The organism is Phycicoccus endophyticus, from assembly GCF_011326735.1.
GTDB lineage: Bacteria > Actinomycetota > Actinomycetes > Actinomycetales > Dermatophilaceae > Phycicoccus > Phycicoccus endophyticus.
The window spans coordinates 393,147-448,819 of record NZ_JAANCN010000001.1; the positions used below are offsets into that span (position 1 = coordinate 393,147).

The 55,673-nt window shown below is 73.9% G+C and carries 58 protein-coding genes (2 of these 58 cut by a window edge); 41 read left to right on the plus strand and 17 right to left on the minus strand.

The genetic code is table 11. The features are described from left to right. Together G8D98_RS01915 and G8D98_RS01920 are read left to right on the plus strand one after the other, a co-directional pair. Nucleotides 1-645 carry the 3' portion of an LLM class F420-dependent oxidoreductase gene (locus G8D98_RS01915; RefSeq protein WP_166098321.1) on the plus strand. 405 nt of this gene lie to the left of the window's left edge, so the window shows 645 of its 1,050 coding nt (coding positions 406-1,050); its start codon lies off the left edge, out of view; its stop codon occupies nt 643-645. A gap of 75 nt (nt 646-720) precedes the next feature. Continuing rightward, on the plus strand, nt 721-1,584 hold the full coding sequence (locus G8D98_RS01920; protein WP_166098323.1) for an undecaprenyl-diphosphate phosphatase: 864 nt from the start codon (nt 721-723) through the stop codon (nt 1,582-1,584). Between the two features lie 14 nt (nt 1,585-1,598). Here the strand turns inward: G8D98_RS01920 and corA are convergent, their stop codons facing one another. Then, nucleotides 1,599-2,576 carry a magnesium/cobalt transporter CorA gene (gene corA, locus G8D98_RS01925; protein WP_166098326.1) on the minus strand — a complete coding sequence of 326 codons (978 nt, stop codon included), beginning with the start codon at nt 2,574-2,576 and terminating at the stop codon, nt 1,599-1,601. 62 nt (nt 2,577-2,638) lie between these two features. Between corA and G8D98_RS01930 the strand changes: the two genes are divergently transcribed. From G8D98_RS01930 to mshC, 8 genes are all read left to right on the plus strand, one after another. Further along, entirely contained in the window at nt 2,639-3,331 is a 693-nt protein-coding gene (locus G8D98_RS01930) for an MSMEG_4193 family putative phosphomutase (RefSeq protein ID WP_166098329.1), read from the plus strand. A 77-nt stretch (nt 3,332-3,408) separates the two neighbouring features. Then, nucleotides 3,409-4,119 (plus strand): energy-coupling factor ABC transporter permease, encoded by a 711-nt coding sequence (locus tag G8D98_RS01935; RefSeq protein WP_229661699.1) that lies wholly within the window; start codon nt 3,409-3,411, stop codon nt 4,117-4,119. Next, on the plus strand, nt 4,116-4,454 hold the full coding sequence (locus G8D98_RS01940; protein WP_166098332.1) for a PDGLE domain-containing protein: 339 nt from the start codon (nt 4,116-4,118) through the stop codon (nt 4,452-4,454). The genes G8D98_RS01935 and G8D98_RS01940 overlap by 4 nt, the downstream gene beginning before the upstream one ends. A gap of 1 nt (nt 4,455) precedes the next feature. After that, nucleotides 4,456-5,220, plus strand: coding sequence for a cobalt ECF transporter T component CbiQ (gene cbiQ / locus G8D98_RS01945; protein ID WP_166098335.1), 765 nt, complete (start codon nt 4,456-4,458; stop codon nt 5,218-5,220). Then, on the plus strand, nt 5,217-5,948 hold the full coding sequence (locus G8D98_RS01950; protein ID WP_166098337.1) for an energy-coupling factor ABC transporter ATP-binding protein: 732 nt from the start codon (nt 5,217-5,219) through the stop codon (nt 5,946-5,948). The genes cbiQ and G8D98_RS01950 overlap by 4 nt, the downstream gene beginning before the upstream one ends. Before the next feature lie 10 nt (nt 5,949-5,958). Continuing rightward, entirely contained in the window at nt 5,959-6,468 is a 510-nt protein-coding gene (locus G8D98_RS01955) for a DUF3090 domain-containing protein (RefSeq protein ID WP_166098340.1), read from the plus strand. Further along, the gene (locus tag G8D98_RS01960) at nt 6,446-7,246 is read left to right on the plus strand and encodes an SCO1664 family protein (protein WP_166098342.1); all 801 of its coding nucleotides are present in this window, start codon (nt 6,446-6,448) and stop codon (nt 7,244-7,246) included. The genes G8D98_RS01955 and G8D98_RS01960 overlap by 23 nt, the downstream gene beginning before the upstream one ends. Nucleotides 7,247-7,269: 23 nt before the next feature. Further along, the gene (gene mshC, locus G8D98_RS01965; protein ID WP_166098344.1) at nt 7,270-8,523 is read left to right on the plus strand and encodes a cysteine--1-D-myo-inosityl 2-amino-2-deoxy-alpha-D-glucopyranoside ligase; all 1,254 of its coding nucleotides are present in this window, start codon (nt 7,270-7,272) and stop codon (nt 8,521-8,523) included. A gap of 28 nt (nt 8,524-8,551) precedes the next feature. On the opposite strand, the gene G8D98_RS01970 is transcribed toward mshC, so the two are convergent. Continuing rightward, entirely contained in the window at nt 8,552-9,415 is an 864-nt protein-coding gene (locus tag G8D98_RS01970; protein ID WP_166098347.1) for a PAC2 family protein, read from the minus strand. A gap of 58 nt (nt 9,416-9,473) precedes the next feature. On the opposite strand from G8D98_RS01970, the gene G8D98_RS01975 reads away from it, so the two are divergent. Further along, nucleotides 9,474-10,139 carry an HAD family hydrolase gene (locus G8D98_RS01975; protein ID WP_166098349.1) on the plus strand — a complete coding sequence of 222 codons (666 nt, stop codon included), beginning with the start codon at nt 9,474-9,476 and terminating at the stop codon, nt 10,137-10,139. On the opposite strand, the gene G8D98_RS01980 is transcribed toward G8D98_RS01975, so the two are convergent. Both G8D98_RS01980 and metH read right to left on the minus strand, forming a co-directional pair. Then, nucleotides 10,122-10,967: a RecB family exonuclease gene (locus G8D98_RS01980; protein WP_166098352.1), complete on the minus strand. Its 846-nt coding sequence runs from the start codon at nt 10,965-10,967 to the stop codon at nt 10,122-10,124. The genes G8D98_RS01975 and G8D98_RS01980 overlap by 18 nt on opposite strands. 50 nt (nt 10,968-11,017) lie before the next feature. Then, nucleotides 11,018-14,809, minus strand: coding sequence for a methionine synthase (metH, locus tag G8D98_RS01985; protein ID WP_240920856.1), 3,792 nt, complete (start codon nt 14,807-14,809; stop codon nt 11,018-11,020). A 76-nt stretch (nt 14,810-14,885) separates the two neighbouring features. Between metH and G8D98_RS01990 the strand changes: the two genes are divergently transcribed. The 3 genes from G8D98_RS01990 to arc are packed head-to-tail and all read left to right on the plus strand — an operon-like array spanning nt 14,886 to nt 18,745. Further along, nucleotides 14,886-15,983 carry a site-2 protease family protein gene (locus tag G8D98_RS01990; protein ID WP_166098356.1) on the plus strand — a complete coding sequence of 366 codons (1,098 nt, stop codon included), beginning with the start codon at nt 14,886-14,888 and terminating at the stop codon, nt 15,981-15,983. A gap of 10 nt (nt 15,984-15,993) precedes the next feature. Beyond that, nucleotides 15,994-16,977 carry a tRNA (adenine-N1)-methyltransferase gene (locus tag G8D98_RS01995; protein WP_166098358.1) on the plus strand — a complete coding sequence of 328 codons (984 nt, stop codon included), beginning with the start codon at nt 15,994-15,996 and terminating at the stop codon, nt 16,975-16,977. 22 nt (nt 16,978-16,999) lie between these two features. Continuing rightward, on the plus strand, nt 17,000-18,745 hold the full coding sequence (gene arc, locus G8D98_RS02000; RefSeq protein ID WP_166098360.1) for a proteasome ATPase: 1,746 nt from the start codon (nt 17,000-17,002) through the stop codon (nt 18,743-18,745). Between the two features lie 9 nt (nt 18,746-18,754). Here the strand turns inward: arc and G8D98_RS02005 are convergent, their stop codons facing one another. The 3 genes from G8D98_RS02005 to G8D98_RS02015 form a co-directional block, all read right to left on the minus strand. Then, nucleotides 18,755-19,765, minus strand: a complete 1,011-nt coding sequence (locus tag G8D98_RS02005; RefSeq protein WP_166098362.1) for a peptidoglycan-binding protein — start codon at nt 19,763-19,765, stop codon at nt 18,755-18,757. A gap of 177 nt (nt 19,766-19,942) precedes the next feature. Next, complete coding sequence (locus tag G8D98_RS02010; protein ID WP_166098365.1) at nt 19,943-20,293, minus strand: DUF3054 domain-containing protein; 351 nt, start codon at nt 20,291-20,293, stop codon at nt 19,943-19,945. Continuing rightward, a complete protein-coding gene (locus G8D98_RS02015) occupies nt 20,290-21,282 on the minus strand; it encodes a ribose-phosphate diphosphokinase (protein ID WP_166098367.1) in 993 nt (330 codons plus the stop codon). The genes G8D98_RS02010 and G8D98_RS02015 overlap by 4 nt, the downstream gene beginning before the upstream one ends. 75 nt (nt 21,283-21,357) lie before the next feature. On the opposite strand from G8D98_RS02015, the gene dop reads away from it, so the two are divergent. From dop to G8D98_RS02050, 7 genes are all read left to right on the plus strand, one after another. Continuing rightward, complete coding sequence (gene dop / locus G8D98_RS02020) at nt 21,358-22,884, plus strand: depupylase/deamidase Dop (protein ID WP_275944349.1); 1,527 nt, start codon at nt 21,358-21,360, stop codon at nt 22,882-22,884. 35 nt (nt 22,885-22,919) lie between these two features. Continuing rightward, complete coding sequence (locus tag G8D98_RS02025; protein ID WP_166098370.1) at nt 22,920-23,114, plus strand: ubiquitin-like protein Pup; 195 nt, start codon at nt 22,920-22,922, stop codon at nt 23,112-23,114. After that, a complete protein-coding gene (prcB, locus tag G8D98_RS02030; protein ID WP_166098372.1) occupies nt 23,111-23,932 on the plus strand; it encodes a proteasome subunit beta in 822 nt (273 codons plus the stop codon). The genes G8D98_RS02025 and prcB overlap by 4 nt, the downstream gene beginning before the upstream one ends. Further along, on the plus strand, nt 23,929-24,735 hold the full coding sequence (gene prcA / locus G8D98_RS02035; protein WP_166098375.1) for a proteasome subunit alpha: 807 nt from the start codon (nt 23,929-23,931) through the stop codon (nt 24,733-24,735). Before prcB ends, prcA begins: the two co-directional genes overlap by 4 nt. Beyond that, on the plus strand, nt 24,732-26,111 hold the full coding sequence (gene pafA, locus G8D98_RS02040) for a Pup--protein ligase (protein WP_166098377.1): 1,380 nt from the start codon (nt 24,732-24,734) through the stop codon (nt 26,109-26,111). Before prcA ends, pafA begins: the two co-directional genes overlap by 4 nt. 123 nt (nt 26,112-26,234) lie before the next feature. Then, entirely contained in the window at nt 26,235-27,182 is a 948-nt protein-coding gene (locus G8D98_RS02045; protein ID WP_166098380.1) for an FKBP-type peptidyl-prolyl cis-trans isomerase, read from the plus strand. A gap of 32 nt (nt 27,183-27,214) precedes the next feature. After that, nucleotides 27,215-27,592 carry an FKBP-type peptidyl-prolyl cis-trans isomerase gene (locus G8D98_RS02050; protein ID WP_166098383.1) on the plus strand — a complete coding sequence of 126 codons (378 nt, stop codon included), beginning with the start codon at nt 27,215-27,217 and terminating at the stop codon, nt 27,590-27,592. Here G8D98_RS02050 and G8D98_RS02055 read toward each other — a convergent pair. Further along, nucleotides 27,576-28,673 carry a DUF3866 family protein gene (locus tag G8D98_RS02055; RefSeq protein WP_166098385.1) on the minus strand — a complete coding sequence of 366 codons (1,098 nt, stop codon included), beginning with the start codon at nt 28,671-28,673 and terminating at the stop codon, nt 27,576-27,578. The genes G8D98_RS02050 and G8D98_RS02055 overlap by 17 nt on opposite strands. Before the next feature lie 35 nt (nt 28,674-28,708). Here G8D98_RS02055 and G8D98_RS02060 point away from each other — a divergent pair, with 35 nt between their 5' ends. The 7 genes from G8D98_RS02060 to G8D98_RS02090 are packed head-to-tail and all read left to right on the plus strand — an operon-like array spanning nt 28,709 to nt 35,940. Continuing rightward, nucleotides 28,709-29,719: a helix-turn-helix transcriptional regulator gene (locus G8D98_RS02060; protein ID WP_166098387.1), complete on the plus strand. Its 1,011-nt coding sequence runs from the start codon at nt 28,709-28,711 to the stop codon at nt 29,717-29,719. Continuing rightward, on the plus strand, nt 29,719-30,711 hold the full coding sequence (locus G8D98_RS02065; protein ID WP_166098389.1) for a helix-turn-helix transcriptional regulator: 993 nt from the start codon (nt 29,719-29,721) through the stop codon (nt 30,709-30,711). Before G8D98_RS02060 ends, G8D98_RS02065 begins: the two co-directional genes overlap by 1 nt. 3 nt (nt 30,712-30,714) lie before the next feature. Further along, entirely contained in the window at nt 30,715-31,032 is a 318-nt protein-coding gene (locus tag G8D98_RS02070; RefSeq protein ID WP_166098392.1) for a hypothetical protein, read from the plus strand. 38 nt (nt 31,033-31,070) lie between these two features. Further along, on the plus strand, nt 31,071-31,382 hold the full coding sequence (gene tatA, locus G8D98_RS02075) for a Sec-independent protein translocase subunit TatA (protein ID WP_166098395.1): 312 nt from the start codon (nt 31,071-31,073) through the stop codon (nt 31,380-31,382). Nucleotides 31,383-31,403: 21 nt separating this feature from the next. After that, nucleotides 31,404-32,219, plus strand: a complete 816-nt coding sequence (tatC, locus tag G8D98_RS02080) for a twin-arginine translocase subunit TatC (protein WP_166098397.1) — start codon at nt 31,404-31,406, stop codon at nt 32,217-32,219. Between the two features lie 7 nt (nt 32,220-32,226). After that, complete coding sequence (locus G8D98_RS02085) at nt 32,227-33,111, plus strand: YegS/Rv2252/BmrU family lipid kinase (protein ID WP_166098400.1); 885 nt, start codon at nt 32,227-32,229, stop codon at nt 33,109-33,111. Nucleotides 33,112-33,132: 21 nt separating this feature from the next. After that, on the plus strand, nt 33,133-35,940 hold the full coding sequence (locus tag G8D98_RS02090) for a DEAD/DEAH box helicase (RefSeq protein ID WP_166098403.1): 2,808 nt from the start codon (nt 33,133-33,135) through the stop codon (nt 35,938-35,940). A gap of 13 nt (nt 35,941-35,953) precedes the next feature. Here the strand turns inward: G8D98_RS02090 and G8D98_RS02095 are convergent, their stop codons facing one another. Next, complete coding sequence (locus G8D98_RS02095) at nt 35,954-36,898, minus strand: 5'-3' exonuclease (RefSeq protein ID WP_229661698.1); 945 nt, start codon at nt 36,896-36,898, stop codon at nt 35,954-35,956. 86 nt (nt 36,899-36,984) lie between these two features. Between G8D98_RS02095 and G8D98_RS02100 the strand changes: the two genes are divergently transcribed. Both G8D98_RS02100 and G8D98_RS02105 read left to right on the plus strand, forming a co-directional pair. Next, complete coding sequence (locus G8D98_RS02100; RefSeq protein ID WP_166098406.1) at nt 36,985-37,407, plus strand: Lrp/AsnC family transcriptional regulator; 423 nt, start codon at nt 36,985-36,987, stop codon at nt 37,405-37,407. Beyond that, a complete protein-coding gene (locus G8D98_RS02105) occupies nt 37,404-37,976 on the plus strand; it encodes a DinB family protein (protein WP_166098410.1) in 573 nt (190 codons plus the stop codon). Before G8D98_RS02100 ends, G8D98_RS02105 begins: the two co-directional genes overlap by 4 nt. Nucleotides 37,977-37,986: 10 nt before the next feature. Here the strand turns inward: G8D98_RS02105 and G8D98_RS02110 are convergent, their stop codons facing one another. Next, entirely contained in the window at nt 37,987-38,946 is a 960-nt protein-coding gene (locus G8D98_RS02110) for an NAD(P)/FAD-dependent oxidoreductase (RefSeq protein WP_166098411.1), read from the minus strand. Between the two features lie 51 nt (nt 38,947-38,997). Between G8D98_RS02110 and G8D98_RS02115 the strand changes: the two genes are divergently transcribed. Further along, the gene (locus G8D98_RS02115; RefSeq protein ID WP_166098412.1) at nt 38,998-39,570 is read left to right on the plus strand and encodes a helix-turn-helix domain-containing protein; all 573 of its coding nucleotides are present in this window, start codon (nt 38,998-39,000) and stop codon (nt 39,568-39,570) included. On the opposite strand, the gene ybaK is transcribed toward G8D98_RS02115, so the two are convergent. Next, complete coding sequence (ybaK, locus tag G8D98_RS02120; protein WP_166098414.1) at nt 39,567-40,052, minus strand: Cys-tRNA(Pro) deacylase; 486 nt, start codon at nt 40,050-40,052, stop codon at nt 39,567-39,569. The two genes, G8D98_RS02115 and ybaK, sit on opposite strands and share 4 nt — an antisense overlap. A gap of 25 nt (nt 40,053-40,077) precedes the next feature. Further along, entirely contained in the window at nt 40,078-41,523 is a 1,446-nt protein-coding gene (locus tag G8D98_RS02125; protein WP_166098416.1) for a KamA family radical SAM protein, read from the minus strand. Between the two features lie 87 nt (nt 41,524-41,610). Here G8D98_RS02125 and kdd point away from each other — a divergent pair, with 87 nt between their 5' ends. After that, a complete protein-coding gene (gene kdd / locus G8D98_RS02130) occupies nt 41,611-42,663 on the plus strand; it encodes an L-erythro-3,5-diaminohexanoate dehydrogenase (protein ID WP_166098420.1) in 1,053 nt (350 codons plus the stop codon). Between the two features lie 6 nt (nt 42,664-42,669). On the opposite strand, the gene G8D98_RS02135 is transcribed toward kdd, so the two are convergent. Beyond that, nucleotides 42,670-43,062, minus strand: coding sequence for a nitroreductase family deazaflavin-dependent oxidoreductase (locus G8D98_RS02135; RefSeq protein WP_166098423.1), 393 nt, complete (start codon nt 43,060-43,062; stop codon nt 42,670-42,672). 37 nt (nt 43,063-43,099) lie between these two features. Between G8D98_RS02135 and G8D98_RS02140 the strand changes: the two genes are divergently transcribed. Next, a complete protein-coding gene (locus G8D98_RS02140; protein ID WP_205859669.1) occupies nt 43,100-44,653 on the plus strand; it encodes an amidohydrolase in 1,554 nt (517 codons plus the stop codon). A 108-nt stretch (nt 44,654-44,761) separates the two neighbouring features. Here the strand turns inward: G8D98_RS02140 and G8D98_RS02145 are convergent, their stop codons facing one another. Continuing rightward, on the minus strand, nt 44,762-45,361 hold the full coding sequence (locus G8D98_RS02145; RefSeq protein ID WP_205859670.1) for a GNAT family N-acetyltransferase: 600 nt from the start codon (nt 45,359-45,361) through the stop codon (nt 44,762-44,764). A gap of 201 nt (nt 45,362-45,562) precedes the next feature. Here G8D98_RS02145 and kamD point away from each other — a divergent pair, with 201 nt between their 5' ends. From kamD to G8D98_RS02175, 6 genes are read left to right on the plus strand one after another with little or no spacing between them, the layout of a single operon-like run. Further along, nucleotides 45,563-47,116 carry a lysine 5,6-aminomutase subunit alpha gene (gene kamD / locus G8D98_RS02150; protein ID WP_240920858.1) on the plus strand — a complete coding sequence of 518 codons (1,554 nt, stop codon included), beginning with the start codon at nt 45,563-45,565 and terminating at the stop codon, nt 47,114-47,116. Then, complete coding sequence (gene kamE / locus G8D98_RS02155) at nt 47,113-47,901, plus strand: lysine 5,6-aminomutase subunit beta (RefSeq protein ID WP_166098431.1); 789 nt, start codon at nt 47,113-47,115, stop codon at nt 47,899-47,901. Before kamD ends, kamE begins: the two co-directional genes overlap by 4 nt. Next, the gene (gene kal, locus G8D98_RS02160) at nt 47,898-48,290 is read left to right on the plus strand and encodes a 3-aminobutyryl-CoA ammonia lyase (protein WP_166098433.1); all 393 of its coding nucleotides are present in this window, start codon (nt 47,898-47,900) and stop codon (nt 48,288-48,290) included. The genes kamE and kal overlap by 4 nt, the downstream gene beginning before the upstream one ends. Before the next feature lie 14 nt (nt 48,291-48,304). Then, nucleotides 48,305-49,867, plus strand: coding sequence for an apolipoprotein N-acyltransferase (gene lnt, locus G8D98_RS02165; RefSeq protein ID WP_229661697.1), 1,563 nt, complete (start codon nt 48,305-48,307; stop codon nt 49,865-49,867). Beyond that, the gene (locus G8D98_RS02170) at nt 49,860-50,639 is read left to right on the plus strand and encodes a polyprenol monophosphomannose synthase (protein ID WP_166098435.1); all 780 of its coding nucleotides are present in this window, start codon (nt 49,860-49,862) and stop codon (nt 50,637-50,639) included. Before lnt ends, G8D98_RS02170 begins: the two co-directional genes overlap by 8 nt. 14 nt (nt 50,640-50,653) lie before the next feature. Continuing rightward, complete coding sequence (locus G8D98_RS02175; RefSeq protein WP_205859671.1) at nt 50,654-51,142, plus strand: FxsA family protein; 489 nt, start codon at nt 50,654-50,656, stop codon at nt 51,140-51,142. A 70-nt stretch (nt 51,143-51,212) separates the two neighbouring features. Here G8D98_RS02175 and G8D98_RS02180 read toward each other — a convergent pair whose 3' ends face one another. Then, nucleotides 51,213-51,572, minus strand: a complete 360-nt coding sequence (locus G8D98_RS02180) for an RNA polymerase-binding protein RbpA (RefSeq protein ID WP_166098438.1) — start codon at nt 51,570-51,572, stop codon at nt 51,213-51,215. A gap of 206 nt (nt 51,573-51,778) precedes the next feature. Here G8D98_RS02180 and G8D98_RS02185 point away from each other — a divergent pair, with 206 nt between their 5' ends. Beyond that, nucleotides 51,779-53,131, plus strand: coding sequence for an MFS transporter (locus G8D98_RS02185; RefSeq protein ID WP_166098919.1), 1,353 nt, complete (start codon nt 51,779-51,781; stop codon nt 53,129-53,131). A gap of 17 nt (nt 53,132-53,148) precedes the next feature. Here the strand turns inward: G8D98_RS02185 and G8D98_RS15405 are convergent, their stop codons facing one another. Further along, nucleotides 53,149-54,564 carry a M15 family metallopeptidase gene (locus G8D98_RS15405; protein ID WP_166098441.1) on the minus strand — a complete coding sequence of 472 codons (1,416 nt, stop codon included), beginning with the start codon at nt 54,562-54,564 and terminating at the stop codon, nt 53,149-53,151. A gap of 324 nt (nt 54,565-54,888) precedes the next feature. Between G8D98_RS15405 and G8D98_RS02195 the strand changes: the two genes are divergently transcribed. Next, nucleotides 54,889-55,206 carry a single-stranded DNA-binding protein gene (locus G8D98_RS02195; protein WP_166098443.1) on the plus strand — a complete coding sequence of 106 codons (318 nt, stop codon included), beginning with the start codon at nt 54,889-54,891 and terminating at the stop codon, nt 55,204-55,206. 23 nt (nt 55,207-55,229) lie between these two features. Here G8D98_RS02195 and G8D98_RS02200 read toward each other — a convergent pair whose 3' ends face one another. Next, nucleotides 55,230-55,673: the final stretch of a ketopantoate reductase family protein gene (locus G8D98_RS02200; RefSeq protein WP_166098446.1), read on the minus strand. 540 nt of this gene lie beyond the right edge of the window; the window shows 444 of its 984 coding nt (coding positions 541-984); the start codon falls outside the window, past its right edge — the gene reads right to left on this strand; the stop codon is at nt 55,230-55,232.

A 55,673-nucleotide genomic window follows, 5' to 3' on the forward strand; every position in this document is an offset into this window, starting at 1 on the left:
GGGAAGCACTTCACCCTCCCGCTCCCGGACGGACCGGGGAAGTCGCTGCGGCTGACGATCCACCCGCCGCGGCCCGACCTGCCCGTCTACCTCGCGGCCGTCGGGCCCCGCAACCTGCGCCTCGCCGGTGAGCTGGCGGACGGGTGGCTCGCGGTCTTCCTCTCCCCGGAGCACTCCCGTGACCAGCTCGACACCGTGCGGGAGGCCCGCGAGCGCGCGGGCCGGGGGACCCCGGGTGACCCGATGGCCGGGTTCGACACGGTGGCCACCGTGCCCGTCGTCGTCACCGACGACCTCGAGGCCGCGCGCGCCGCCGTGGCGCCGTACACCGCGCTGTACATCGGTGGCATGGGCAGCCGCGAGCAGAACTTCTACAACCGGCTGGCGCGCCGGATGGGCTTCGACGAGGCCGCCGACACCATCCAGGACCTCTACCTCGCCGGCCGGCCGCGCGACGCCGCGGACGCCGTCCCGTTCGAGCTCGCCGATGCCACCGCGCTGCTCGGGCCGCCGGAGCGGATCGCCGAGCGGGTCGGCCGCTACGCCGAGGCCGGGGTGACGACGCTGTCCGTCCTGCCGTACGCCCGGACCACCGAGCAGCGGCTCGCGGTCCTGCGGCTCATGGCGCAGGTCGTGCCCGGCTGACGGATGGACCGGTCGACGCGCGACACCCCGGCACCCGTCCGGGTCGAGCACAGCCGGCGCCCCTAGGCTGCCCGGGTGCCCGTCGAGCTCTCCTACCTCCAGGCCGTCGTCCTCGGCGTCGTCGAAGGCCTCACCGAGTTCCTCCCGATCTCCTCCACCGGCCACCTCACGGTCGTCGAGCACCTGCTCGGGCTACCCGTCGACGCACCGGCGGTCACCGCCTACACGGCGATCATCCAGATCGGTGCCATCGTCGCGACCTTCATCTACTTCGCGCGCAAGATCGCGCGCCTCTTCCTCGCGTGGGTCCACGGGCTGCGCGACGCCGAGGCCCGGACCGACCGCGACTACCGGCTCGCCTGGGCGGTCGTCGTCGGGTCCATCCCGGTCGGCCTCGTCGGGTTCGCCCTCAAGGACGTCATCGCCGGCCCGCTGCGCAGCCTGTGGGTGGTGGCCGCCGGGCTCGTCCTGTGGAGCGCCGTCATCTGGGTGGCCGAGCAGCGCCACGACATCCTCGAGCGGCGGGGCGAGCAGCGCGGCGAGGAGGGGGTCACCGTCCGCGACGGGCTCGTCATCGGGCTCGTCCAGTGCTTCAGCCTGATCCCCGGCGTCTCACGCTCGGGCGCCACCATCTCGGCGGGCCTCATCCGCGGCATCGACCGGGTGACGGCCACCGAGCTGTCGTTCTTCATGGCGATCCCGGCGCTCACCGCCGCGGGCCTGTTCGAGCTGGTCGACGCCTGGGGTGACCTGAAGACCCTCGGGGCCGGGCAGATGCTCGTCGGCATCGTCGTCGCGTTCGTCACCGCCTACGCCTCGATCGCCTGGCTGCTGCGGTTCGTCGCGACGAACTCGCTGCGGGCCTTCATCGGCTACCGGGTGGCCCTCGGCGCCGCGCTCGTCCTCGCCCTCGCCGCGGGCTGGCTCAGCGCCACCTGACGCCGGCGGGCCGCTCAGAGCCAGCCGGCCCGCTTGAAGAGCCGGAAGAGGGTGCCGCAGGACACGGCCATGACCGCCACGGCGAGCGGGTAGCCGAAGCGCCAGTGCAACTCGGGCATGTGCTCGAAGTTCATGCCGTAGATGCCCGCGACCATGGTCGGCAGGGCCGCGATCGCCACCCAGGCCGAGATCTTGCGCATGTCGTCGTTCTGCTGCACCGACACCTGCGCCAGGTGGGCGTCGAGGATGCCCGAGAGCAGGTTGTCGTAGGACTCGATGTGGTCGATCACGCTGTGCAGGTGGTCGGAGACGTCACGCAGCAGCAGGCGCAGCTCGCCCTCCGGCACCGGGCTGCGCGGCGAGGCGTGCAGCGTGCGCAGGGGCTCGGCGAGCGGCATCGCCGCCCGCCGGAACTCGAGCACCTCCCGCTTGAGCTCGTAGATGGCCGCGGTGTCGCTGCGCTCGTCGGAGAAGACGGCGGTCTCGATCTCGTCGAGGTCGGTCTGGACCTCGGCGTCGATCTCGAGGTAGTCGTCGACGACGCGGTCGAGCACCGCGTGCAGGACGGCCAACGGCCCGAGTCGCAGGCGCTGCGGGTCCTCCTCGAGCCGTCGGCGCAGGTCGGTGAGTGGCGTCAGCTCGCCCCGGCGGACGGTGACGACGAATCGGTCCCCGACGAAGAGCATCACCTCGCCGGTCTCGATGTCCGAGGTGCGGTCCAGGTAGCGCAGCGGCTTCAGGACGACGAACACGGTCCCGTCGTAGAGCTCGACCTTGGCGCGCTGGCGGCCCTGGACGGCGTCCTCGACGGCCAGCGGGTGGAGCCCCAGCTCGGTGTCGACGGAGTCGAACTCCTCCTGCGTCGGGTCCTTCAGCCCGATCCACAGGAAGCCCGAGGGGTCGGCGCAGGAGCGCAGCCGCTCCAGCTCGTCGGAGAGGTCCCCGCAGTCCCGGCGGGTCCCGTCCTCGTAGATGGCGCGGTCGACGATCACGCAGGCCATTGTGGGTGACGCGCAGGGCCCGCGGTGCCCGGGGGCGCCTACAGTGTCCTCTCGTGGCCATCGTCCTGCTCCTGCGGCACGGCCACTCGACGGCGAACGCCGACGGGGTGCTCGCGGGCTGGACCGAGGGGGTGGGCCTCACCGACACCGGGCGGGACCAGGCGGCGCGGGCCGCCGAGCGGCTCTCCGCGCTCACCGTCGTCCGGGCGGTGTCCAGCCCCCTCCAGCGCTGCCGGGAGACCGCCTCGCTGGCGGTGCCGGGCCTGCAGGTCGCGAGCGACGAGCGGCTGGGGGAGTGCCACTACGGCGCGTGGACCGGCCGGCGGCTCGCCGACGCCGCCAAGGACCCCCTGTGGCGGGTCATCCAGGACGACCCCGCCGCGGCGACGTTCCCGACCTCGCCGGCCCACCGTGGCGAGTCCCTGGGGGAGATGGCCGAACGGGTCGTCGCCGGGGTGCGGGCCCTCGACGCCGAGGTCGAGCAGGGGCACGGGACGGGCGCGGTGTGGCTCGCGGTCAGCCACGGCGACCCGATCAAGGCGGTCGTCGCCGAGTCGGTCGGAGCCGGCGTCTCCGGGCTGCAGCGCGTGCGCATCGACCCGGGTTCGCTGACCGCCGTCCAGGTGACCGCGACCCGGATGGTCCTCCTCGCGAGCAACACCCACGCCGGAGACCTCTCGGCCCTGGTGGCCCGGCCGGCCGAGCACGAGGCCGGAGACTCCACCGTGGGCGGCGGCGCCGGCTGACGCCCGCGGTGGTTGCCGTCGCCGGCCGACAGCGGCTAGGGTGGCGACACTGTTGCGAACAATGCGCAACAACATCGATGACACCCCTGGAGGTCGCCGTGCACGTCCCCGACGGGTTCCTCGACGCACCGACGTCGGTCACCACCGGCGTCGCCGCTGCCGCCGTCGTCGGAGCCTCGCTCGTGCGGGCCGCCCGCCACGAGCTCGACGACCGCACCGCCCCGCTGGCCGGGCTCGTCGCGGTCTTCGTCTTCGCCGCCCAGATGGTCAACTTCCCGGTCGGCGCGGGGACCTCCGGGCACCTGCTCGGCGCCGCGCTCGCCGCGGTGCTCGTCGGCCCGGCGACGGCGACCCTGTGCCTGACGGTCGTGCTCGCCGTCCAGGCCTTCCTCTTCGCCGACGGCGGGGTCACCGCCCTCGGCACGAACGTCCTGCTCATGGGCACGGTGGCGGTGTGGGTCGGCTACCTCGTCGCCCGGGGCGTGCTCGCGCTGCTGCCCCGTCGCCCGGCGAGCATCCCCGCCGCCGCCGCGTGTGGCGCGCTCGTCAGCGTGCCCGTGGCCGCCCTCGCGTTCGTCGGGCTCTACGCCCTCGGGGGTGCCGCGCCGATCCCCCTGGACCAGCTGGCCGGGGCGATGGTCGGCTGGCACGTCCTCATCGGCATCGGGGAGGCGGTCATCACCTTCCTCGCGGTCTCGAGCATCGTCGCCGCCCGTCCCGACCTCGTGCACGCCGCCCGAGGGCGGTTGCCCGAGCTGACCCTGAAGACCCCGGAGCCGGTCGCGTGAGCACCACGACGCCCACCCCTCGGGTCAGCACCCGGCGCCTGCTGCTCGTCGGGCTCGCCGTCAGCCTGCTCATCGCCGGCGTGGTCTCGTTCTACGCCTCCGGCCACCCCGACGGCCTCGAGTACGTCGCGCACTCCCTCGGGTTCGGCGACGCCGCGACGAGCTCCCCGACGGCCGGGTCGCCCCTGGCCGACTACGGGGTCTCGGGCGTCTCGAACGCTCGGCTCTCGGGGGGCCTGGCCGGGGTGATCGGCGCGGTCGTCACCGGTGCCCTCGTCCTCGGGCTGGTCCTGCTCGTCCGGCGGCGCGGCCCCCGCGACCGCGGGCGGGCCTGAGGTGGGCTCCGGCCCGGGGGAGCACCTGCACGTCGAGGGCGACACCGTCCTGCACGCACTGCCGCCACACGTCAAGCTCGTCGGGCTCGTCGCGTTCGTCCTCGGAGTGGTCGCCGTGCCGTCGCACGCGCACCGGGTCCTCGCGGCCCTCCTCGCCCTCGCGGTGGGCCTGGTCCTGCTCACCCGGGTGCCGGCCCGTCACGTCCTGCCCCGCCTCGCGGTCGAGACCCCGTTCGCGGTCTTCGCCGTCGTGCTGCCCTTCGTCGCGGTCGGCCCCCGGGTCGCCCTGGGGCCGGTGAGCGTCTCGCAGGCCGGGCTCACGGCAGCGGTCGCGCTGCTGCTCAAGGGCACCACGGGCGTGCTCGCCGCGGTCACCTTCGCGGTGACGACCCGGCCTCGCGACCTCGTGCGGGCCCTGCAGCACCTGCGGCTGCCGGACCCGCTCGTGCTCATCGCCTCGTTCATGGTCCGCTACGTCGACGTCGTGGCCGACCAGCTGCGCCGGATGCGGGTGGCCCGCGCCTCCCGCGGGTTCAGCGCCCGCTCGGTGCGGGCCTGGCCGGTCCTCGCCGCCGGCACCGGCGCCCTCTTCATCCGCAGCTACGAGCGCGGCGAGCGGGTGCATCTGGCCATGGTCAGCCGCGGGTGGTCCGGCCGGCTGCCCGTCACCGCACCCCTGGAGGCCTCGCCGCGCGACTGGCTGCTCGGGCTCACCCCGGCCCTCGTGGCGGCCGGGTGCGCGGTGGCGGCGACAATGGCCACGTGACCACTCCCGTCCTCGACCTGCGTGGCGTCGCGTACGCCTACCCCGGCGGGCACCAGGCCCTCTTCGGGGTCGACCTGCACGTCCACCCCGGGGAGCGGGTCGCCCTGCTCGGGCCCAACGGGGCCGGGAAGACCACCCTCGTCCTCCACCTCAACGGCGTCCTGCGCCCCGGGCACGGGAGCGTCACGGTCTCCGGGCTGCCGGTCACCGAGGAGAACCTCCTCGAGGTGCGCCGCCGCGTGGGCATCGTCTTCCAGGACCCCGACGACCAGCTGTTCATGCCGACGGTGCGCGACGACGTCGCCTTCGGCCCGGCCAACCTGGGGCTGCGCGGTGCCGAGCTCGACGCCCGCGTCCACGAGGCGCTCGCGGCGGTCGGCGTGGCCGACCTCGCCGACCGGGCACCGCACCACCTCTCCTTCGGGCAGCGACGCCGGGTGGCCATCGCCACCGTCCTCGCGATGCGCCCGGAGATCCTCGTCCTCGACGAGCCGTCCTCCAACCTCGACCCGGCCTCCCGACGGGAGCTGGCCGACATCCTGCGCACCCTGGAGGTGACCATCCTCATGGTCACCCACGACCTGCCGTACGCCGTCGAGCTGTGCGAGCGCGCGGTCGTGCTCTCCGAGGGCAGCGTGGTCGCCGACGGGCCGACCCGGGAGCTGCTCGCCGACGCCGCCCTCATGGCCCGCCACCGCCTGGAGCTGCCGGTCGGGTTCTCGATCTAGGGTGGGCAGCATGCCAGCCACCGTCTTCGACCCGCCGGACCGCTTCGTCGCCGGTACCGTCGGCCCGCCCGGGGGCCGGACCTTCTTCCTTCAGGCGAGCGGCGAGGGCCGCACCGTCTCGGTCTCCCTGGAGAAGGTGCAGGTCAGCGTGCTCGCCGACCGGGTCGGCGACCTCCTGGACGCGCACGCGGAGGGGACGGCCACCGAGCCGCTCGACGACGGGGACACCGAGCCCCTGGAGACCCCGATCGAGGACGACTTCCGGGTCGACACCCTCAGCCTCGCGTGGGACCCCGAGCGGCACGTCCTCGTCATCGAGTGCCACGACCAGGACCCCGAGGAGGTCGAGGAGAGCACGCTGAGCACCCTGCGGGTCGTCCTCACCCCGCAGGCCGCCCGGGCGTTCGCCCGCCGCTGCGGACGGGTCGTCGCCGCGGGCCGCCCACCGTGCCCGTTCTGCGGCCAGCCCCTCGACCCCTCCGGCCACATCTGCCCGCGTGCCAACGGGTACCGACGCTGAGCTCGAGCGGCTGCTGCGCCGCGGGGAGCTGACGCCCGTCGGGCGGATCTCGGGGTCCTCCAACGGCGCGCTGCTCTGCCTCGTCGGCGACCCCGCCGACGAGGTGCTCGTCATCCACAAGCCGGAGGCGAGCGAGCGGCGCCTGTGGGACTACCCGGACGGCACGCTCGTGGCCCGTGAGCGGGCCGCCTACCTCGTCAGTGAGGCCGGCGGCTTCGGTGTCGTCCCCCCGACCGTGCTGCGCACGGGCCCCCTGGGCCCCGGCTCGGTGCAGCTGTGGGTCGGGCCGACCACGGGGGAGGCCGAGCCGCTCGTCGACGTCCTGGAGCCGCAGGAGGTGCCGCCGGGATGGTTCGTCGTCCTCGAGGGCGAGTCGCCGCTCGGGGAACCGGTCGTCGTGGCGCACTGCGCCGAGCCGGGGCTGCGCTCGGTGGCCGTGCTCGACGCGGCCCTGAACAACTCCGACCGCAAGGGCGGCCACCTGCTGCGTGACGGTGCGGCGGTGCGCGGGTGCGACCACGGCGTGAGCCTCGGGGTCGAGCCCAAGCTGCGGACGGTCCTGTGGGGGTGGGCCGGCGAGCCGCTGCCCGAAAGCGACCTCGGCCGCCTCGAGCGGCTGCTCGCCGCGCTGACCGGTGGGCTCGCCGATCAGCTGGAGGAGCTGCTGACGACGACGGAGGTGCAGGCCCTCGAGCACCGCGTGCGCACGCTGCTGCGCACCCGCCGGCACCCCGTGCCGCGTGGGGGCTGGCCCGCCATCCCGTGGCCGGCCCTGTAGGCGGCGCACCGTAGGCTGTGCCGGTGAAGTCCTGGCCCGCACCCGCCGTCCCCGCGATCCCCGGTGCGGGAGTACATCTTCGCCTCTACGACACCAGCCGTCGCGAGGTTGGGCCGATCGAGGGCGGGCAGGGGACCCGGATGTACGTCTGCGGCGTCACGCCCTACGACGCGACCCACCTCGGTCACGCGGCGACCTACGTGACCTTCGACGTCGTCATGCGCGCCATGCTCGACTGCGGCCACGACGTCGAGTACGTGCAGAACGTCACGGACGTCGACGACCCGCTCCTGGAGCGGGCGGCGCGCGACGGGCGTGACTGGCGCGAGCTCGCGCTCTCGGAGATCGACCTGTTCCGCGAGGACATGACCGCCCTCGGGGTCATCCCCCCGACCGAGTTCCGCGGTGTCGTGGAGTCGATGGACGAGATCGCGGCCGCCGTGCGCCGGCTGCTGGAGAGCGGGTCGGCCTACCGGCTGCCGGTTCCCGCCGACGAGGGCGACGGCGAGGACGTCTACCTCGACCTGTCCCGCTCGCGCACCTTCGGCGAGGTCTCCCACTGGACCCGCGAGCAGATGCTCGCCGTCTTCCCCGAGCGCGGCGGCGACCCCGAGCGGCCCGGCAAGCGGGACCCGCTCGACCCGCTGCTGTGGCGAGGGGCCCGCACCGGCGAGCCGGCGTGGGCGGACGAGGTGCTCGGCGCCGGCCGCCCCGGGTGGCACATCGAGTGCACCGCGATCTCGCTGGCGCACCTCGGCATCCCGTTCGACATCAAGGGCGGCGGCAGCGACCTGGTCTTCCCCCACCACGAGATGAGCGCGGCGCAGGCGACCGCCCTCACCGGCGGCGCGGTGTTCGCCCGGCACTACGTGCACCAGGCGATGGTGGGCTACGACGGCGGGAAGATGAGCAAGTCGCGCGGCAACCTCGTCCTGGTCTCCCGGCTACGGGCCGCGGGCGTGGACCCGATGGCGCTGCGCCTGCTCCTGCTCGACCAGCACTACCGCACCGAGTGGGAGTTCACCGACGCCCTCCTGACGGCCGCCCAGCGGCGGCTGGAGCGCTGGCGGGAGGCCTTCTCCGTCCCCGCAGGGGTCGAGGCCGAGCCCACCCTCCAGGCGGTCCGCGAGAGCGTGGCCGACGACCTGGCGACGCCCCGGGCGCTCGCCGCGGTCGACGACTGGTGCACGCGCACCCTCGCCGGCGAGGGTGGCGACCCGGCGGCGCCCGGGGTGCTCGCGCGCACGGTGGACGCGCTGCTCGGCGTGCGCCTGTGACCGGGGCGCCGGGCGGAGCGGGGCGCGGTCAGCCCCCGGCCTGGCCCGGGTCCTCCGACCCGCGGCGGCGCAGGTAGCGCTCGAACTCCTTGGCGATGGCGTCGCCGCTGGCCTCCGGGAGCTCGGCGGTGTCCTGGGCCTCCTCGAGGCTCTCGACGTACTCGGCGACCTCGCTGTCGGACTCGGCGAGCTCGTTGATGCCCCGCTCCCAGGCGCGGGCGTCCTCGTCGAGCTCACCGTGCTCGATCGGTGCGTCGAAGAGCTCCTCGAGCCGACCGACAAGAGCCAGCGTCGCCTTGGGTGAGGGGGAGTGCCCGGCATAGTGCGGCACCGCCGCCCAGCAGGACACCGACGGGATGCCCACCTGGGTGGCGGCGTCGGCGATGACCCCGACGATCCCGGTGGGTCCCTCGTAGCCGCTCATCTCCAGCCCGTGCCGGTGGCGGGTGTCCTCGGAGTCCGAGGTCGCGCTCACCGGGATGGGACGCGAGTGCGCGACGTCGGCCATCAGGGCGCCGAGGGTGACGACCATGGAGACGTCGGCCGCCTCGGCGAGCTCCATGAGCTCCACCGCGAAGGCACGCCACCGGAAGGAGGGCTCGACGCCCTGGACGAGGACGACGTCCCGGCGCAGCGAGGTGCTGCGGGCCACGAGGACCCGGGTCGTGCGCCAGCTGATCCGGCGCTTGCCACCCTCGGAGACCACGCGGGGGCGGTTGACCTGGAAGTCGTAGTAGTCCTCCGGGTCGAGCGCGGCGACGACCTCGGCGTCCCAGACCTCCGCCAGGTGCTCCACGACGGACGACGCCGCCTCACCGGCGTCGTTCCACCCCTCGAAGGCAGCCACCATCACGGGGTCGCGCAGCTCGCCGATCTCCTCGAGCTCGATCACGGGCGTCCTCCTCCTCCGGGTCAGGACTCCACCCTACGGCTCGGTAGGCTCGTGACCCATGAGCCTCCCTGCGGCAGTCCTGTGGGACATGGACGGAACCCTCGTCGACACCGAGCCGTACTGGATCGAGGCCGAGCACGCCATCGTCGCCGAGCACGGCGGCACGTGGCGCGACGAGTTCGCGCACGAGCTCGTCGGGAACGACCTCATGGTCTCGGCGCGGTTCATCCGCGAGCACTCACCGGTCACCTGGGAGCCGGAGCGGATCGTCGAGGAGCTGCTCGGGCGGGTGGTCACCCGCGTGCAGGACCACGTCCCGTGGCGTCCGGGTGCCCGCGAGCTGCTCGCCGGGCTCGCCGAGGAGGGCGTGCCCAGTGCCCTGGTGACGATGTCCTGGCGGGCGCTGGCCGACGCGGTCGTCGGCGCGCTGCCCGCCGGCACCTTCGCGGCGGTGGTCACCGGTGACGAGGTCGAGCACGGCAAGCCGCACCCCGAGCCGTACCGGGCCGCCACCCGCCTCCTCGGCGTCGAGCCGGCGCGCTGCATCGCCATCGAGGACAGCCCGACGGGGGTGCGCTCGGCGGTCGCCGCCGGAGTGCCCACTGTCGCCGTGCCGCACGTCGTGGCGGTGCCCCCGGTGGCGGGCGCCGTGCAGCTGCCCGGGCTGGCCGGGATGACGCCGCACGGCCTCGGTGAGGCGGTGCGCTCACTCCTCGTCGGGTGAGGCCTGGCCCGAGCGGGCCGGGTCGAGCGCGATGAGCCCGGCGCCCTCGGGCAGCGGCGGTGGGGTGCCCCCGAACTCGGGGCAGTACTCCTGGAAGTCGCACCAGCCGCACAGGCGCGAGGTGCGCGGGCGCCAGTCGCCGGTCTGGGCGGCCCGGACGACCGCCTCCCAGATGGCCCGCACGTTGCGCTCGAGGGCGCGCAGGTCGTGCTCGTCGGGCACGTAGCGGACGACCTCGCCGTTGCCGAGGTAGACCAGCTGGAGCATCCGCGGGACCTCGCCGCGCAGCCGCCACAGGACGAGGGCGTAGAACTTCATCTGGAAGAGAGCCTTGGCCTCGAAGGCCTCGCCGGGGGAGCGGCCGGTCTTGTAGTCGACCACGCGCATCGCGCCGTCGGGCGCGATGTCGAGCCGGTCGACGTACCCGCGCAGCGTCAGCCCGTCGAGCTCGGTCTCGACGTACAGCTCCCGGGCGGCGGGCTCGAGCCGGGTGGGGTCCTCGAGGTCGAACCACTGCTGGAGCAGGGTGCGCGCCCCGGCGAACCACGACTCCTGGGTCAGCTCGGCGTCCTCCTCGACCATCGCCGCGAGCTCGGGGCGCTCCTCGACGAGGGCCTGCCACCGCGGCTCGAGGAGGGCGAGCGCCGCTGCCGGCGTGCGGTCGGGCGCCGGCAGCTCGAAGAGGTGCTCGAGCACGGCGTGCACGAGCGTGCCCCGGGCCGCCGCCGGCGAGGGCGGGCCCTGGAGCTTGTCGATCGTCCGGAACCGGAAGAGCAGCGGACACTGCTTGAAGTCCGCGGCCCGGCTCGGCGAGAGGGCGGGGGTCATGCCGCCCACGGTAGGACGCGGCGCCGACACGGCCCGGACGCCACCCCGTCTCAGCCGTCCACGGTGTAGCCGAGGTTGGGTGCGAGCCAGCGCTCGGCGGTCGCGAGGTCCCAGCCCTTGCGCGCGGCGTAGTCCTCCACCTGGTCGCGCCCGAGCCGCCCGACGACGAAGTACTGGCTCTGCGGGTGGGAGAAGTACCACCCCGAGACCGAGGCGCCGGGCCACATCGCCATCGACTCGGTGAGCCGCACCCCGGTCCGCTCCTCGCCGCCGAGCAGCGCCATGAGGGTCTCCTTCTCGGTGTGGTCCGGGCAGGCCGGGTAGCCGGGCGCCGGACGGATGCCGCGGTAGCGCTCGGCGATGAGCGCGTCGTTGCCGAGCCGCTCGTCGGGGGCGTAGCCCCACAGGTCGGTGCGCACCCGCTGGTGCAGCCGCTCGGCGAACGCCTCGGCGAGCCGGTCGGCCAGGGCCTCGAGCATGATCGCGGAGTAGTCGTCGAGGTCGTCCTGGAAGGCGCGCAGACGTTCCTGCAGCCCGAGGCCGGCGGTCACCGAGAACGCGCCGACGTGGTCGGGCAGGCCCGAGGAGAGGGGCGCCACGAAGTCCGAGAGGCACTTGTTGTCCACCCCCTCCCGGTGCCGGCCCTGCTGGCGCAGGCCGTGGAGCGTGGTCAGCACGTGCTCGCGGCCCTCGTCGGCGTACACCTGCAGGTCGTCGCCCACCGAGCTGGCCGGGAACAGGCCGACGACGCCGCGCGGCGCGAGCCACTCCTCCCGCTCGACCCGGTCGAGCATCCGCTGGGCGTCGTCGTAGAGGGAGCGGGCCTGCTCGGCGGTCGCCGGGTTGTTGAGGACGTCGGGGTAGCGCCCCCGCACCTCCCAGGCGAGGAAGAACGGCGTCCAGTCGATGTACTCACGCAGCTCGGCGACCGGGTAGTCCGCGAAGACCCGGGTGAGCTGGGTCGCGGCGTGCCGCCACGGCGAGCCCAGCTCGGGCCGCCAGCGGTCGCCCTCCTGCTGGGCGAGCAGACGCGGCCGGACGGGGGAGGAGGACCAGTCGAGCGCGGGGGCGTTGTCGCGGGCCTCCTCGAGGGGGACCAGGGGGCGCTCGGCGGCCCGGCCGGCGTGCCGTTCGCGCAGCTCGGCGTACTCCCGGGCGACGTCGTCGACGAAGCCGGAGCGGTGGGTGTCCGACAGCAGCTGGCTGACCACCGGCACCGAGCGCGAGGCGTCCTTGACCCAGACGACCGGCCCGGAGTAGCGCTCGTCGACCTTGACCGCCGTGTGGGCCTTGGACGTCGTCGCCCCGCCGAGCAGGAGCGGGACGGTGAAGCCCTGGCGCTCCATCTCCGAGGCGACCTGCACCATCTCGTCGAGGCTGGGGGTGATCAGGCCCGAGAGGCCGATGACGTCCGCGTCCTCCTCCCGGGCGGTGTCGAGGATCCGCTGGAGGGGCACCATGACGCCGAGGTCGACGACGTCGTAGTTGTTGCACTGGAGGACGACACCGACGATGTTCTTGCCGATGTCGTGGACGTCGCCCTTGACCGTGGCGGTGACCACCTTGCCCTTGCTGCGCCGGGCCGCCGCGCCGTCCTTCTCGGCCTCGATGAACGGGACGAGGTGGGCGACCGCCTTCTTCATGACGCGGGCGGACTTCACGACCTGCGGCAGGAACATCCGCCCCGACCCGAACAGGTCCCCGACGACGTTCATGCCGTCCATGAGCGGCCCCTCGATGACCTCGAGGGGGCGCCCCCCGGCGGCGTCGATCTCGAGCCGCAGTGCCTCGGTGTCCTCGACGACGTGGTCGTCGATCCCCTTGACGAGGGCGTGGGTGATCCGCTCGCGCAGCGGCAGCGCGCGCCACTCCTCGGCCGAGGCCTCGGCGGGCCCGCCGTCGTCGCGGAAGTCCTCGGCGACCGCGATGAGCCGTTCGGTGGCCTCGAGCGGGTCGGCGCGCCGGTTGAGGACGACGTCCTCGATCGCGTCGCGCAGCCGCTCGTCGAGGGCGTCGTAGGGCACGAGCGCGCCGGCGTTGACGATGCCCATGTCCAGCCCCGCGCGGATCGCGTGGTAGAGGAAGACCGCGTGGATCGCCTCACGCACGGCGGTGTTGCCGCGGAAGCTGAACGAGACGTTCGAGATGCCCCCGGAGACCAGGGCGTGCGGCAGGTTCTGCGAGATCCACCGGGTGGCCTCGATGAAGTCCGTGCCGTAGGAGGCGTGCTCCTCGATGCCCGTCGCCACCGCGAACACGTTCGGGTCGAAGATGATGTCCTCGGCCGGCAGGCCCACCTCCTCGGTGAGCAGCCGGTAGGCCCGGGCACACACCTCGGTGCGCCGCTCCAGGGTGTCCGCCTGGCCCTGCTCGTCGAAGGCCATGACGACGACCGCGGCGCCGTGGCGCCGGGCGAGCCGGGCGTGCTCGAGGAAGGGCTCGACGCCCTCCTTCATCGAGATCGAGTTGATGATCGCCTTGCCCTGGGTCACCTTGAGGCCGGCCTCGATGACCTCCCACTTGCTGGAGTCGACCATGACGGGGACCCGGCAGATGTCCGGCTCCGCGGCGACGAGCTTGAGGAAGCGGTCCATCGCCGCGACGCCGTCGATCATCCCCTCGTCCATGTTGACGTCGATGACCTGGGCCCCGCTCTCGACCTGCTGGCGGGCCACCGAGAGGGCCGCGGGGTAGTCCTCCTCCCGGATGAGCCGGCGGAAGCGCGCCGACCCGGTGATGTTCGTCCGCTCGCCGATGTTGACGAAGAGGCTCTCCTCGTCGACGACGAGCGGCTCGAGACCGGACAGCCGCAGGGCCGGGGGGAGGGTCGGGGGGACGCGGGGAGCGCCACCGGTGGCCGCCGCGGCGATGGCCGCGATGTGCTCGGGGGTCGTCCCACAGCACCCGCCGACGATGTTGACCAGCCCGGCGGTGGCGAACTCGCCGACCACCGCGGCCATCGTCTCGGGGCCCTCGTCGTACTCGCCGAAGGCGTTGGGCAGCCCGGCGTTGGGGTGGGCGGAGACGAAGCAGTCCGCGACGCGGGAGAGCTCGGCGACGTACGGGCGCAGGTCCCGGGCCCCGAGCGCGCAGTTGAGCCCGATCGCGAGCGGCCGGGCGTGGCGCACCGAGTACCAGAACGCCTCGGTCACCTGCCCGGAGAGGGTGCGTCCGGAGGCGTCGGTGATCGTCCCCGAGATGAGTACCGGCCACCGCCGCCCGTGCTCCTCGAAGAGGGTCTCCAGGGCGAAGACCGCCGCCTTGGCGTTGAGGGTGTCGAAGACGGTCTCGACGAGCAGGGCGTCCGCTCCGCCGTCGACGAGCCCACGGGCCTGCTCGAGGTAGGCCTCGGACAGCTCGTCGAAGCTCGTGTTGCGGGCCCCGGGGTCGTTGACGTCGGGGGAGATCGACGCGGTGCGGTTCGTCGGCCCCAGCGTGCCGAGCACCCACCGGGGGCGGCCGTCGCGGGCCTCGGCGGCGTCGCACGCCGCGCGGGCGAGCGCGGCGGCCGCGACGTTCATCTCGTACGCGAGGTCGGACATGCCGTAGTCGGCCAGCGAGATCCGCTGCGCGTTGAAGGTGTTGGTCTCGACGAGGTCGGCGCCGGCCTCGAGGTAGGCCTCGTGGATCTCGCGCACGAGCCCGGGCTGGGTGAGCGAGAGGAGGTCGTTGTTGCCGCGCAGGTCCTGTCCGTGGTCGGCGAAGCGCTCACCGCGGTAGTCGGCCTCCGAGAGGCCGCGGGCCTGGATCATCGTCCCCATCGCGCCGTCGAGGACGAGGACCCGCTCGTGCAGGGCGCTCGTCAGGGCGTCGGTGGCGTCGGGTCGGTGCTGGGCGCTCACGTGGTGCTCGGGGTCCTCTCGGGACGTCGTCGGGGAGGTGCCAAGTATGCCGTCCGCCTCCCGTAGGGTCGTCGGCATGTCCACGACCCCGGCGGCTCCGGCGGGCGCGCTGCGGATCGGCCGGGTGGCCGGGGTGCCGGTCTACCTCGACCGCACGTGGCTCCTGCTCGCGGCGTTCATCGCCTGGACCGGGTACCGCACCGGGTCGGTCGAGGGGGTCGGCCTCGGGGTCGCCTATGCGGCCTGGCTCGTCGTGGCGATCTTCGTCGCCGTGCTCGGCCACGAGGTCGGGCACGCCGTGGCCGCCCGCGCCCTCGGGTTCCACGTCCACCGCATCGTCGCCACGCTGTGGGGCGGGCACACCGCCTACGACGCCACCGGGGCCACGGCCGGGCGCACGGCGCTCGTCGCCCTCAGCGGGCCCGCGGTCAACGCCGTGCTCGCCGCCGCCGGGTGGGCGGCGAGCCTCACGCTCGGCTACCCGGCCGGGGCGTTCGCCTACTCCTTCGCCTGGCTCAACGGGGTGCTCGCGGTCTTCAACCTTCTCCCCGGGCTGCCGCTCGACGGCGGCGCGGCAGTCCAGGCGCTCGTCTGGGGCGTCACCGGGCGCCGTGACCGGGGGCTGCTCGTCGCGGGGTGGGTCGGGCGGGTGGTGGCCGTCGTCGTCGGGCTCGTCTTCGTCGGGGGCCCCCTGCTGCGCTCGGGCCGGGTGGACCTGCTCGACGTCGCGATCGGTGCGGTCCTCACCTGGGTCCTGTGGAGCGGTGCCACCGCCGCGGTGCGGCGTGCCGGGGTGGAGCGCCTGCTCGACACCGTCCGGGTCGGCGACGCCGCCGAGCCGGCCCACGTGCTGCCCGCCGACACGCCCTTCGCCGTGGCCCGCGAGCTGCCGGGCCTCGTCGTGTGCGCGGACGAGCAGGGCCACCCGACGCTCGTCCTCGCCGCAGCGCCCGCCGACGTGCCGGGGACCACGCCCGTCGGCGCCCTCGTCCAGCGCATCCCGACCGAGAGCGTCGTGGAGGCCGAGCCCACCGGAGCCATCGGGCCGGTCCTGCGGGCGATGAGCGCCACCGGCGTCGGGCTCGTCGTCCTCACCCGTGCGGGCGCCCCCTGGGGGGTCGTGACCGGCCGGAGCGTCGAGGCCGCGGCCGGCCGCGGCCACCGCCGCACCTAGACTCCCCGCCATGACCGCCACCGGAGCCGACCGCCGCCGGGGGCCCTTCGCCGAGGGCGACCGCGTCCAGCTCACCGACCCCAAGGGCCGCCTGCACACGATCACCCTGGCCGCCGGCAAGCAGTTCCACACCCACCGGGGTCACCTGCGCCACGACGAGCTCATCGGGGCTCCGGACGGGTCCACGGTGACCAACACCGCGGGGGTCGAGTACCTCGCCCTGCGTCCGCTGCTCGCCGACTGGGTGATGTCGATGCCGCGGGGCGCCGCGGTGGTCTACCCCAAGGACGCGGGCCAGATCGTCATGATGGCCGACGTCTTCCCCGGCGCCACCGTCGTCGAGGCCGGCGTCGGGTCCGGCGCGCTGTCGATGTCCCTCCTGCGGGCCGTCGGTGACGAGGGTCGCGTCCTGTCCTTCGAGCGGCGCGAGGACTTCGCCGCGATCGCCCGGGCCAACGCGCGGGAGTTCTTCGGTGGCGACCACCCGGCCTGGAGCGTGCGGGTGGGCGACCTCGTTCAGGCCCTTCCGGAAGCGGTGACGCCGGGCTCGGTCGACCGGGTCGTGCTCGACATGCTCGCCCCCTGGGAGTGCCTGGAGGTCGTCGCGGACGCGCTGGCGCCCGGCGGGGTCCTCATCTGCTACGTCGCGACCGCGACCCAGCTCTCGAAGGTCGCCGAGGCGATGCGCGAGCACGGCACCTACACCGAGCCCGAGGCGTGGGAGTCGCTCGTGCGCGGCTGGCACCTCGAGGGGCTCGCCGTGCGCCCGCAGCACCGGATGCACGGGCACACCGGCTTCCTCGTCACGACCCGGCGGCTCGCGCCGGGCACGACGCCACCCCTGCGCAAGCGCCGCCCGGGGCGCGGCTACGTGACGAGCGAGGACGCCACGGACGCCGACTGGACGCCCGAGAACGTCGGCGAGCGGGTGCCGTCGGACAAGCGCGTGCGCAGGGTGCGCCGATCGGTGGCCGGAACGTCCGACGGCTCCTGAGCCGGCGGGGTTATCGTCGGGTATGAGCACCGAGGAGACACCGGGCCGGGAGGGCACGCGCGAGCGGCTGGAGGCCGAGCGGCGCCACCTCGAGGCCGAGCTCGCCCGGGCGCGCAGCGACGCCGGCAGCCCCGAGCAGGTGCGTGCCCTCGAGCGCGACCTCGCCCAGCTGCGCTCGCAGTCCACGACGCTCTCCGCGCAGAACGAGCGCCTCGTGCGCACCCTGCGCGACGCCCGCGAGCAGATCGTCACGCTCAAGGCCGAGGTCGAGCGCCTGGCCCAGCCGCCGGCGGCCTACGGCACCGTGCTGGAGGTCTTCGACGACGGCACCGCCGACATCCTCACCAGCGGGCGCAAGATGCACGTGGCCGTCAGCCCGGCCCTCGAGGGGGAGACCTTGGCCCCCGGGCGCGAGGTCATGCTCAACGAGGCGATGAACGTCGTCGCCGCCCACGGCTTCGAGACCGTCGGCGAGGTCGTCTTGTGCAAGGAGGTCCTCGCCGACGGCCGGGTCCTCGTCGTCGCGCAGGCGGACGAGGAGCGGGTCTGCCGGGTGGCGGCCTCGCTCGCGGACGTCACGGTGCGCGCCGGCGACGCGCTGCTGCTGGAGACCCGCTCCGGGTTCGTCTTCGAGCGCATCCCCAAGGCCGAGGTCGCCGACCTGGTCCTCGAGGAGGTCCCGGACATCGGGTACGAGGACATCGGCGGGCTCACCGGACAGATCGAGGCGATCCGCGACGCCGTCGAGCTGCCGTACCTGCACGCGGACCTCTACACCGAGCACCTGCTCAAGCCGCCGAAGGGTGTCCTGCTCTACGGGCCGCCCGGGTGCGGCAAGACGATGATCGCCAAGGCGGTCGCCGCCTCGCTGGCCCGCAAGGTCGCCGAGAAGGAGGGCCGGGAGCCGGGCAAGTCCTACTTCCTCAACATCAAGGGCCCCGAGCTGCTCAACAAGTACGTCGGGGAGACCGAGCGGCACATCCGGCTGATCTTCCAGCGCGCGCGGGAGAAGTCCAGCGAGGGCTACCCGGTCGTCGTCTTCTTCGACGAGATGGAGTCCCTCTTCCGGACCCGCGGGTCCGGGGTCTCCTCGGACGTCGAGACGACGATCGTGCCCCAGCTGCTCGCCGAGATCGACGGGGTCGAGGGGCTGGAGAACGTCATCGTCATCGGGGCCTCGAACCGGGAGGACATGATCGACCCGGCCATCCTGCGGCCCGGACGGCTCGACGTGAAGATCAAGATCGAGCGCCCGGACGCCGAAGCCGCGCGCGACATCTTCGCGAAGTACCTCACGAGCGGGCTGCCGCTGCACGCCGACGACGTCGAGCAGAACCACGGCTCGCCGGAGGCGACCGTCCAGGCGATGATCGACGCGGTCGTGCTGCGGATGTACTCCGAGGAGGAGGAGAACCGCTTCCTCGAGGTCACCTACGCCGGTGGCGACAAGGAGATCCTCTACTTCAAGGACTTCAACTCCGGGGCGATGATCCAGAACATCGTCGACCGGGCCAAGAAGATGGCGATCAAGGACCTGCTCGACACCGGCCAGCGCGGGCTGCGCGTCGAGCACCTGCTCCAGTCGTGCACCGACGAGTTCCGCGAGAACGAGGACCTGCCCAACACGACCAACCCGGACGACTGGGCGCGCATCTCGGGCAAGAAGGGCGAGCGGATCGTCTACATCCGCACCCTCATCAAGACCAAGGAGGGCTCCGAGCCCGGCAAGTCGATCAGCACCGTCGCCAACACCGGCCAGTACCTCTGAGCCGGCGGCTCAGGCGGTCAGCGCCTGCCAGGTGTCCGAGCCGACGATGCCGTCGACGACGAGGCTGCGCGAGCTCTGGAAGGAGCGGACCGCGCTGTCGGTGCCCGACCCGAAGATCCCGTCGACCGAGGTCGAGAAGCCCTTGGCCGTCAGGCAGATCTGCACCCCGCGGACCGCGTCGCCCGAGGAGCCGCTGCGCACGGTGACCACGAGCGCGGTCCAGGTGTTCGTCCCGACGATCCCGTCGGCCGTCAGCCCCTGGGCGGACTGGAAGGAGACCACCGCGCTCTTGGTCCCCGAGCCGAAGATGCCGTCCGCGGTCAGGGAGTAGCCGCGCTGGCGCAGCAGGTACTGCACGGTGCGGACCCGGAACCCGGAGTCGCCCGACCGCACGGTGCTCCAGTGCACGGGCTCGGGGTCGGGCGTGCCGCCGCCCCCGCCGAGCGAGGCCGCGAGGGTGGCCAGACGCGAGTCTCCGGGGCCGACGTTGATCTCGAAGTGCATCTCGTCCTTGCGCCCGGAGTAGTCCCCGCCCCAGCGCACGACCCCGTTGCACCGCTGGAGGATCGTGCGGATGGCCGCGACCTGCGCCGAGGTGAAGGTCCCGGACGCCCCGAGCGGGTGGTCGGGGGCGTTGACGTCGATCGCGGTGCCGCTGGAGTGGTTCGAGAGGGTCGTGCTGCCCGAGATCTCCCGGTAGCTGTGGCCCCAGCAGCCGGGGGAGTAGAGCGCCTCGACGGTGGCGTTGACCTGGCGCGCCACGTAGGACAGCACCGTGTAGACATCGCCGGTGCGCACCCCCGCGGGGAAGGTGGCCCCGCCGACGCTCAGCGAGGCCAGCGGAAGCTGGCTCGAGGTGCCGGCCGGCCAGCCGTTCTGTGAGGTCGCGGCGAAGGCACCGCCCGCACCGGCGAGACCGGCCCCGCCGGTGAGCAGCAGGGCGCCGGCGCCGCGGATCAGGGTGCGGCGCGGCAGCCGGGGACGGGTGGGGGCCGCGATGGTGGCGTGCTCGTCGCACATGCTCGGGGGACTCCTCGTCAGGTCACGTTTCGGTCACGGACGACGCTACGAGGGGCCCCGCCACCGCGCCAGCGCACCGGGCCCCGGGCGCCGTCCGTGGGCGCGCGCGGGGCGGGGTTGGTGCAGGTCAGCCGGGGTGGGTAAAACCTTCGCAAAGACTCGACAGGGCTGCCGGGGTCACCCGGGAAGGAGCCGGGCGAGGACCCGCCACCCGAGCAGGAGCAGGCCGAGCACCAGGGTGGCGACGACGACGAAGGAGAGGGCGACCCCCTGGCCGGTGATCGCCCGCACGAGCATGCCGACCGCGACGGTAGCGACGAGGACGACGGCCCCCCAGGCCAGCGAGCGCGGGCCGGTGTCGAGGGCGAGCCCCGCGAGGACCCACCCGCCCGCCGTGCCGACGAGGAAGGGCACCGCGGTGCGCAGCACGCCGAGGACGTCCACCCCCTCGGAGTGCGAGCGCCTCCCCACCGCGGCGAACACGACGACGACCAGGGCGTCGAGCACGGCCGGCAGTACCCGGCTCATCCGCCGACCCCGTCGAAGAGCGAGCGCTGGCGGGGCGGGGCGTGCATGGGGTCGACGCCGTCGAAGAGGCTGGAGACCGACTCGCCCTCGTGGATCCGCTTGATCGCCTCGGCGAACAGCCCCGCGACCGAGCGCACCCGCAGCTCGGGCCAGGCCGCGGGCGGTGGCACGGTGTCGGTCGTCACGACCTCGGTCACCATCGGGTGGCTGCGCAGCCGCTCGACCGCGCGCCCCGCGAACAGCCCGTGCGTGCAGGCGACGGCCGCCTCGGCGACGTCGTGCTCGGCGAGCCGGTCGAGCAGCTCGACGATGCTGCCCCCGGTGGCGATCTCGTCGTCGAGGACGATCGCCCGCCGGCCGGTGACGTCTCCCACGATGGAGTCGATGACGACCCGGTCGTCGCCGAGGCGCTTCTTGGACCCGGCGGCGACCGGCAGGCCGAGCAGCCGCGAGAACTGGGTCGCGTCCTTGGCGTTGCCGAGGTCGGGCGAGACGACGACCGTGCCGGCCAGGTCCTGGCCGCGGAAGTGGCTCGCGAGCTCGCCGAGCGAGGTGAGGTGGTCGACGGGGACCGAGAAGAACCCGTGCACCTGCGGGGCGTGCAGGTTCATCGTGATGACGCGGTCCACCCCCGCCGTCGCGATGAGGTCGGCGACGAGCCGGCCGCCGAGCGAGATCCGCGAGGCGTCCTTCTTGTCGGACCGGGCGTAGGCGAAGTGCGGGATGACGGCGGTCACCATCGCCGCGGAGGCGCCGCGGGCCGCGTCGACCATGAGGAGGAGCTCCATGAGCGAGTCCTGGGTCGGGGGCACGAGCGGCTGGACGATGTAGACGTCCCGCTGGCGGCAGTTGGCGAGCAGCTGGGCCTGCAGGCAGTCGTTGCTGAACCGGCTGGTCACCGACTCCGAGAGCGGTACGCCCAAGGCGGTGCAGATGCGGTGCGCGAGCTCCGGGTGCGCCGAGCCGGAGAAGACGACGATCTCGCGCATGGCGTCAGGGTATCGGCCGGCCCGGGGCGGGGGTGACCCGCGGTCGCGGCGCATCGGCTCAGTATCGTCGGACGCATGACGGTGCGTCGCGTGATGGGGATCGAGACCGAGTACGGGGTCGTCGTGCCCGGTGACCCGGCCGCCAACCCGATGCTCGCGTCCGGCGACGTGGTCACCGCGTACGCGGCCTCTCGCGGGATCCGGCCGGCCCGCGCGAGCTGGGACTACGCCGACGAGGCACCGCTGCGCGACGCCCGCGGCTTCGACATGGGCCGGGGGGACGCCCATCCCAGCCAGCTCACCGACACCGAGGACCCGACGCTCGCCAACGTCGTGCTGACCAACGGCGCCCGCCTCTACGTCGACCACGCCCACCCCGAGTACAGCTCGCCGGAGGTCACCACGCCCCGGGCCGCGGTGCGCTGGGACCGGGCGGGCGAGCTCGTCATGCGCGAGGCGGTGACCCGGCTGGCCACCGTGCCCCCCGGCGTCAACCTCTACAAGAACAACACCGACGGCAAGGGTGCCTCCTACGGCACCCACGAGAACTACCTGATGGCACGCTCGACCCCGTTCGCCTCGGTCGTCAAGCACCTCACGCCGTTCTTCGTGGCGCGCCAGGTCATGTGCGGCAGCGGCCGGGTGGGCATCGGCGTCGACTCGCGCACCCCCGGGTACCAGATCGCCCAGCGCAGCGACTTCTTCGAGGTGGAGGTCGGGCTGGAGACGACCCTCAAGCGGCCGATCATCAACACCCGGGACGAGCCGCACGCGGTCGCCGACCGCTACCGCCGGCTGCACGTGATCATCGGCGACGCCAACCACGCCGACGTCGCCAACCTGCTGAAGATGGGCTCGACCTCCCTCGTCCTGGCGATGATCGAGGCCGACGCCGTCGGGGCCGACCTCAGCGTGCGCCGCCCGGTGGCCACTCTCCACGAGATCTCCCACGACCCGAGCCTGCAGACCAAGCTCGAGCTCGTCGACGGCCGCCGGATGACCGCCGTGGAGCTGCTGTGGGAGTACCACGACCGAGCAGCCGCGTTCGCCGAGGAGCGCTCCGGCGGGCAGCCGGACCCCGACACCGCCGAGGTCCTCCACTGGTGGTCCACGGTCCTGGACCGCCTGGGGCGCGACCCGATGGAGGCCCGCCGTGAGGTCGACTGGGTGGCCAAGCTCGCCGTCCTCGAGGGGTACCGCGAACGGGACGGGCTCGCCTGGTCCGACCCCCGCCTCAAAGCGGTCGACCTGCAGTGGTCCGACGTGCGGGCCGACCGCGGCCTGGCCCACCGGCTCGCCGCCAACGGGCGCCTCGAGGTGCTCGTCGACGACGCCGACGTGCGCGCGGCGGTGACCACCCCGCCGAGCGACACCCGGGCGTGGTTCCGCGGGGCCTGTCTCGCGCGCTTCTCGGAGGCCGTGGTCGCCGCCTCCTGGGACTCGGTGATCTTCGAGGTGCCGGGCCAGCGGATGCTCCAGCGGGTGCCCATGCTCGAGCCGCTGCGGGGGACCGAGGCGGCGGTGGGACAGATCGTGCGCGAGGCGCCCGACGCGGCCGCCCTGCTGCGGGCGCTCGCCACCGCCGGCACCGACGCCGACTAGGCTCGGGTGCAGACCCCGACCGAAGGACGGTGACCATGGCCGGTCAGGAGCAGATCAAGCCGCAGCGCCGCGACGGCGAGCCCGACGACGTCGAGACGCCCGACCCCGCCGCTGCCGCTCCCGCCGCACAGGCGAGCGAGATCGACGACATCCTCGACGAGATCGACGGCGTCCTGGAGTCCAACGCGGAGGAGTTCGTCCGCGGCTTCGTCCAGAAGGGCGGCCAGTGAGCCTCGGAGCCGACTCCGGGCGCCTCCCCGCCGCCTACCTCGTGCCGGGGTCGTCCTCCTTCACCGAGTTCCTCGCGGCGCACGTGCCCGGCCTGCTGCCCTCACGGCGCTCGCTGCCGGCCGGTGCCGCGCTCGAGGCGCCCCACGGCACGACGATCCTGGCGGTCACCTTCGACGGCGGCGTCGTCATGGCCGGCGACCGGCGGGCGACGATGGGCAACATCATCGCCAACCGCGACATGGAGAAGGTCTTCGCCACCGACGAGTACAGCCTCGTCGGCATCGCGGGGACGGCCGGGCTGGCCATCGAGCTCGTCCGGCTCTTCCAGGTCGAGCTGGAGCACTACGAGAAGATCGAGGGCACGCTGATGTCCCTCGAGGGCAAGGCCAACCGGCTCGCGTCGATGATCCGCGGCAACCTCGGGATGGCCATGCAGGGCCTGTCCGTCGTCCCGATGTTCGCCGGCTACGACCTCGAGGAGCGCCAGGGGCGGATCTTCTCCTACGACGTCACCGGCGGGTGCTACGAGGAGCACGACCACCACAGCGTCGGCTCCGGGTCGCTCTTCGCCCGCGGGGCGCTGAAGAAGCTCTACCGCCGTGGGGGCGACGCCGACGCCGCGGTGCGGGTCGCCGTCGAGGCCCTCTACGACGCCGCCGACGACGACTCGGCGACCGGCGGGCCGGACGTCGGCCGGCGGATCTGGCCGACCGTCGGGGTCGTCGACGCCGAGGGCGCCCGCTTCGTCCCCGAGGACGAGGTGGCCCCGGTGGTCGACGCCATCATCGCCGAGCGGGCCGAGGGAGGTGCCCGATGACCGCCGGGATGCCGTTCTACGTCTCGCCCGAGCAGCTGATGAAGGACCGGGCCGACTTCGCCCGCAAGGGCATCGCCCGGGGGCGCTCGGTCGTCGTGCTCCAGTACGACGCCGGCATCGCCTTCGTCGCCGAGAACCCGAGCCGCGCGCTGCACAAGGTCTCCGAGATCTACGACCGGATCGCGTTCGCCGCCGTCGGCAAGTACAACGAGTTCGAGAACCTGCGGGTGGCCGGAGTCCGGTACGCCGACCTGCGCGGGTACTCCTACGACCGCTCCGACGTCACGGCCAGGGGCCTGGCCAACGCCTACGCCCAGACCCTCGGCACGGTGTTCACCCAGGAGTCCAAGCCCTACGAGGTCGAGATCGTCGTCGCCGAGGTCAGCACGACGCCCGAGGGCGACCAGGTCTACCGGCTCACCTACGACGGGTCGGTGGCCGACGAGCACGGCTTCGTGGCCATGGGTGGGGGAGCGGAGCAGATCGAGACCGCCCTGCGCGAGGCGTGGCGACCCGGCATGCACCTCGGCGAGGCCTTGGCCCTCGCGGTGCGCCTCCTCGGGACCGACCCCGGCGGCGGCGAGCCGCGCACGCTGGCGCCCGAGCAGCTCGAGGTGGCCGTGCTGGACCGGCACCGCCCCCGCCGCCGCTTCCGCCGGGTCCAGGGCGACCTGCTCGAGCGCCTGCTGAGCACCGACGACCCGACCGCCGACGTCCCCGACGCCGACGACGAGGACTCCGCGCGCAGCGCGGCCACCAACCCGCAGACCCAGCGCCCCGAGCAGGACGGCCCGCGCGAGTGAGCACCCGCGGAACGCGCCGGATCTTCGGGATCGAGAACGAGTACGGGATCACGTGCTCGACCGCGGGCCAGCGCACCCTGACACCCGACGAGGTGGCTCGCTACCTCTTCCGCAAGGTCGTCGCCTGGGGGCGCTCGAGCAACGTCTTCCTCACCAACGGCTCTCGGCTCTACCTGGACGTCGGCTCGCACCCGGAGTACGCCACCGCCGAGTGCGACACGATCGCCCAGGTCGTCACCCACGACCGCGCGGGGGAGCGGATCATCGAGGGGCTCGTCGCCGACGCCCAGCAGCGGCTGCAGGAGGACGGCGTCGCCGGCGACATCTACGTCTTCAAGAACAACACCGACTCCGCGGGCAACTCCTACGGCTGCCACGAGAACTACCTCGTGACCCGGGCGGGGGAGTTCCAGGCGCTCTCGGAGACCCTGCTGCCCTTCCTCATCAGCCGCCAGCTGACGTGCGGCGCCGGCAAGCTCGTCACGACGAGCAAGGGCGCCTCGTACGCCCTCAGCCAGCGGGCGGACCACATCTGGGAGGGCGTCTCGTCGGCGACGACCCGCAGCCGGCCGATCATCAACACCCGCGACGAGCCGCACGCCGACGCCGAGCACTACCGGCGCCTGCACGTCATCGTCGGCGACTCCAACATGGCCGAGCCGACGACGATGCTCAAGATCGGCTCCGCCGACCTCGTCCTGCGGATGATCGAGGCGGGCGTCGTCATGCGCGACCTCACCCTGGAGAACCCGATCCGCGCCATCCGCGAGATCTCGCACGACATGACCGGCCGGCGCACCGTGCGGCTGGCCAACGGCCGGGAGGTCTCCGCCCTCGACCTCCAGCGTGAGTACCACGCGAAGGCGGCCGAGTTCGTCGCCCGGGAGGGCGCCACGGACCCCTCGCACGAGCGCGTCCTGGAGCTGTGGGACCGCACGCTCACCGCCGTCGAGACCGGCAACCTGGCCCTCGTCGAGCGGGAGATCGACTGGGTCGTCAAGCACCGGCTGCTCGAGGACTACGCCACCCGGCACGGTCTCGACCTCGACAGCCCCCGGCTGGCCCAGATCGACCTCGCCTACCACGACATCGACCGCACCCGGGGCCTGTACTACCTCCTGCAGCGGCGCGGCCGCGTCGAGCGGGTCGTCTCCGACCTGGAGGTCTTCGAGGCCAAGGAGCGCCCGCCGCAGACGACGAGGGCCAAGCTGCGCGGGGACTTCATCCGGGCCGCGCAGGAGCACCGCCGGGACTTCACCGTCGACTGGGTGCACCTGAAGCTCAACGACCAGGCCCAGCGCACCGTGCTGTGCAAGGACCCCTTCCTCGCCGAGGACGCCCGGGTCGAGCGGCTCATCGAGGGCATGAGTGCCTGAGCGCCCCGGTCGGGCAGGCTTCTCACAGGCTGCGATGCGGGAGTTCCCACCTCGCGCGGTTATCGTGGATGGCCGTTCACGCCGCGCCGCGGCGACCCCGACCCCCGAAGGTGTACCCGAGCCGTGCCCCGTCGCTTCCTCCCCGCCCTCTCCGCCGCTGCCCTGGCCGGAACCCTCCTGCTCGCCGGCTGCGGCTCCGACGAGGCCGCCACCCCGACGAGCTCGTTGAGCTCGGTTCAGGTGACCGGTGCCGCCGACAAGGAGCCCACCGTCACCGTGGACGCACCGCTCGAGCTGTCCCGGACCGAGTCCACGGTGGTCTCCGAGGGCGACGGCGCGACGATCGCCGACGACGACCTGGTCACCCTCAAGGCCGTTCTCGTCAACGGCACCGACGGCAAGGTCATCACGAGCACGTGGGGCAGCGGGACCGTGGGCCTCGACCTGGCCGCCGACGACCTGTTCGCGTCGTTCAAGAGCGAGATCCCCGGCACCAAGGTCGGCTCGCGGATGGTCATCGCCTCCACCCCGGCCGACGCCTACGGCGACAGCGGCAACGAGACGCTGGGCATCGGCGCGGACGACCCGGTCGTCTTCGTCGTCGACCTCGTCGACGCCACCCAGGCGCTCGCGAGCGCCGAGGGCACCGCGGTGACGCCGAAGAAGGGCCTGCCCACGGTCACCGTCAAGGACGGCGAGCCCGCGAAGATCACCATCCCCAAGGGGGCCAAGGCGCCCAAGAACACCGTCGCGCAGACCCTGGTCAAGGGGACCGGGGAGAAGGTGACCGAGGGCCAGACCATCCGGGTCAGCTACACCGGGGCCCTCTTGCGCAACGGCAAGGTCTTCGACGCCAGCGCCAACCACCCCGACGACCCGACCTACGACTTCACCGTCGGTCAGGGCCAGGTGGTCACGGGCTGGGACACCGGCCTGCGGGGCCAGACCGTCGGCAGCCGGGTCCTGCTCATCGTCCCGCCCAAGGACGGCTACGGCGACTCCGGGCGCGGTGACACGATCAAGGGCACCGACACGCTCGTCTTCGTCGTCGACATCCTCGCCGCGTACTGACCGCCGGCCGGACCACCAGAGAGGCCTGACCCATGAGCGAGCCCACCAAGCCCGAGATCGAGTTCCCCGGAGCCGAGCCGCCGACCGAGCTGGTCGTCGAGGACCTCGTCGTCGGCGAGGGGGCCGAGGCCACCCCGGGGAGCACGGTCTCGGCGCACTACGTGGGCGTGGCCCATTCCACGGGCGAGGAGTTCGACGCCTCGTGGAACCGGGGTGCGCCCCTGGAGTTCCGGCTCGGCGTCGGCATGGTCATCGCCGGCTGGGACGAGGGGATCGTCGGGATGCGGGTCGGCGGCCGCCGCCAGCTGAGCATCCCGCCGGAGAAGGCCTACGGCGACCGCGGGGCCGGGGGCGTCATCAAGCCTGGCGAGTCGCTCGTCTTCGTCGTCGACCTCATGGACGTGCGCTGACCGACGCCGCGTGGGACCCTGCCGCCGCGGCGAGCAGGAACGGAGCCGGGTCCTCCCTCAGGCCGCGCCCCATCGTCGCGAGCGGTACGGGGCTGCTCCGGAGGGCCTCGAGCAGGCCGTCGGCGGGAACCTCGACCGGGGTGAGCGCCGCGCGGGCGGTGCCGACCAGCTGGGCCAGCTGGGCCCGCACCCGCGCGTCGAGCTCCCGGTCCGGCAGCGTGGTCACCGGCACGTCCGCCGGGGCGAGCAGGGCCCGCCCGTAGGCGGTGGTGCTGTGGTGGCTGACCCCCCGGTGTCGTGCGCGCCGGTCGGCACCGGACACCCGCAGCGAGGCCACGCCGCGGCCCCCGAGGACGTCGGCCGCGTGCAGCGCCTCGGCGACGGCGACGCCCGAGTAGCCCCACCGCGTCCCGGTGCCGACGTTGCCCGGCCCCTGGGCCACGACGGCCACGTCCGCCCCGAGCACGTGCCGGGCGGCGAGCAGCCCCGTGTGCACGGTCACCGCATCGAGGTCGCCCCCGAAGGCCTGGCCGACGGTGATGCACGCGGCGAGCCAGCCGGCCGTGCGCAGGCCCGCGACGGCGCGCGAGAACGGCGCCGGGAGCGCCCCACCGTCGGTCATGACGTAGGCGACGGTGGCCTCTGGCCGCACCCGGCGGACGCCGGCGACGACGGCGGGCAGCGCGCTGTGCAGGTCGGCGACGACGACGGGCAGCCCGGCGAGGTCGTCGGCCTCGGCGAGCACCCGGTGGTGTGGGGACTCCTGCTCGTCCACGGCGAGCAGCATCTGCTGCATCGGGGTGTAGCGCGCCTTGACGATGTGGCCCGGCCCGGCCGGGGGGTCGGGGGGCAGGACGTCGGCCCGGGCGACGACGAAGGCCAGCCCTCCGGTACCCAGCCCGCGCAGCAGCGCCGAGGCGTTGAGCAGGACCCGCTCCCCGGGCTCCGGGACGCCGGTGACGGCCGAGTAGGCCATGGCCCGCACGTCGCCGGGCGTCTCCTCGAGGGCGACGGTGAGCTCCGCCGCCCCGGCCCAGCGGCGGACCTCCTCGACGACGGTCCCGGCACGCCACTGCATCACGCCCGGCAGCGTAGCCGTCGGGTAGCGTCGTGCGGGTGAGCAGCGAGAACGGGGGCGCGCCGAGCGCGGCCCAGGTCAAGACCGAGCGCCTGCTCAACCTCGTCCTCGTCCTGCTCTACGCACGGCGGCCGCTCGCGAAGGCCCAGATCCGCCGGCTCGTGCCGCAGTACGGTGCCTCGGCCTCGACCGAGGCGTTCGAGAGGATGTTCGAGAGGGACAAGGACGAGCTGCGCGAGCTCGGCATCCCGCTGGTCACCGAGGACATCGACGTCCTCTGGGACGACGAGCCGGGCTACCGGATCCACCAGCGCGACTACGCCCTGCCCGACATCAGCTTCGAGCCCGACGAGCTCGCGGTGCTCGGGCTGGCCAGCCGCACCTGGGCCCAGGCCTCGCTCGCCGGGCCGGCCGCGCAGGCGCTGCGCAAGCTGCGGGCCGCCGGCGTCGAACGCGACGAGGCGGCCCTGATCGGCATCGAGCCCCGGCTGCGCACCGCCGAGCCCGCGTTCGACGCGGTCAAGGACGCGGTCCTACGCCGGCTCCCGGTGCGCTTCGACTACCGCCGGCCGGAGGCCGAGGCCCCGGCCGAGCGGCACGTGCAGCCGTGGTCGCTCGTGTCGTGGCGAGGGCACTGGTACCTCAACGCCTACGACGAGGACCGGCAGGCCCCCCGGGTCTTCCGGCTCTCCCGGATCACCGGCCCCGTCCGCCCGCACGGGCGCCCCGGGTCCTTCGAGGTCCCGGCGGACCACGAGCCCCGGGTCATGGCGGGCACCGTCGCGGCGTCCGGGGCGCAGTCACACCCCGCCGTGCTGCGGGTGCGGGCCGGGGCCGGGCACGTGCTGCGCCGACGGGCGCGCACCGTCCACGGAGGCGAGGACGCCTGGTCCCGGGTCGAGCTGGACTACCGGGACCTGTGGGCCTTCGCCGACGAGGTCGCCGGCTACGGGCCGGACGTCGTCGTCGAGCAGCCCGGCGAGCTCGCCGCCGCCGTGCGGGAACGTCTCGCGGGCGCCGTGGCCGCACACGGGGCAGGGGCGTCCTGATGGCTTCCGCCCCGCAGGAGACCGCGACCGCTCGGCTGTCGCGCCTGCTGACGATGGTGCCTTGGCTGGTCAACCGCCAGGGCATCGACCTCGCCCAGGCGGCAGACGACCTCGGCGTCAGCACCGAGCAGCTCGAGGCCGACCTGCGTCTGCTCTTCCTCTGCGGCTACGGCCAGATGCCCGACGAGCTCATCGAGGCCGACTGGGAGGGCGGCCGGGTGTTCGTCGGCAACGCCGACTCCATCGCCCGCCCCCTGCGCCTCGGGGTCGACGAGGCGGTCACCCTCATCGTCGGCCTGCGGGCGCTGCGCGAGGTCCCGGGGCTCGACGAGCGCGACGCCGTGGACCGGGCGCTCGCCAAGCTCGAGGCCGCGGCCGGAGAGGCCGCCGCACCGGCCCAGCGCGTGCTCGCCGAGGTCGCCGACGGCGGCTCGCCCGAGCTGCTCGCCCGGGCCCGCCGGGCCGTCACGGACCGCCGCCGGGTGCACCTGCGCTACGTCGTGCCGGCCCGGGACGAGGCCACCGAGCGGGACGTCGACCCGATGCGCGTCGTCGGCATCGACGGCCAGTGGTACCTCGAGGGATGGTGCCACCGCGCCGAGGACACCCGGCTGTTCCGGATGGACCGGGTCGAGGAGCTCACCGTCCTCGACGTCGACGGCACCCCGCCGCCGCAGGCCACCGAGCGGGACCTGTCCGAGGGGACCTTCCGCCCCGGCGCGGACGACGTCTCGGTGACCCTGCGGCTGCTGCCCGGCGCCACCTGGGTGTCGGACTACTACGCCGTCGACGCGCTCGAGCAGGTCGCCGCGGCCGACGGGGGCGGCCAGCTCGTGCGGCTGCGGACGGCCGACACGGCCTGGCTGCGCCGGCTGCTGTGGCGCCTCGGTGGCCGTGGCTACGTCACCGACCCGCCCGAGGTCGTCGCCGAGGTCCACGACGGCGCGGCCGCGGCCCTGGCGGCCTACACCGACCAGGTCCCGGAGGGCTGAGCGGTGCTGCCCTGGTGGGGATGGCTGGCCCTCTGGGTCCTCCTGCTGCTCGGCGCCGGCCTCCTGGTCGGTCTGCAGGCCCGGCGGGCCTGGCGCAGCGGGCGAGCCCTGACCGCCGAGCTCGGGCGCGCCGGGCGTCTGGTCGAGGAGCTCGAGGCCGCCACCGCCGTGCGCCGCGACCTCCCGCCGCCGGGCACGGCCGTCACCCGCCGTCCGGACATCCTGCGGGAGGAGCTTCGGGCGCAGCGGGCCGCCGCCGCGAGCGAGCGGGAGGCCCGTCGGGCCGAGCGGATGCCACCCTGGTCCCAGCACGTACACTGACAGTGACTTCTTCACCCGACGCGGAAGGACACCCGACCATGGGCCGAGGAATCTTCGAGGGATGGCACCTGGTCGTCCTCCTCGTCATCATCATCGCCCTGTTCGGTGCCAAGCGGCTCCCGGACGCGGCCCGCAGCCTCGGCCGCTCGATGCGTGTCTTCCGCTCCGAGGTCGACGAGATGAAGAAGGAGCACCAGGCCGACAAGTCCGAGGCGTCGAGCGAGACCGTGCGTGCCGAGCCGCTCACCCGGGACCGCTCCGTCGAGGACGTCGTCGCCTCGGACGCCGAGGGCAACGCCGTGCAGGAGAGGACGCCCCGGACGGACAACCATTCGGGCCCGACTGCCTGACGACCCGCAGCTCCACGACGCATGGCGCGACGCCGCACCCCTCGTGACCCCGAGGGGCGGATGACCCTTGGGGAGCACTTCCGCGAGTTCCGCAACCGCCTCGTCAAGAGCGCCCTCGCGGTGGTGGTCGGCGGCGTCGTCGGGTGGATCGTCTACGACCCGCTGTACGACGTCCTGACCACTCCGATCAACGACTACATCGCGGCCCACCCCGATCGTGCGGAGGACATCAAGCTGACCCTCAGCGGGATCACCACCGCGTTCTCGCTGCACTTCACGGTCGCGATCTTCGTCGGCCTCATCCTGGCCAGCCCGGTGTGGCTCTACCAGGTGTGGGCCTTCATCGTGCCGGGCCTGACCCGCAAGGAGAAGCGGACGGCGATGGCGTTCATCGGGGCGGCCGTCCCCCTCTTCCTCGGCGGGATCGCGCTGGCGCACTTCTCCCTCCCCCTGGTCATCGGGGTGCTGCTCGACTTCACGCCGGCCGGGGCCGCCAACTTCCAGGCAGCCTCCGACTACATCAACTTCGTGACCCGCTTCAGCCTCGGGTTCGGGCTGGCGTTCCTGCTGCCCGTCTTCCTCGTCGCGCTCAACGTCGTCGGCCTGCTCCCGTCGCGGGCCATGATCAAGGCATGGCGGGTGGCTGTGGTGGCCATCGCGGTCTTCTCGGCGATGATGATGCCCACCCCGGACCCCTACTCGATGTTCCTGCTCATGGGTCCGCTCGTCGCGCTCTACTTCGCAGCCATCGGGGTGTCCAGGCTGCTCGAACGCCGCAAGAAGCAACAGCGCCCGGACTGGCTCGATGTCGACGACACCGAGGCCTCCGAGCTCTGAGCCCGCCATGACCCGTCTCGGGCTCGTCGTCAACCCGACCTCCGGGCGGGGCACCGGGGCCCGGCTCGGTGCCGTGGCTCTCACCCTCCTGCGGGCGGCGGGAGCCGACGTGCTCGACCTCTCCGCCGCAGACGCGGACGGGGCGCTGGAGCACGGGCGGGCCGCGGTGGCGCGGGGGGCGATCGACGCCCTCGTCGTCGTCGGTGGTGACGGCGTCGTCCACCTCGGCGCCAACCTGTGCGCCGGGACCGGCGTGCCGCTCGGGGTGGTCGCCGCGGGTACCGGCAACGATGTCGCCCGCGCCCTCGGGCTGCCGGTCCTCGACGCCCACGAGGCGGTCGCCCGGGTCCTCGAGGGTCGGACCCGTGCGGTCGACGCCGCCCGCTCGGGGACGGGGGAGCGCACGCGGTGGTTCGTCGGCGTCCTCGCCGGGGGGTTCGACGCGGTGGTCAACGAGCGCGCCAACCGATGGCGCTGGCCCAGCGGGCCGACGCGGTACACGCTCGCCGTCGCCCGCGAGCTGCAGGTCTTCCGCCCGATCCGCTACACGCTGACCCTCGACGGCCACCGGCGCGAGACCGAGGCGATGCTCGTCGCCGTGGGCAACGGCCCGACCTACGGCGGCGGGATGCGGGTCCTGCCCGAGGCGTCCTTCGACGACGGCCTGCTCGACGTGCTCCTCCTGCACCGCATCCCCGTCACCGAGCTCCTGCGCGTCTTCCCCCGGGTCTTCAGCGGTGGCCATCTCGACCACCCCGCAGTGGAGGTGGTCCGGGCCCGCACCGTCGCCCTGGAGGCCACCGGCATCGTCGCCTACGCCGACGGTGAGCGCTTCGGGCCCCTGCCGCTCGAGCTGGAGGTCGTCCCGGGCGCGCTGTCGGTCCTCGTGTGAGGCCTGACGTAGCCTGAGGCCATGGCCAGTCCCGCGGAGCGGTATGCCGCCGCAGCGGCCCGCAACCGGCGCTCCCGGGCCGAGCTGGGGCGATTCACCGCGAGCCTCGACTTCCCTCTGGACGACTTCCAGCTACGCGCCTGCGAGGCGGTCGAGGAGGGCAAGGGCGTCCTCGTCGCGGCGCCGACGGGGGCCGGCAAGACCGTCGTCGGCGAGTTCGCGGTCCACCTCGGGCTGGCCACCGGCCGCAAGACGTTCTACACGACGCCGATCAAGGCGCTCTCGAACCAGAAGTACCACGACCTCGTGCGCCGCCACGGCGCCGAGCACGTCGGGCTGCTCACCGGAGACTCGTCGGTCAACGGCGAGGCCCCCGTCGTCGTCATGACCACCGAGGTGCTGCGCAACATGATGTACGCAGGCTCCTCGACGCTCTCCGGGCTGGGGTTCGTCGTCATGGACGAGGTGCACTACCTCGCCGACCGCTTCCGCGGCGCCGTGTGGGAGGAGGTCATCATCCACCTGCCGGAGTCGGTGCAGGTGGTCTCCCTCTCGGCGACGGTGAGCAACGCCGAGGAGTTCGGTGCCTGGTTGGCCCAGGTGCGGGGCAACCACGAGGTCGTCGTGTCCGAGCACCGTCCGGTGCCGTTGTTCCAGCACATGCTCGTCGGGACGACGATGTTCGACCTCTTCGCCGGCAACCGGGTCAACCCCGACCTGCTGCACGCGATCCGAGGCGCCGAGCAACGCGGACGCTACGTCGAGGACGCCCGCCGCCTCGGTGGCGCGGGCGGGCGACGCGGCGGCCGTGGCCGGCGCGACCGCACCCCGCCGCGCGGCCCGGGCGGGGGAGGCGGGGGCCGCGGTTTCGCGCGGGGCAGCCGTCCCGGCGGCGGCGCCACCCGGGCCGAGGTCGTCGCCGACCTCGACCGCGAGGGGCTGCTCCCGGCGATCACGTTCATCTTCAGCCGGGCCGGCTGCGAGGCCGCGGTGGGCCAGCTGCTCGCCGCGGGCATCCGCCTCGTGCCCGACCGCGAGGGCGACCGGATCCGTCGCCTCGTCGAGCAGCGGGTCGAGCCGCTCGCCGAGGAGGACCTCGGCGTGCTCGGCTACTGGGACTTCCTCGAGGGCCTCGGCCGCGGGTTCGCGGCGCACCACGCCGGGATGCTGCCGCTGTTCCGCGAGATCGTCGAGGAGCTGTTCACCGAGGGCCGGATCCGGGCCGTGTTCGCGACCGAGACCCTCGCCCTCGGCATCAACATGCCCGCGCGCACCGTGGTCCTGGAGAAGCTCGTCAAGTACAACGGCGAGGCGCACGTCGACATCACCCCGGCCGAGTACACCCAGCTCACCGGGCGGGCGGGCCGCCGCGGCATCGACGTCGAGGGGCACGCCGTGGTCCAGTGGACCCGCGGGATGGACCCGATGGCCGTCGGCGGGCTGGCCTCCACCCGCACCTACCCGCTGCGCTCGAGCTTCCGGCCCACGTACAACATGGCGGTCAACCTCGTCGCCCAGGTCGGGCGTGAGGTCGCCCGCGAGGTGCTCGAGACCTCCTTCGCCCAGTTCCAGGCCGACCGGTCGGTCGTCGGGCTCTCGACCCAGCTGCGCAAGAACGCAGAGGCGCTGGAGGGCTACGCCGAGGCGATGCACTGCGACCTCGGGGACTTCCGCGAGTACGCCCGCATCCGGCGCGAGCTGGGCGACGCCGAGAAGGACGGCCGCAGGGCCCGCGCCGCCTCGCGCCGCGCCGAGGCCGCCGTCTCGCTGGAGCGGCTGCGCGTCGGTGACGTCATCCGGATCCCCGCCGGGCGGCGGGCGGGCTGGGCCGTCGTGGTGCAGCCCGCCCGCACCGCGAAGGGCACCCCCACCGGGCCAGGAGTCGTCACCGAGGACCACCAGTTCCGCCGGCTCACCCTCGTCGACGTGCCCGAGCCCGTCGAGGCCCAGGCGCACGTCACCGTGCCCCGGCAGTTCAACCCCAAGTCGCCGAAGTCCCGCCGCGACCTGGCCACCTCGCTACGGATCGCCACGCCGCGAGGCCTCGAGGACGCCCCGTCACGCCGGCACCGCACCGACCCCACGGCCGGCGACACCGAGCTCGTCGACCACCTGCGCCGCCAGCTGCGCGACCACCCCTGCCACGAGTGCCCCAAGCGCGAGGACCACGCCCGCTGGGCCGAGCGCTGGTGGCGCCTGAGGCGCGAGACGACAGGGCTCCAGCGGCGCGTCGAGGGGCGCACCAACACCGTCGCGCGCACCTTCGACCGGATCTGCGAGGCCCTGGAGTCCCTCGGCTACCTCGCCGAGCGTGGCACCGTCGTCACCGAGCGCGGTGAGCGCCTGCGGCGGCTCTACAGCGAGCGGGACCTCCTCGCCGCCGAGTGTCTGCGCCACGAAGTCTGGAAGCGCCTCGACGCCCCCGGGCTGGCGGCCGCGCTGTCGGCCCTCGTCCACGAGCCACGGCACGAGGAGGCCGACGTCTCCCCGCGGATGCCCACCGAGGACGTCGCGGAGGCCGTGCACGCCACGGAGCGGCTGTGGTCCCGGATCGAGGACCTCGAGACCGAGCACGACCTGCCGTCGACGTCGGTGCCCGACGGAGGGATGGCGTGGATGGTGCACCGCTGGGCCTCGGGTGGTCGGCTCGAGGACGTCCTGCGTGGCCAGGACATGGCCGCCGGGGACTTCGTGCGCCGGTGCAAGCAGCTCGTCGACCTCCTTGACCAGGTGGCCGACGCCGCCGGCGACGCCGAGCTGCGGCGCACGGCGCGGCGGGCGGTCGACGCGGTGATGCGCGGGGTGGTCGCCGCCGACCGGCTGGACTGAGCGCCCGGCGGTCTCAGGCGAGCCCGAGCGCCGTGAGCAGCCGCCCGACGGGGTTCTCCAGGCCGTAGCGGGCCGTGAGCTCGTCGAGGGCCATCCGGTCGGCCACCTGCGCGGGCAGTGCCAGGTCGAGCTGCGGGACCGGGGCGTCGCGGACGACCCGCACGACGCGCGGCGCCACGTCGAGGTAGTCCGCGGCCGCCTCGAGGTTGCTGCGGCGCGCCCCCCGGATCGCGGGGTCGCCCTGCGCGACGGCGCGGCGCAGGGCGGCCAGCGACCCGTACTCCGTGACCAGGGCCGATGCCGTCTTGTCCCCGATGCCCTTGACGCCGGGCAGGCCGTCGCTCGTGTCACCCCGCAGCACCGACATGTCGAGGTAGGCGTCGCCGTTCGGGACGCCGTACCGCTCGCGCAGGAAGGCCTCGGTGACGACGTCCGGCTCCCGCACGCCCCCCTTGCCCGTGTAGAGCACCCGGACGGCGTGCGCGTCGTCGACGAGCTGGAGCAGGTCGCGGTCACCGGTGACGATGTCGACGGGCATCACCCCGTGGTTGCGGGTCGCGAGCGTGCCGATGACGTCGTCGGCCTCGTGGTCGGCCGCGCCGACGCGGGCCAGGCCGACGGCGGCCAGTGCCTCGCGGATCACCGGGACCTGCGGGGTGAGGTCCTGCGGGCTCTCCTCGACGGCGTCCGAGCCCTCGGTGAGCCGGTGGGTCTTGTACGTCGGGAGCAGGTCGACCCGCCACTGCGGGCGCCACGCCTCGTCCCAGCAGGCGGCGAGGTGCGTGGGCCGGTGGGCCGTGAGCAGGGTGGAGAGCATGTCGAGGAAGCCGCGCACGGCGTTCGTCGGCGCCTCGCCCGTGCTGCCGCGCCGGTCTGGGACCCCGTAGAACGCCCGGAAGTACAGCGACGCGGAGTCCAGGAGCATCAGCCTCGGCAGGCGTCCTTCGTCCGGCGGCATGGCGGTGAGCCTACGCGCGGCGTCCACGGGGTCCACCTCGTGGCGCGGCCTGGGCCCCTCGGAGGGCCCCGGTTACGCTGGCGCCCGTGGAAGACCTCGACCGGCGGATCGTCGACCTCCTCACCGAGGACGGCCGGATCAGCTACACCGACCTCGGCAAGGCGCTGGGGATGTCCACCTCCGCCGTCCACCAGCGCGTGCGACGGCTCGAGGAGCGGGGGGTGGTCCGGGGCTACACCGCCAAGGTCGACCACCGGGCCCTCGGCCGCGCGCTCACGGCCTTCATGTCGGTGACCCCGCTGGACCCGGCCGAGCCCGACGACGTGCCCGACCGCCTCGAGGGGATCGAGGAGATCGAGGAGTGCCACTCCGTGGCCGGCGACGAGAACTACATCCTCAAGGTCCGGGTGGCCACGCCGGCCGACCTCGAGGAGCTCATCGCCCGCATCCGCGGGGCGGCCCACGTCTCCACCCGCACCACGGTGGTCCTCTCGACACCGTGGGAGTGAGCCTGCCGCCGGGGACGGCGAGCGACCTCCACCACTACCTGCAGCAGGGCCGTGACGCGGTGCTGCGTGCGCTCGACGGGCTCCCGGAGTACGACGCCCGGCGCCCTCTGACGCCCACGGGCACCAACCTGCTCGGCGTCGTCAAGCACCTCTCCGGCGTCGAGATCGGCTACCTGTCGCGGTCCGTCGGCCGTGCGGCACCGCCCCTACCGTGGGACGAGGACGGCTCGGTGTGGGAGGGCGGGGACATGTGGGCCCGCGCGGAGGAGACCCGCGAGGAGGTTCTCGGCCGCTACCGGCGGGCCTGGGCACTCTCGGACTCCGCGCTGGCGAGCCTGCCGCTGGACCACCCGGCCGAGCCCCCGTGGTGGCCTGCCGAGCGCCGGCGGACGACCTTCGGCCACCTCGTCGTGCGGGTCGTCGCCGAGACCGCACAGCACGCGGGGCATCTCGAGATCCTGCGCGAGCAGCTCGACGGCCAGGCCGGCCGGGACCACGACATGCTCGACGCCGCCGGCTGGGAGCGCTTCGTGGCGCGCATCCAGGCGGCTGCCGACGCCCACCGCTGAGCGGCACCCGTCAGGACCCCGCGACCCGGCGCTCCTGGTCCTCGGCGACGAGCTCGGCGTTGACGAGTGCGCCCACCCGCACTCCGGCGGCCGCGGCCATGACGACCTGGGCCATCGGGTCGGCGACGTTCCCCGCGACCCACACCCGCGGGACGCTCGTGCGGCCCATCGCGTCGGCCTCGACGTGCCGCGCGACGACGCTGCCGGCCATCTCGAGCTCGGCAGTGCGCACCCCGAGGTCGGCGAGCACGCCCGGGCGTGCCTCGACCACCGACGCCACCGCCACCGCGTCGGCGGGCACGACCCCGCGGGCGGTCCGCACCCCGGTCAGGACACCGCCGTCGCCGAGGACCTCCAGCGCGGGACCCTCGAGCACCGGGACACCGAGCACGGACAGCCGCTCGCGGGCGGCGGTGTCGAGGGCGTCCGGCTCGTGCGCGAGGACGCTCAGCCGGTCGGTGAGCTGGCCGAACAGGCCGGCCTGGTGGAGGGCAGCGGGTCCGGTGGCCAGGAGGAGGACCCGGGAGCCGCGGACCTCCCAGCCGTGGCAGTAGGGGCAGTGGACGACGCCGCGCCCCCAGTGCTCGCGCAGCCCGGGCACCTCCGGGAGCACGTCGCGGGCACCGGTGGCGACGACGAGGTGACGCGCCGACCACGTGCGTCCGTCCGCGGACCGCACCTCGAAGCGGTCCCCGTCCCGCGAGCTGCCGACGGCCTCGGCGGACACGACCCGCCCGCCGTAGGACGCCAGCTCGGCTCGCCCGCGGGCCAGGAGCTCGCCCGGAGGGAGACCGTCGTGGCCGATGAGGCCGTGGACGCCCGCGGCGGGCGCGTTCCGCGGCGCGCCGGTGTCGAGGACGAGAACCGAGCGCAGCGAACGGGCGAGCACGGTGGCGGCCGAGAGGCCGGCGGCGCCGCCGCCGACGACGAGGACGTCGAGGGTCGTGGGGGAGGTGGTCGGTTGGGTCATGCCGGCGACCCTGCGCCCCCGCCCCACCCTCCGGCAAGGTAGGTTGCCGGGATGGCAAATCTGGACCCGGAGGCGGTCGGTGCCCGGCTGCGGACGGTGCGCACCCGTCGCCGGATGACCCTGGCCGAGGTCTCCGGCGACACGGGGATCTCGGTGAGCACGCTCTCGCGCCTGGAGTCCGGCGCCCGCCGCGCGACGCTCGAGCTGCTCGTCTCGCTGGCCCGCACCTACCGGGTCAGCCTCGACGAGCTCGTCGACGCCCCGGCCACGGGTGACCCCCGGGTCAACCTCAAGGCCACCGAGTACCCGCACGGCAGCGTCATCCCGCTGACCAACCGGGTCGGTGGGCCGCGGGCCTTCAAGATGGTGCTGCGGCCCGACGGGCGGGAACCGGACCCACGCAGCCACGAGGGCTACGACTGGGTCTACGTCCTCGACGGTCGGCTGCGGCTGGTCCTCGCCGAGCACGACGTCGTCCTCGGGGTCGGCGAGGTGGCCGAGTTCGACACCCGCACCCCGCACTGGTTCGGCTGCGCCGACGAGCGGCCGGTCGAGCTGCTGAGCATCATGGGTCCCCAGGGTGAGCGGATGCACGTGCGCGCCCGGCCCCGGCGGGCCACCTAGCGCGCGATGTCCGCGACGGCGGCGCCGGTGACCCGCAGGAGGTCGGCGGGGGAGAGGCCGAGGTCGAGGCCCCGCCGTCCACCGGAGACGTACACCACCTCGAACAGCTCGGCGCTCTCGTCGAGCACGGTCGGCAGGGCCCGTCGCTGGCCGACCGGTGAGATCCCCCCGAGGACGTAGCCGGTGGAGCGCTCCGCTGCGGCGGGGTCGGCCATTGCGACCCGCTTGACACCGAGCGCGCTCGCCATCGCCTTCAGGTCGAGCGAGCCGGCGACCGGGACGACGCCCACCGCGAGGCCGTCGCCGGTGTCGACGAGCAGGGTCTTGAACACCTGCTCCGGGGGCAGGCCGAGCACCTCGGCGGCCTCGGTGCCGTAGGAAGGCGCCGAGGGGTCGTGCTCGTAGTGGTGCTGGGTGAAGACGACGCCGGCCGCCGCGAGGGCCGCGGTCGCCGGCGTCGCCGAGGAGGCTCGACGCGCCATGCGAGCGAGCCTACGGCCGGGTGGCTCAGGCCAGGTCGGCGGCCGAGCCCGCCCGGCTGGAGGCCGCACCGGCGAGCGCGGCGGCATGGGCGGCGTCGAGGTCCGTCGTGCGCCGCCACCAGTCCTGGCCCGCCTCGGGCAGGGTGTGGATCGGGTCGTAGTAGACGTACTCCCGCGAGAGCGCCTCGGCATCCTCACCCTCGATCGAGGTGCGGTAGTTCTTCTGCCAGAACGACATCCCGGTCGTCGTGTCGTAGCTGTGCACCTGGTGCACCCAGCGCTTCCCGACGTAGGGGACGTCGCAGACGATGCGCGGGGTGGCGAAGCCGGGGAGGTAGCCCATGATGTCGTGCTGGAGCTCCTGGGCCTCGCGCAGCGAGAGCCGCCAGTGCTCCGCGAACGGGATCATGTCGCACATGTAGAAGTAGTACGGCGTGACCCCGGCCTCGTCCTGGAGCGCGAAGCACAGGTCGAGCAGCGCCTCCGAGGAGTCGTTGACACCGCGCATGAGGACGCCCTGGTTGCGCACGTCCCGCACCCCGGCGGCGAGCATGGCACGCGCCGCGTCCGCGACGAGCGGCGTCACCGACTCCGCGCTGTTGACGTGGGTGTGGATGGCGAGGGAGACCCCCCGCGAGCGCGCCTTGGCGGCCACCCGGGCCACCCCCTCGACGACGTCCGGCTGCAGCCAGTGCTGGGGCAGGCCCATGAGCGCCTTGGACGCCAGCCGGACGTCTCGGACGGACTCGACGTCGAGGAGCCGGTCGAGGAAGCCCTCGAGGTTCTTCCACGGCATGTTCGCGACGTCCCCGCCGGAGACGACGACGTCGCGTACTCCCGGGGTGCGCCGGAGGTAGTCGAGCATCGCGGTGTGCCGGTCGACCGGCTTGCCGGCGAGCTTGAGCTTGACGACCTGCGGGGTCGAGGTGCCGACGAGGTCCATCCGGGTGCAGTGGCCGCAGTACTGGGGGCACGTCGGCAGCAGCTCCGCCAGCACCTTCGTGGGGTAGCGGTGGGTGAGCCCCTCGACGGCCCACATGTCGTGCTCGTGGAGGCTGTCGCGGGCCGCGAACGGGTGGCTCGGCCAGTCGGTGCGCCGGTCGGAGAAGACCGGCAGCATGTAGCGGCGCACCGGGTCGGCGTAGAAGGCCTCGGTGAACGCGGCGCCCGCCGCCGGCAGTGCCTCCTCGGTCGCGGGGACCATCGTGCTGAGCATCTGGGGGGTGACGAGCATGGCCATCGTCGCCCGCTCGGCCTGGTCGCGCTCGAGGTCGTCGTAGAAGCGCTCCTCGAGCAGGTCGCCCATGACGGCGCGCAGCTGCCCGACGTTCTTCACGCAGTGCGCCCGCTGCCACTGGGCGCTCTCCCAGTCCGAGCGGGTGACGTCGCGCCACCCCGGCAGCCGCGTCCAGTCCGGCTCGACGAGCACGCGGCGTCGGTAGGCGTAGGGCTGCTCGATGGTCGTCGCCATGCGTGGGAGGATACGAGACAGGTGTCGCTGATGTCCCGTTCCGGGCGCAAATACTTCGGTGGCGTGTCGGCTGTGAAGGAGATTTTCGTGCGGAGCACCCCGAGCTCGCCGGTGGGGCTGCACCGGGTCCTCGACCCGAGGGGGGCGGCCCTGCCCCAGGCCGCGAGGCGGCTCGACGCCTCACCGCAGCTGTGGCCGGACGAGGTCCGCATCGACGTCGAGACGCTCAACCTCGACGCGGCCTCCTTCCGCCAGCTGTCCGAGAAGCACGCCGGTGACGGCGACGCGGTGCGCGAGGAGGTGCTCGCGATCGTCGCCGAGCGGGGGAAGATGCAGAACCCGGTGACCGGGTCCGGGGGCATGCTCGTCGGCACGGTGGCCGAGGTGGGCCCGAGCTCACCCCTCGGGCTGCGCGTCGGCGACCGCGTGGCGACCCTCGTCTCGCTCTCGCTCACGCCTCTCGTCCTCACCGACGGGCTGCGTCGGTGGGACGGACGCTCGGAGCGGGTGCCGGCGACGGGCACCGCCGTCCTGTTCGGCCGCTCGATCGCGGCCCGGCTGCCCGAGGACCTGTCGGCCGACCTCGCCCTCATGGTCATGGACGTGTGCGGCGCCCCGGCGCTGGTGTCACGGGTCGTGGGCGAGTACACCGAGCGGGGGAGGGCGCCCGTCGTGGCCGTGCTCGGGGCCGCCGGCAAGTCAGGGTCCCTCTCGCTGGCCGCTGCCCGCGACGCCGGGGCCGGGCACCGGATCGGGGTGGTCCCGACCCGGGCAGAGGCCGATCTGCTGGCGGCGAGCGCCCTCGCCGACGAGGTCGTCGTCGCGGACGCCCGCTCACCCCTCGGTCTCTCGGAGGCGGTCGCGACCGCGGGTGGCCCGGCCGACGTCACGGTGGTGTGCGTCGACGTCCCGGGGTGCGAGCAGCCCGCGGTCCTCTCGACCGCTCAGGGGGGGACCGTGGTCTTCTTCTCGATGGCCACGAGCTTCGCGGCCGCCGCACTCGGGGCAGAAGGGCTGGCCGCGGACGTGCGGATGCTCGTCGGGAACGGCTACGTCCCGGGGCACGCCGAGCTCGCCGTCGACCTGGTGCGCCGCGACGACGCGGTTCGGGGTCTGTTCGAGGCGCGGCTCGCGGGCTGAGCCCGTTCAGGCGGGGGCGGTCTGCCGCACCGGCATCGCCACGAAGTGGTCGACGCGGGCGACGCCGAGGACGGTGCGCGCCAGCCCCGGCATCCGGGCCATGCCCTCCTCGGTCGTGAGGTCGCGTGGGGCTGCGAGGGTGAGCCACTCGCCGTGCATGCGCACCCGGCAGCCCTGTGCGGCCCGGACGTTGCGCAGCCAGTCGACGTCCGGGCCGTAGGTGAGGGCGAAGGTCAGCTCGTCGCCGTGCCGGAAGGCGTTGACGGGGATCCGGTAGGTGCGCCCGGAGCGGCGCCCGACGTGCTCGAGCTCGACGAAGGGGCCGTGCCCGGCGAGGTGGATCATCCCCTTGTTGAGGACGGCCTTGTTGAAGCGGGTGACGGCGCGGGGGAAGGCCATGCCCCCGACGGTACGCCCGACGCCTAGAGTGGCGGCCGTGCCGACGACCCTCTACCGCCGCGCGCGGGTGTGGAACGTCCAGGACGGGTCGGCCACGGCCCTGGTCGTCGGGGACGACGGCCGCATCGCCTGGCTCGGTGCGCAGGAGGAGGCCGACAGATACGTCGAGGCCGTCGACGCCGTCGTCGACCTCGAGGGCGCCCTCGTCCTGCCCGGTTTCGTCGACGCCCACGCACACGTCTCGCACACCGGGCTCGGCATGCGCGGGGTGGACCTTGCGGGAACCCGCACGGTGACCGAGGCCCTCGACCTCGTCGCGGCGGCCGCCCGGGCCACGCCCGCAGCCCCGGTGTTCGCCCACGGCTGGCAGGAGGAGGACTGGACCCGGGAGCGGGCGATGACCGCCGGCGAGCTGGACCGGGCGAGCGACGGAGGCATCGTCTACGCGTCCCGGATCGACGGCCACTCGGCCGTGGTCTCCTCGGCCCTCGCCGCCCGTGCGGGGGCGGACGCGCTCGACGGCTGGTCGGGCACCGGCTTCGTCGTGCGCGACGCGAAGAACGTCGCGTGGGCCGCCTTCGAGGCGGCTCGTTCCCGCAGCGAGCGGCGGGGGGACATCGAGGCCGCGCTGCGCGCCGCCGCCGGGATGGGCATCGTCGCCGTCCACGAGTGCGGGGGACCGCTGCTCACCTCCGCCGAGGACTTCGCGGACGTCCTCGACCTGGGCCGCCGACCGGGCCTGCCCTCGACCGTCGGGTACTGGGCGGAGCCGGTCACCGACGCCGAGCAGGCGCGCTCGCTCGCCACGGCGCACGGCGCGTTGGGGCTCGGCGGGGACCTCAACATCGACGGGTCGATCGGCTCGCACACCGCCCTGCTCCGTGAGCCGTACCTCGACGACCCCACATGCCACGGCACGGCCTACCGGGACGTCGCGGCCGTACGCGACCACGTCGCCGCCTGCGCCGTCGCCGGCGTGCAGAGCGGGTTCCACGTCATCGGCGACGCCGCTCTGGACCTCGTCCTCGAGGGCTACGTGCGGGCCGCGGAGCTCGTCGGTGCTGAGCGGCTGCGCGCCTCGCGGCCGCGCCTGGAGCACGCCGAGATGGTCGGGCCCGAGGGCATCGCGACGATGGCGCGACTCGGCATCGGGGCCAGCGTGCAGCCGGCGTTCGACGCCTACTGGGGTGGTCGCGAGGGCATGTACGCGGTGCGGCTGGGGCCCGAGCGGGGCGTCGCGACCAACCCGCTCGCCGGGTTCACCGGCGCGGGGGTGCGGCTGGCCTTCGGCGCCGACTCACCGGTGACGCCCTTCGGCCCGTGGGTGGCCGTCCGCGCCGCCGCCGAGCACCGGGACGAGGACCAGCGGCTCTCCGTGCGGGCCGCGGTACGTGCGCACACCGCCGGCGGGTGGGAGCTGGCGGGCCGGAGCGGGGGAGCGCTGCGGGTCGGCGAGCCGGCGACCTTCGCCGCGTGGTCGGTCGCCGACCTCGGGCCGGACGGCCTTCCCGTCCTCGGCGGGGGTGCACCGCTGCCCGAGTGCCTCCTCACCGTTGCCGACGGCGTCACCCTCGTCGACGCCCGCGGGTGACCACCGGCTGTCTGACGCACTAGAAGGCCAGGCGGTGGTGGGGTTCGGTGGTGCGGGTGGCGCCCGCGTTCGATGGTCGAGAGGAATCCACAGGAACTTCACTCGCGCTCAGCAGCTTTGGTCCAACCACTCCGAGCGAAGCATCGCGTAGGTATACCCGTCGACCCAGCCCAGCTCCGCGTGCCACGAGTCCTCCACACCGTGCTGCTCGCGCCGCATCCCGACCTTCTCCATGACGCGCCACGACCCCACGTTGTCCGCGAAGCATCCGGCCGTCACGCGGTGCACCCGCAGCTCGCGGAAGGCGATGACGAGCAGCTCCGCGGCGATCGTGGCGCCGTACCCGCGGCCCCAATGCTCCGGCGAGACGTTCCACCCGAGGAGGGCCTCCGCCTTCCGATGGCCCGAGCCGCGGTCCTGCCCCATGCCGTCCTTCACCTCGAGGTAGCCCATCGCCACCCGCTCGCCGCCGAGCAGGGCCACGAACGAGTGGTCGTCCGGGTCGAGCGGCCCGAGCAGCCGGGCACGCAGGTCGTCGGCGTCGACGTTGGTGCGCAGCAGCCATCGCGTGACCTCAGGGCGGTTGCGCCACGCGAGGATGGGGTCGACGTCGGCCGCGGTCGGCGGTCTGAGCACGAGTCCGCCCACGGCCCGAGGCCAGGAGACGGGGGAGGGAGTGCCGGGCGGGACGCCGGGGGAGTCGGTCACGCTGCCATCGAAGCAGCCGGCGGCTTCGCTCTCGACCGGGTTGTCGACCGGCCACCGCCGACGCCCTCCCACCACGGAGACACCGCGAACACAACATTCTGCGTCCGTGGGCCCTGGGAGCCGCAAGGTCTGCGGCAGGCTTGCTAGCGTGGCGCCGTGTCTCCACGTCAGCGCCCGGTCCTCGAGGTTGACCCAGCGGTCGTGCGACGTGCCCGCTCACTCGCACGCAGGGCCGGCCAGCCCGTCGTGGACCTCGCTCGGGCGCACACCACGGTCTCCGTTGAGCGGGCGACGCTTCGTCTCGCCGGGCTCAAGGGCGCCGACCACGAGGGCACCCCCTGGGTCAACCACCTCGTCGACGCGGTCCGTGCACAGACCGGTCTCGAGCACGGCGTCACGACACCGGTCTGGGACGCCCTGCGTCGCGGGCAGGCCCCCGACCTGCTGACCCTGGCGCAGAAGGCGAGCAGTGGGGGAGTCTCCTTCCGGCTGCCCGAGGGCAGCGACCTGCGCGCCTCGCGGCGCGCGGCCCGGGTGGCGGTGGCCCGCGGGGTACGCACCATGGACCGCCAGCGGGCCGCCCGTGAGCGCATGGTCGCCACGGTCGGCGACGCGCCGCGCACGCCGTGGGTCTACCTCATCGTCGCCACCGGCGACATCCACGAGGACATCCCGCAGGCCCGCGCGGCGGCCGAGGCGGGTGCCGACGTCATCGCCGTCATCCGCTCCACCGGGCAGAGCCTGCTCGACTTCGTCCCCGAGGGCGCCACCCGTGAGGGGTTCGCCGGCACGTACGCGACCCAGGAGAACTTCCGCCTCATGCGGGCCGCCCTCGACGAGACGAGCCGTCGGCTCGGCCGGTACGTCCGGCTGACCAACTACGCGAGCGGGCTGTGCATGCCGGAGATCGCCACCCTCGCCGGGCTCGAGCGGCTCGACATGATGCTCAACGACTCGATGTACGGGATCCTCTTCCGCGACATCAACCCCGTGCGGACCTTCGTCGACCAGCGCTTCAGCCGTCAGGTGCACGCCCGCGCCGGCATCATCATCAACACCGGCGAGGACAACTACCTCACGACCGCCGACGCGGTCGAGGCGGCGCACACCGTCACCGTGAGCCAGCTGCTCAACGAGTACTTCGCCAAGGAGGCCGGGCTCGAGGACTGGCAGCTCGGCCTCGGGCACGCCTTCGAGATCGACCCCGACCTGCCGGACAGCTTCCGGACCGAGCTCGCGCACGCCCTGCTGGCCCGCAGGCTCTTCCCCCGTGCTCCGCTGAAGTGGATGCCGCCCACCAAGCACATGACCGGCGATGTCTTCCGTGGCTACCTCCTCGACGGGTTCTTCAACCTCGCCGGTGCGATGACCGGCCAGGGCATCCTCCTCGTCGGAATGATGACCGAGGCGGTCGTCACCCCATGGCTGTCCGACCGCGACCTCGCCCTCCAGAACGTCCGGTACGTCATGGAGGCCGCCGGCGGGCTCACCGAGGACTTCCACCCGCCGCGTGACGGGTTCATCCAGACCCGCGCCCGGCAGGTGCTCTCCGAGGCCGTCGACCTGCTCGAGGGCATCGTCCACGACAGCGACGCCGCCGGGGACCCTCCGCTGCTCGCCGCCATCGCCGACGGCACCTTCGGCGCGATGAAGCGCCCCGCGACCGCGGGCAAGGGCCTCGACGGCGTCGTCGTCAAGGCCGGCGGGTACGACAACCCCGCGACGAGCCTGCTCGAGGAGGGGGCGACCCGATGAGCCCCGACACCCCCGGAGCCCCGGGGCCCCTCGTGCGGCCCTTCGGCGACACGACCGGCGACGGCATGGTGCAGGTGTCCTTCACCCTGCCGCTCCCGCACGACAAGCGGGCCGAGGGTGCCGCCCTCCAGCTGGCCGCGAAGATGGGGATGAGCCCGGCCCTGCTCGTCCACGCCAAGGCCATGGGCCCGGACTTCACGTTCTTCGTCGTCTACGGATCGGTGACCCACCTCGTCGACCTGCGCGAGGTCCACGTCGCCGAGCGTGAGTTCCCGCTGCTCACCCCCGCGGAGGTCAACCAGGCCGTGCGCACCCACCTGGGGCGCAAGCTCGTCGTCGTCGGGGCCTGCATCGGCACCGACGCGCACACCGTCGGCATCGACGCGATCCTCAACATCAAGGGCTTCGCGGGCGAGAAGGGGCTGGAGTACTACCGCGAGCTCACGGTCGTCAACCTCGGCGCCCAGGTGCTCGTCCCCGACCTCGTCGCGAGTGCCCGCGAGGTCGGGGCCGACGCGGTGCTCGTCTCCCAGGTCGTCACCCAGAAGGACGCGCACATCCACAACACGACGACGATGTCCGCCGCCTTCCGCGAGGCCTTCCCCGCGGGCGAGGTGCCGCTGCTCGTCGTCGGCGGCCCTCGCTTCGAGGAGGGCTCGGCGGCCGCGCTCGGCGTCGACCGGGTCTTCGGCCGGGGGACCACCCCCGGCGAGGTCGCCTCCTACCTCGTCCACGAGCTCGTCGAGCCGCGCACCACCCCCGACCCCCGAGGAGTACAGCGATGACCACCGCCGAGGTCGGCCTGAGCGTCACCCACCGCCGCTACGTCCCCTTCAGCCACGCCCACTACGCCGGCAACCTCGTCGACGGCGCCTACGGCCTGGCGGCCTTCGGCGACGTCGCGACCGAGATGTGCATCCGCACCGACGGCGACGAGGGGCTGTTCGCCTCCTACTCCGAGGTCCAGTTCCTCGCGCCGGTGCGCGCCGGCGACCTGGTCGAGGTCGAGGCCCGCCTGGTGCGGGTGGGCACCCGCTCCCGCGAGATGGACTTCGAGCTGCGGGTCGTCGGCCGCGGCGTACCGGCGCGGGGGGAGTCGACGGCCGAGGTTCTCGACCCGCCGATCGTCGCGACGACCGCGCGCGGGGTCGTCGTCGTGCCTCCAGCCGGGTGACCTACCGTGGGCCCGTGCCCACCCCGCTCCGGCTGACCGCCGGCCCCCTCGCGGCCGTCCTCGCCGGACTGGCGCTCTGGCTCGCCTTCCCCGACCACGACCTGTGGTGGCTGGCCCCCGTGGGCGTCGCGCTGCTCGGCGCCGCGACCCTGGGCGCCGGAGCACCGCGCGGCTTCCTCCTCGGCCTGCTCGCCGGCCTCGCGTACTTCGGCCCGACCCTGTCGTGGTCGGGGGTCTACGTCGGCAAGCTGCCCTGGTTCGCCCTGGCGACCCTCGAGGCGCTGTACGTCGCGGTGATGTCGGCGCTCGTCGGGTACGCCGGCCGCCGACTGCTCGCCTCCGGCCATCGCCCGGCAGCGCTGCTCCTCGTGCCGCTGGGCTGGGTGGCCCAGGAGTGGGCCCGCTCGACCACCCCCTACGGCGGCTTCCCCTGGGCCCGGCTCGCGTTCAGCCAGGCCGACAGCCCGCTGGCCCACGTGGCCCGGTGGCTCGGCGCCCCCGGGGTCACGTTCGCGACGGCGGTCGTCGGCGTCGGTCTGCTGGCCCTGTGCTGGGGGCTCGCCGCCCGCCGCCCGGCACGCCTGCTCGCCGGGGCGCTCGTGGCGGCGGCGCCGTTCGCCGCCGGGCTCATCCCGCTGCCGACCGACGGGCGGACCGCGTCCGTGGGCTTCGTCCAGGGCGACGTCCCGCAGGCCGGGCTCGAGTTCAACGCGCAGCGGCGCGCCGTCCTCGACAACCACGTCCGCGGGACCCTGGCCCTCGCCGAGCGGGCGCCCGACGACCTCACCCTCGTGGTCTGGCCCGAGAACGCCTCGGACATCGACCCCTTCCGCAACGCCGACGCCGACGCCGAGATCCGCGCCGCGCAGTCGACGCTCGGGGTGCCCCTGGTCGTCGGCGCGGTGCTGGCCGAGCCGCCGGGAGCGAGCTCGAACGTCTCGCTGTTCTACACCGGCGCGGGGGAGCCCGAGCGGTACACCAAGCTGCACCCGGTGCCGTTCGCCGAGTACATCCCCCACCGGGAGTTCTTCGCGCAGTTCACCTCGGCGGCCGACCTCGCCGGCAACTTCGTCGCCGGCGACACCGTCGGGGCGTTCGAGGTGCCTGCGAGCGGCGGCAGCTACACCGCGCTGCCGACGATCTGTTTCGAGGTCGCCTACGACGGGCTGATGCGCACGAGCGTCGAGGCCGCCGGCGACACCGACTCGCTGCTGCTCGTGCAGACGAACAACGCCACCTTCGGGTACACGGCGGAGTCCGAGCAGCAGTTCGCCATCTCCCGGATCCGGGCCATCGAGCACGGGCGCAGCGTCGTGCACGTCTCCACGGTCGGCGTGTCCGGGTTCGTCGCCCCCGACGGCACGGTGACCGGCGCCACCGGCCTGTTCACCGCCGCCCAGGGCCTCGGTGAGCCGGTGCTGCGCCACGAGCGCACCCCGGCCGACCGGCTCGGGAGCGCCCCCGTGGTCCTGGCCACGGCGCTCTTCGTCCTGCTCGTGCTGTCCGCGGCCCGGTCGGGGCGGCGGGCTAGGGTGACGGCAGACCCCGAGGCCCCCGAGGACCAGACCGTTGCCTGACTCCGACCGTCCACCGCTGCAGCGCGTCGCCGTGCTCATCCCGACGTACAACGAGCGGGAGAACCTCGCCGGCGCCGTACACGGCGTGCGCGGCGCCGTGCCCACCGCCGACGTCGTGGTCCTCGACGACGACTCACCCGACGGTACGGGGGTCGTGGCCGACGAGCTCGCCGCCGCCGACCCGCAGGTCCACGTCATCCACCGGCGCGCCAAGGAGGGGCTCGGCGCGGCGTACCTCGACGGCTTCCACTGGGCGCTCGATCACGGGTACGACGCCGTCGTGGAGATGGACGCCGACGGCTCGCACCGGCCCGAGCACCTGCCGTCGCTGCTGGCCGCCGCCGAGCACGCCGACGCCGTCATCGGCTCGCGGTGGGTACGCGGTGGGCGGGTCGTCAACTGGCCGGTGCACCGCAAGGCGCTCTCCGTCGGGGGCAACCTCTACGTGCGGGTGCTGCTCGGCATGCCGGTCCACGACGCGACCGCCGGGTTCCGGGTCTACCGCAGCGAGGCGCTGCGGGTCATGGGGCTGGCCGACGTCGCCTCACAGGGCTACTGCTTCCAGACCGACCTCACCTGGCGGGCGGTGCGCGCCGGCCTCACCGTGGTCGAGGTGCCCATCACCTTCGTCGAGCGCGAGGTCGGCACCTCGAAGATGAGCGGCGACATCGTCGCCGAGTCGCTGCGCCGGATCACCGGCTGGGGCCTGCGGCACCGGGCACGCCAGCTGAGGGCGCTCGCCGGCCGGCCGGAGCGGTGGCACGCGCTGTGAGCCCGGGACGTGCCGTGCCCACCTCCGGCCGCAGCCGTCGGGGGAGCATCCTGCGCTGGGTCTTCCTCGCCCTCCTCGTCGTCCCGCTGATCGAGGTCGCCGTCATCGTCGCGGTCGGGCGCACCATCGGGGGGTGGCCGACCTTCCTCCTGCTGCTGCTCGAGTCCCTGCTCGGTGCCTGGATCGTCCGGCGTGAGGGCGGACGGGCCTGGGCGGCGCTCCGGGACGCCCTGCGGACCGGCCGGATGCCGAGCCGCGAGCTCGCCGACGCCGCGCTCGTCCTCGTCGGTGGCACCCTGCTGCTCACCCCGGGGTTCGTCACCGACGTCGCCGGCTTCCTCGTCGTCCTGCCGCTCACCCGTCCGGTGACCCGGCGCTGGCTCGAGGCGGCCGTCGCCCGGCGCCTGCTCGGCCCGTTCGGCAGCTGGCCCGGCGGACCCGCCGGCGGGGGAGCGGGGGGCGAGGGCCCGCCCGACGTCATCCAGGGCGAGGTGGTCGACTAGCCCGCCTAGGCCCCACCCGGACAGCACGATGCCGGCCACCCGTGGCAGGGGGCCGGCATCGCCGGGTCGCTCAGGCCGACTTCTTCTTGGTCTTCTCGCCGCGGGAGGCGCGCAGCAGCGTCAGCCGCTCCTCGAGGAGCTCCTCGAGCTCGGGGATGGAGCGCCGCTCGAGCAGCATGTCCCAGTGGGTCCGCTGCGGCTTGGCCGGCTTCGCCTCCGGCTGGGCACCGCCCCCCTGGAGCTTGGCGAGCGCACCGCACCGGCACTCCCACGTCGCCGGCACCTCGGCCTCGACGGAGAAGGGCAGCTCGATGGTGTGCCCGTTCGGGCACAGGTAGGTGGTGATGTTGCGCTCGGAGGGCACGACGTTCTCGTCGGTCTCCATGCTGAGGGCGCCGAGCCGGCTGCCGCGCAGGCTGCGTTCTGCCATGGGTGTCTCCCGGATCTGTGATGTCCCGACCGGGGTCCTCGCGGCCGGGTCAATGGTCAGGGAACGCGCCAGCCGGCCGGGTTGTTCCGCACCGCCCCACGTGGCCCCGTCGGCTGTGAGGGACATCACACCGACGTGTGCGGGGGAGTGGCCGGCCGCCCCGGCCCGCCCGGGGTCCCCGGGTCGATAGCGTCACCCCCGTGAGCATGCCACCCGCCGCCGCGGCCGACGACCTCACCGGCCCCTCCGCGCTCGACCTCGCCCCGCCGACCCGCCCGCGCCGTGTCCTCGCCTGGGGGATGTGGGACTGGGGCACCCAGCCCTTCAACACGGTGATCACGACCTTCGTCTTCTCGGTCTACCTCACGAGCTCCTCCTTCGGGAGCACGAACACGACGTCGACGGCACTGTCGGTCTCGACGGCGCTCGCCGGGCTGTTCGTCGCCCTGCTCGCCCCGGTCCTCGGGCAGAACTCCGACCGCTCGGGGCGCACCGTCCACCACCTGCGCGTCCAGACCTGGCTGCTCGCCCTGCTCTCCGCGGCCCTGTTCGTCGTCCGGCCCGAGCCGGGGTTCCTCTGGGTCGGGCTCGGGCTGCTCGCGGCCGGGTCGGTGGTCTCGGAGATCGCCGGGGTCAACTACAACTCCACCATCGACCAGGTCGCCACCCCGAGGACGGTCGGGCGGGTCTCGGGCTTCGGCTGGGGGATGGGCTACCTCGGCGGGATCATCGTCCTGCTGCTGATCTACTTTGCCTTCATCCAGCCCGAGGTGGGCCTCTTCGGCGTCACCGATGCCGACGGGCTCGACATCCGGGTCTCGATGGTGGTCTGCGGGGTGTGGACTCTGCTGTTCACCGTCCCCGCCTTCCTCGTCCTGAAGGACCGGCCGACCGAGCGCGGCCCCCGGGTCGGGGTGGTGCAGTCCTACCGGCTCGTGTGGCGCTCGGTCACCGGCCTGTGGGCGCTCTCGCGGCACACGGTCTTCTTCCTCCTGGCCTCGGCGCTCTTCCGCGACGGGCTGGCCGGCGTCTTCGCCTTCGGAGCGGTGCTCGCCGCGGGCACCTTCGGGCTCTCCGCGGGGGAGGTCATCATCTTCGGCGCCGCCGCGAACATCGTCGCCGGCCTCGCGACGATGGGCTTCGGCCTGCTCGACGACCGGATCGGGCCCAAGCGGGTCATCCTCGTCTCGCTCGGGGCCCTCGTCGTCCTCGGGCTGCTCGTCTTCGTCCTCCACGACGGCGGCGCGGCGGTGTTCTGGCCCCTCGGCCTGCTCATGACGGTCTTCGTCGGGCCGGCCCAGGCGGCCTCGCGCAGCTTCCTCGCCCGGCTCGTCCCCGAGGGTCGCGGCGGCGAGATCTTCGGCCTCTACGCCACAACCGGGCGGGTGGTCTCGTTCCTCTCACCGACCGCCTTCGGCCTGTTCATCGCGCTGGGGGCGCTGCTCACCGGGGCGGACAACACGCAGTACTGGGGCATCCTCGGCATCGTCCTCGTCCTCGCCGCGGGGTTCGCGGTGATGCTTCCGGTCAAGGAGCACGGGGAGCACACCGTCGCCTAGCGCGGGAGGCCCGGAGCTCAGCCCGCGTACTCCCAGTGCCAGGGCTCGGGGAGGCTGCCGTCCGGTTCGGCCCACGACGGGTGGAACCAGCCGTAGAGCGGGGCGTTCGTGCGCAGCCACAGGTGGGCGGCCGACCCGAAGTCCTCGACACCCCCGCACAGGTCCACCGCCCGGCCGAGGCCGTGCCGGCTCGTGCCGGGGGTGGCGGCCCACCGGCCCCGGGAGGCCTTGACGGCGACCTGGTCGGGGTAGGAGCGGTAGGAGTCGGTGACGCACAGCGGCGTCCCGGTCTGGGCCGCGTACGCCCTGCTCATCGCGTCGAACGCGGCGGCGGCGCGCGGCGCCAGGCGCTGGCCGGGGGCCTCCCACAGCGGGCACAGCGCACTGTCGGGGTACTCGCCGTTGGGGTAGAGCGCGTCCTCCTGCGAGCACGGGCGACCGACGTGGGCGGACTCGAGCGCCGTCGTCGAGAGGGCCTCGCGCAGCCGGTCGGCGGCGGCCCGCGCCGTGGGGGTCCGCGCGCCGACGAGCACCTCGGCGACCGGGCCGGCCTTGTCGACCTCGGCCCGCTGCAGCCGGCGCAGGGTGCCGACCCGCTCCAGCTGCGCGCTCATCAGGCGATCCAGGCGGGTCTTGGCGGCCTGGACCGCCGCGCGCGCGGCCGTCGCCTCGGCCTCGGCCGACTCCGCGGCACGGGTCAGGTCCGCCTGCTCCTGGGTGAGCGTGCGCACCTCCTGCAGCGCCCGGGTGCGCTGGTCGGTGAGGTAGGACAGGTCTCCGAGGGGGTCGCTCACCTCGTCCTCGTCGACCGAGAACGCCTCGAGCATGCCGGCGAGGTCGGCGTCGCCCCCACCACCGGAGTACACGTCGAAGACCCAGGAGCGCACGAGGGCGCGAGCCGTGGCCAACCGGCCCTGCAGGAGCCGCAGGTCGGCCCGGGTGTCCGCGGCCTCCTCGCGGGCGGCCCGCTGGGCGTCCGTGGCCGTCGCGAGCTGCTCGAGGACCGCGTTCGAGCGGGTCGACAGCTCGTCCATCCGGCGCATCTCGGCGGCGACGGCCGAGCTGGACTCCTCGAGCACCTGCGAGATCCGCGCCGCCTCGGCGACCTGGGCGGCCAGCTCGGCGGGGGAGAGGCCCTCGGGCTCCGCGGCCTCCTCGGAGTCCTCCGGCGCCGGCGTCCGGGTGCCCGTCGGGCTCGGGGTGGGGCTCGCGCTGGGCTGCGGTCCGGCCGTCCCGCTCGCCGACGGCGAGGGGCTGGGCGTCGACGACGTGCCCGAGGATGTCCCGGCGCTCGGGGGGGCCGATGCTTCCGGCGACGGTGCGGTAGCAGCGACGGCGGCCGGTGCCGTGGACCCGAGGACGGCACCGAGCAGAGCGAGCCCGACGAGCACCCGTCGAGGCCCCGTTGCCTTGTTCGTCGACCGCCGCACCACGACTGGACTCCTGCTCGATCCCGGGCACGGCCCGGGTTCCGGCACACGCCCTGCTCGTGCGCGCTCCCACCATAGGCACCCGCACCCGGTGTCGGCACCCGAAGCCGGGAGATCGCGCCCGCCGACGCCGGCGGGACCGCCACGCGGGCGGCACACCAGGCTCGTGCGTCACAGGAATCACACAGGTAACACCCGTGCGGACCGGGCACGGTCCACAGGCCGCGGAGCGGGCCACCGGTGTCCACAGGTCCACCGCCGGCCGTTGCGCCGACGGGGGGACCACGGGTGCACTGGCGCCGGACCGGCTCAGCGAAGGGGGCCACGATGGCCGAGACCGACGAGAACACCGTCCGCCTCGTGGGGCGGGTGACCTCGCTCGACCCGCCACGCGAGCTGCCGAGCGGCGACGTCGTGCACACCCTGCGGGTGACCGTCGGGCGGCCGCGCGGGCATCCGGGCGTCGACACCGTCGACGTCGCGTGCTGGTCGGCAGCCACCCGACGCTGCGCCGGGCGGCTGCAGGTCGGCGCCCGGGTCGAGGTCGAGGGCAGCCTGCGCCGGAGGTTCTGGCGGACCGGTGGCGGGCCGGTGAGCAGGTACGAGGTGCAGGCCCGACGCCTGCGGAGGGTGACTGCGGCGTAACGCCGATAATCCACATTATGTCACTACACCGCCGACGACGCCTCCTCCACCTGCGCGAGCACCTCCCCGACGGTCATCAGCCCCGGCCCCCTCCGGGTCCGGGCGGCCTCGGCCACGAGCCGGGCCAGGGTCGCGTTGACCGGCGTCGGTGCACCCACCCGCGCCCCGAGGCGAACGATCTGGCCGTTGAGCTCGTCGACCTCGCTGTCACCGGTGGCCCGCGCCAGGCTCTGCCACGTCGAGCTGCCCGCACGCTCCTCGTCGCCGATGGAGCGCACCTGCAGCGTCCGGCCCCGCCGCGTGGCGTCCTCCTCCGCCGAGGCGTAGTCGATCCCCGCGGCATCGAGGACGGCGCGCCCCTCGTCCTCGGCCCGCTCGAGGAGGACACCGACCGGTGCGCTCCTCCCGCACAGTGCGGTGACGGCGTTGCCGAGGTTGACCAGGAGCTTGCGGTACTTCCACCGGGC

Bases quoted from the DNA above. Each gene is read 5' to 3' on its own strand.
- prcA (WP_166098375.1), top strand. From the start codon at position 23,929: ATGACCGCCGGGATGCCGTTCTACGTCTCGCCCGAGCAGCTGATGAAG.
- G8D98_RS02115 (WP_166098412.1), top strand. From the start codon at position 38,998: ATGGCAAATCTGGACCCGGAGGCGGTCGGTGCCCGGCTGCGGACGGTG.
- ybaK (WP_166098414.1), bottom strand. From the start codon at position 40,052: ATGGCGCGTCGAGCCTCCTCGGCGACGCCGGCGACCGCGGCCCTCGCG.
- G8D98_RS01935 (WP_229661699.1), top strand. From the start codon at position 3,409: ATGACACCCCTGGAGGTCGCCGTGCACGTCCCCGACGGGTTCCTCGAC.
- G8D98_RS02005 (WP_166098362.1), bottom strand. From the start codon at position 19,765: ATGTGCGACGAGCACGCCACCATCGCGGCCCCCACCCGTCCCCGGCTG.
- kal (WP_166098433.1), top strand. From the start codon at position 47,898: ATGACCACCGCCGAGGTCGGCCTGAGCGTCACCCACCGCCGCTACGTC.
- G8D98_RS01955 (WP_166098340.1), top strand. From the start codon at position 5,959: ATGCCAGCCACCGTCTTCGACCCGCCGGACCGCTTCGTCGCCGGTACC.
- G8D98_RS02025 (WP_166098370.1), top strand. From the start codon at position 22,920: ATGGCCGGTCAGGAGCAGATCAAGCCGCAGCGCCGCGACGGCGAGCCC.
- kamE (WP_166098431.1), top strand. From the start codon at position 47,113: ATGAGCCCCGACACCCCCGGAGCCCCGGGGCCCCTCGTGCGGCCCTTC.
- G8D98_RS02110 (WP_166098411.1), bottom strand. From the start codon at position 38,946: ATGACCCAACCGACCACCTCCCCCACGACCCTCGACGTCCTCGTCGTC.
- tatA (WP_166098395.1), top strand. From the start codon at position 31,071: ATGGGCCGAGGAATCTTCGAGGGATGGCACCTGGTCGTCCTCCTCGTC.
- G8D98_RS01980 (WP_166098352.1), bottom strand. From the start codon at position 10,967: ATGACCCCCGCCCTCTCGCCGAGCCGGGCCGCGGACTTCAAGCAGTGT.
- G8D98_RS01990 (WP_166098356.1), top strand. From the start codon at position 14,886: ATGTCCACGACCCCGGCGGCTCCGGCGGGCGCGCTGCGGATCGGCCGG.
- G8D98_RS02125 (WP_166098416.1), bottom strand. From the start codon at position 41,523: ATGGCGACGACCATCGAGCAGCCCTACGCCTACCGACGCCGCGTGCTC.
- G8D98_RS02185 (WP_166098919.1), top strand. From the start codon at position 51,779: ATGCCACCCGCCGCCGCGGCCGACGACCTCACCGGCCCCTCCGCGCTC.
- G8D98_RS02010 (WP_166098365.1), bottom strand. From the start codon at position 20,293: ATGAGCCGGGTACTGCCGGCCGTGCTCGACGCCCTGGTCGTCGTCGTG.
- arc (WP_166098360.1), top strand. From the start codon at position 17,000: ATGAGCACCGAGGAGACACCGGGCCGGGAGGGCACGCGCGAGCGGCTG.
- G8D98_RS02085 (WP_166098400.1), top strand. From the start codon at position 32,227: ATGACCCGTCTCGGGCTCGTCGTCAACCCGACCTCCGGGCGGGGCACC.
- G8D98_RS02065 (WP_166098389.1), top strand. From the start codon at position 29,719: ATGGCTTCCGCCCCGCAGGAGACCGCGACCGCTCGGCTGTCGCGCCTG.
- G8D98_RS02090 (WP_166098403.1), top strand. From the start codon at position 33,133: ATGGCCAGTCCCGCGGAGCGGTATGCCGCCGCAGCGGCCCGCAACCGG.
- G8D98_RS02095 (WP_229661698.1), bottom strand. From the start codon at position 36,898: ATGCCGCCGGACGAAGGACGCCTGCCGAGGCTGATGCTCCTGGACTCC.
- G8D98_RS02135 (WP_166098423.1), bottom strand. From the start codon at position 43,062: ATGGCCTTCCCCCGCGCCGTCACCCGCTTCAACAAGGCCGTCCTCAAC.
- tatC (WP_166098397.1), top strand. From the start codon at position 31,404: ATGGCGCGACGCCGCACCCCTCGTGACCCCGAGGGGCGGATGACCCTT.
- G8D98_RS01975 (WP_166098349.1), top strand. From the start codon at position 9,474: ATGAGCCTCCCTGCGGCAGTCCTGTGGGACATGGACGGAACCCTCGTC.
- G8D98_RS02180 (WP_166098438.1), bottom strand. From the start codon at position 51,572: ATGGCAGAACGCAGCCTGCGCGGCAGCCGGCTCGGCGCCCTCAGCATG.
- G8D98_RS02195 (WP_166098443.1), top strand. From the start codon at position 54,889: ATGGCCGAGACCGACGAGAACACCGTCCGCCTCGTGGGGCGGGTGACC.
- dop (WP_275944349.1), top strand. From the start codon at position 21,358: ATGACGGTGCGTCGCGTGATGGGGATCGAGACCGAGTACGGGGTCGTC.
- G8D98_RS02050 (WP_166098383.1), top strand. From the start codon at position 27,215: ATGAGCGAGCCCACCAAGCCCGAGATCGAGTTCCCCGGAGCCGAGCCG.
- G8D98_RS02015 (WP_166098367.1), bottom strand. From the start codon at position 21,282: ATGCGCGAGATCGTCGTCTTCTCCGGCTCGGCGCACCCGGAGCTCGCG.
- G8D98_RS01995 (WP_166098358.1), top strand. From the start codon at position 15,994: ATGACCGCCACCGGAGCCGACCGCCGCCGGGGGCCCTTCGCCGAGGGC.